The sequence below is a fragment of the Streptomyces sp. NPDC046881 genome (assembly GCF_040645015.1).
Lineage (GTDB): Bacteria > Actinomycetota > Actinomycetes > Streptomycetales > Streptomycetaceae > Streptomyces.
This window is the reverse complement of record NZ_JBEYXJ010000058.1, coordinates 1-51,396: the sequence shown is the minus strand read 5'-3', so window position 1 is coordinate 51,396 and position 51,396 is coordinate 1. Positions and strand designations below refer to the sequence as shown.

51 protein-coding genes, 1 tRNA gene and 4 pseudogenes are annotated in these 51,396 nt (G+C 72.4%); 22 read left to right on the top strand and 34 right to left on the bottom strand.

Annotated elements, in window-relative coordinates; translation table 11 throughout:
- Positions 1-104: 104 nt before the first annotated feature.
- The 4 genes from fusA to ABZ923_RS25275 all read right to left on the bottom strand — a co-directional run bounded on the left by fusA (position 105) and on the right by ABZ923_RS25275 (position 4,742).
- Positions 105-2,162 carry an elongation factor G gene (gene fusA, locus ABZ923_RS25290; RefSeq protein WP_361475699.1) on the bottom strand — a complete coding sequence of 686 codons (2,058 nt, stop codon included), beginning with the start codon at positions 2,160-2,162 and terminating at the stop codon, positions 105-107.
- Between the two features lie 415 nt (positions 2,163-2,577).
- Positions 2,578-2,662, bottom strand: a tRNA-Leu gene (locus tag ABZ923_RS25285).
- Positions 2,663-2,997: 335 nt separating this feature from the next.
- On the bottom strand, positions 2,998-3,675 hold the full coding sequence (locus ABZ923_RS25280; RefSeq protein ID WP_361475697.1) for a GntR family transcriptional regulator: 678 nt from the start codon (positions 3,673-3,675) through the stop codon (positions 2,998-3,000).
- 119 nt (positions 3,676-3,794) lie between these two features.
- Positions 3,795-4,742, bottom strand: coding sequence for a beta-ketoacyl-ACP synthase III (locus tag ABZ923_RS25275; RefSeq protein ID WP_361475695.1), 948 nt, complete (start codon positions 4,740-4,742; stop codon positions 3,795-3,797).
- Positions 4,743-4,944: 202 nt separating this feature from the next.
- Between ABZ923_RS25275 and ABZ923_RS25270 the strand changes: the two are divergent.
- Together ABZ923_RS25270 and fdhD are read left to right on the top strand one after the other, a co-directional pair.
- Positions 4,945-5,059, top strand: a pseudogene (locus tag ABZ923_RS25270) (Fe-S-binding domain-containing protein); the annotation flags it as partial.
- A 7-nt stretch (positions 5,060-5,066) separates the two neighbouring features.
- A complete protein-coding gene (gene fdhD / locus ABZ923_RS25265; RefSeq protein WP_361475693.1) occupies positions 5,067-5,915 on the top strand; it encodes a formate dehydrogenase accessory sulfurtransferase FdhD in 849 nt (282 codons plus the stop codon).
- Between the two features lie 50 nt (positions 5,916-5,965).
- Here fdhD and ABZ923_RS25260 read toward each other — a convergent pair whose 3' ends face one another.
- Positions 5,966-6,403 (bottom strand): MarR family transcriptional regulator, encoded by a 438-nt coding sequence (locus ABZ923_RS25260; protein ID WP_361475691.1) that lies wholly within the window; start codon positions 6,401-6,403, stop codon positions 5,966-5,968.
- Positions 6,404-6,529: 126 nt separating this feature from the next.
- Here ABZ923_RS25260 and ABZ923_RS25255 point away from each other — a divergent pair, with 126 nt between their 5' ends.
- Complete coding sequence (locus ABZ923_RS25255) at positions 6,530-7,447, top strand: zinc-binding dehydrogenase (protein ID WP_361475689.1); 918 nt, start codon at positions 6,530-6,532, stop codon at positions 7,445-7,447.
- Positions 7,448-7,562: 115 nt separating this feature from the next.
- Positions 7,563-9,443: a sialidase family protein gene (locus ABZ923_RS25250; RefSeq protein WP_361475687.1), complete on the top strand. Its 1,881-nt coding sequence runs from the start codon at positions 7,563-7,565 to the stop codon at positions 9,441-9,443.
- Here ABZ923_RS25250 and ABZ923_RS25245 read toward each other — a convergent pair.
- Entirely contained in the window at positions 9,393-10,436 is a 1,044-nt protein-coding gene (locus ABZ923_RS25245) for a bile acid:sodium symporter family protein (protein ID WP_361475685.1), read from the bottom strand. The genes ABZ923_RS25250 and ABZ923_RS25245 overlap by 51 nt on opposite strands.
- A 144-nt stretch (positions 10,437-10,580) precedes the next feature.
- Between ABZ923_RS25245 and ABZ923_RS25240 the strand changes: the two genes are divergently transcribed.
- From ABZ923_RS25240 to ABZ923_RS25230, 3 genes are all read left to right on the top strand, one after another.
- The gene (locus ABZ923_RS25240) at positions 10,581-11,450 is read left to right on the top strand and encodes a LysR substrate-binding domain-containing protein (RefSeq protein WP_361475683.1); all 870 of its coding nucleotides are present in this window, start codon (positions 10,581-10,583) and stop codon (positions 11,448-11,450) included.
- 402 nt (positions 11,451-11,852) lie between these two features.
- Complete coding sequence (locus ABZ923_RS25235) at positions 11,853-13,679, top strand: AMP-dependent synthetase/ligase (protein ID WP_361475681.1); 1,827 nt, start codon at positions 11,853-11,855, stop codon at positions 13,677-13,679.
- A 287-nt stretch (positions 13,680-13,966) separates the two neighbouring features.
- Positions 13,967-14,803: an aldo/keto reductase gene (locus ABZ923_RS25230; RefSeq protein WP_361475679.1), complete on the top strand. Its 837-nt coding sequence runs from the start codon at positions 13,967-13,969 to the stop codon at positions 14,801-14,803.
- 115 nt (positions 14,804-14,918) lie between these two features.
- Here ABZ923_RS25230 and ABZ923_RS25225 read toward each other — a convergent pair whose 3' ends face one another.
- Positions 14,919-15,530 carry a hypothetical protein gene (locus ABZ923_RS25225; RefSeq protein WP_361475677.1) on the bottom strand — a complete coding sequence of 204 codons (612 nt, stop codon included), beginning with the start codon at positions 15,528-15,530 and terminating at the stop codon, positions 14,919-14,921.
- Positions 15,531-15,736: 206 nt separating this feature from the next.
- Here ABZ923_RS25225 and ABZ923_RS25220 point away from each other — a divergent pair, with 206 nt between their 5' ends.
- A complete protein-coding gene (locus tag ABZ923_RS25220) occupies positions 15,737-16,429 on the top strand; it encodes a glycoside hydrolase family 75 protein (RefSeq protein ID WP_361475675.1) in 693 nt (230 codons plus the stop codon).
- A 13-nt stretch (positions 16,430-16,442) separates the two neighbouring features.
- Here ABZ923_RS25220 and ABZ923_RS25215 read toward each other — a convergent pair whose 3' ends face one another.
- The 3 genes and pseudogenes from ABZ923_RS25215 to ABZ923_RS25205 form a co-directional block, all read right to left on the bottom strand.
- Positions 16,443-17,150, bottom strand: coding sequence for an SDR family NAD(P)-dependent oxidoreductase (locus ABZ923_RS25215; protein WP_361475673.1), 708 nt, complete (start codon positions 17,148-17,150; stop codon positions 16,443-16,445).
- A 74-nt stretch (positions 17,151-17,224) separates the two neighbouring features.
- Positions 17,225-18,118: a class I SAM-dependent methyltransferase gene (locus ABZ923_RS25210; RefSeq protein WP_361475671.1), complete on the bottom strand. Its 894-nt coding sequence runs from the start codon at positions 18,116-18,118 to the stop codon at positions 17,225-17,227.
- A gap of 349 nt (positions 18,119-18,467) precedes the next feature.
- Positions 18,468-19,205 (bottom strand): annotated as a pseudogene (locus ABZ923_RS25205) (cellulase family glycosylhydrolase); the annotation flags it as partial.
- Between ABZ923_RS25205 and ABZ923_RS25200 the strand changes: the two are divergent.
- From ABZ923_RS25200 to ABZ923_RS25190, 3 genes and pseudogenes are all read left to right on the top strand, one after another.
- Positions 19,206-19,748: pseudogene (locus tag ABZ923_RS25200) on the top strand (cellulose-binding domain-containing protein); the annotation flags it as partial. It abuts the pseudogene before it with no gap.
- A 363-nt stretch (positions 19,749-20,111) separates the two neighbouring features.
- The gene (locus ABZ923_RS25195; protein WP_361475669.1) at positions 20,112-20,570 is read left to right on the top strand and encodes a cyclic nucleotide-binding domain-containing protein; all 459 of its coding nucleotides are present in this window, start codon (positions 20,112-20,114) and stop codon (positions 20,568-20,570) included.
- Between the two features lie 5 nt (positions 20,571-20,575).
- The gene (locus ABZ923_RS25190) at positions 20,576-20,935 is read left to right on the top strand and encodes an STAS domain-containing protein (RefSeq protein ID WP_361475667.1); all 360 of its coding nucleotides are present in this window, start codon (positions 20,576-20,578) and stop codon (positions 20,933-20,935) included.
- Here the strand turns inward: ABZ923_RS25190 and ABZ923_RS25185 are convergent.
- Both ABZ923_RS25185 and ABZ923_RS25180 read right to left on the bottom strand, forming a co-directional pair.
- The gene (locus ABZ923_RS25185) at positions 20,932-21,708 is read right to left on the bottom strand and encodes a class I SAM-dependent methyltransferase (RefSeq protein WP_361475665.1); all 777 of its coding nucleotides are present in this window, start codon (positions 21,706-21,708) and stop codon (positions 20,932-20,934) included. The two genes, ABZ923_RS25190 and ABZ923_RS25185, sit on opposite strands and share 4 nt — an antisense overlap.
- 5 nt (positions 21,709-21,713) lie before the next feature.
- On the bottom strand, positions 21,714-22,019 hold the full coding sequence (locus ABZ923_RS25180; RefSeq protein WP_361475663.1) for a 4a-hydroxytetrahydrobiopterin dehydratase: 306 nt from the start codon (positions 22,017-22,019) through the stop codon (positions 21,714-21,716).
- 157 nt (positions 22,020-22,176) lie between these two features.
- Between ABZ923_RS25180 and ABZ923_RS25175 the strand changes: the two genes are divergently transcribed.
- From ABZ923_RS25175 to narJ, 3 genes are all read left to right on the top strand, one after another.
- Positions 22,177-23,001 (top strand): helix-turn-helix transcriptional regulator, encoded by an 825-nt coding sequence (locus tag ABZ923_RS25175; protein WP_361475661.1) that lies wholly within the window; start codon positions 22,177-22,179, stop codon positions 22,999-23,001.
- 99 nt (positions 23,002-23,100) lie between these two features.
- A complete protein-coding gene (locus ABZ923_RS25170; protein WP_361475659.1) occupies positions 23,101-23,964 on the top strand; it encodes a helix-turn-helix transcriptional regulator in 864 nt (287 codons plus the stop codon).
- Between the two features lie 156 nt (positions 23,965-24,120).
- Complete coding sequence (gene narJ, locus ABZ923_RS25165) at positions 24,121-24,615, top strand: nitrate reductase molybdenum cofactor assembly chaperone (protein ID WP_361475657.1); 495 nt, start codon at positions 24,121-24,123, stop codon at positions 24,613-24,615.
- 103 nt (positions 24,616-24,718) lie between these two features.
- Here narJ and ABZ923_RS25160 read toward each other — a convergent pair whose 3' ends face one another.
- The 5 genes from ABZ923_RS25160 to ABZ923_RS25140 form a co-directional block, all read right to left on the bottom strand.
- On the bottom strand, positions 24,719-25,144 hold the full coding sequence (locus ABZ923_RS25160; RefSeq protein ID WP_189305691.1) for an OsmC family protein: 426 nt from the start codon (positions 25,142-25,144) through the stop codon (positions 24,719-24,721).
- Between the two features lie 67 nt (positions 25,145-25,211).
- On the bottom strand, positions 25,212-27,005 hold the full coding sequence (locus ABZ923_RS25155) for a hypothetical protein (RefSeq protein WP_361475656.1): 1,794 nt from the start codon (positions 27,003-27,005) through the stop codon (positions 25,212-25,214).
- Positions 27,002-28,063, bottom strand: a complete 1,062-nt coding sequence (locus ABZ923_RS25150; protein WP_361475655.1) for a MoxR family ATPase — start codon at positions 28,061-28,063, stop codon at positions 27,002-27,004. Before ABZ923_RS25150 ends, ABZ923_RS25155 begins: the two co-directional genes overlap by 4 nt.
- 81 nt (positions 28,064-28,144) lie before the next feature.
- Entirely contained in the window at positions 28,145-30,478 is a 2,334-nt protein-coding gene (locus tag ABZ923_RS25145) for a phage holin family protein (RefSeq protein WP_361475653.1), read from the bottom strand.
- Between the two features lie 113 nt (positions 30,479-30,591).
- Entirely contained in the window at positions 30,592-31,023 is a 432-nt protein-coding gene (locus ABZ923_RS25140) for a hypothetical protein (RefSeq protein WP_361475651.1), read from the bottom strand.
- 84 nt (positions 31,024-31,107) lie between these two features.
- On the opposite strand from ABZ923_RS25140, the gene ABZ923_RS25135 reads away from it, so the two are divergent.
- Positions 31,108-31,881, top strand: a complete 774-nt coding sequence (locus ABZ923_RS25135) for an MBL fold metallo-hydrolase (RefSeq protein ID WP_361475649.1) — start codon at positions 31,108-31,110, stop codon at positions 31,879-31,881.
- Positions 31,878-32,498 (top strand): VTT domain-containing protein, encoded by a 621-nt coding sequence (locus ABZ923_RS25130; protein WP_361475647.1) that lies wholly within the window; start codon positions 31,878-31,880, stop codon positions 32,496-32,498. Before ABZ923_RS25135 ends, ABZ923_RS25130 begins: the two co-directional genes overlap by 4 nt.
- A gap of 41 nt (positions 32,499-32,539) precedes the next feature.
- On the opposite strand, the gene ABZ923_RS25125 is transcribed toward ABZ923_RS25130, so the two are convergent.
- The 3 genes from ABZ923_RS25125 to ABZ923_RS25115 all read right to left on the bottom strand — a co-directional run bounded on the left by ABZ923_RS25125 (position 32,540) and on the right by ABZ923_RS25115 (position 36,069).
- Entirely contained in the window at positions 32,540-33,649 is a 1,110-nt protein-coding gene (locus tag ABZ923_RS25125; RefSeq protein WP_361475645.1) for an MBL fold metallo-hydrolase, read from the bottom strand.
- An 11-nt stretch (positions 33,650-33,660) separates the two neighbouring features.
- Complete coding sequence (locus ABZ923_RS25120; protein ID WP_361475643.1) at positions 33,661-34,905, bottom strand: aminotransferase class I/II-fold pyridoxal phosphate-dependent enzyme; 1,245 nt, start codon at positions 34,903-34,905, stop codon at positions 33,661-33,663.
- Positions 34,906-35,172: 267 nt separating this feature from the next.
- The gene (locus ABZ923_RS25115) at positions 35,173-36,069 is read right to left on the bottom strand and encodes a hypothetical protein (RefSeq protein ID WP_361475641.1); all 897 of its coding nucleotides are present in this window, start codon (positions 36,067-36,069) and stop codon (positions 35,173-35,175) included.
- A 312-nt stretch (positions 36,070-36,381) separates the two neighbouring features.
- On the opposite strand from ABZ923_RS25115, the gene ABZ923_RS25110 reads away from it, so the two are divergent.
- The 4 genes from ABZ923_RS25110 to ABZ923_RS25095 all read left to right on the top strand — a co-directional run bounded on the left by ABZ923_RS25110 (position 36,382) and on the right by ABZ923_RS25095 (position 39,830).
- On the top strand, positions 36,382-38,178 hold the full coding sequence (locus ABZ923_RS25110) for a thiamine pyrophosphate-requiring protein (protein ID WP_361475639.1): 1,797 nt from the start codon (positions 36,382-36,384) through the stop codon (positions 38,176-38,178).
- 76 nt (positions 38,179-38,254) lie between these two features.
- Positions 38,255-38,632, top strand: a complete 378-nt coding sequence (locus ABZ923_RS25105; RefSeq protein WP_361475637.1) for a DUF2795 domain-containing protein — start codon at positions 38,255-38,257, stop codon at positions 38,630-38,632.
- On the top strand, positions 38,629-39,282 hold the full coding sequence (locus tag ABZ923_RS25100; protein WP_361475635.1) for a diguanylate cyclase: 654 nt from the start codon (positions 38,629-38,631) through the stop codon (positions 39,280-39,282). The genes ABZ923_RS25105 and ABZ923_RS25100 overlap by 4 nt, the downstream gene beginning before the upstream one ends.
- Before the next feature lie 5 nt (positions 39,283-39,287).
- On the top strand, positions 39,288-39,830 hold the full coding sequence (locus ABZ923_RS25095) for a type 1 glutamine amidotransferase domain-containing protein (protein WP_361475633.1): 543 nt from the start codon (positions 39,288-39,290) through the stop codon (positions 39,828-39,830).
- A gap of 133 nt (positions 39,831-39,963) precedes the next feature.
- Here ABZ923_RS25095 and ABZ923_RS25090 read toward each other — a convergent pair whose 3' ends face one another.
- From ABZ923_RS25090 to ABZ923_RS25080, 3 genes are all read right to left on the bottom strand, one after another.
- A complete protein-coding gene (locus tag ABZ923_RS25090; RefSeq protein ID WP_361475631.1) occupies positions 39,964-40,251 on the bottom strand; it encodes a DUF6158 family protein in 288 nt (95 codons plus the stop codon).
- Positions 40,252-40,432: 181 nt separating this feature from the next.
- Entirely contained in the window at positions 40,433-42,052 is a 1,620-nt protein-coding gene (locus ABZ923_RS25085; RefSeq protein WP_361475629.1) for an ATP-binding cassette domain-containing protein, read from the bottom strand.
- Between the two features lie 115 nt (positions 42,053-42,167).
- Positions 42,168-42,824: a histidine phosphatase family protein gene (locus tag ABZ923_RS25080; protein WP_361475627.1), complete on the bottom strand. Its 657-nt coding sequence runs from the start codon at positions 42,822-42,824 to the stop codon at positions 42,168-42,170.
- A 75-nt stretch (positions 42,825-42,899) separates the two neighbouring features.
- Between ABZ923_RS25080 and ABZ923_RS25075 the strand changes: the two genes are divergently transcribed.
- Both ABZ923_RS25075 and ABZ923_RS25070 read left to right on the top strand, forming a co-directional pair.
- Positions 42,900-44,396: a phosphatase PAP2 family protein gene (locus tag ABZ923_RS25075; RefSeq protein ID WP_361475625.1), complete on the top strand. Its 1,497-nt coding sequence runs from the start codon at positions 42,900-42,902 to the stop codon at positions 44,394-44,396.
- Positions 44,397-44,769: 373 nt separating this feature from the next.
- Positions 44,770-45,591 carry a methyltransferase domain-containing protein gene (locus ABZ923_RS25070; protein WP_361475623.1) on the top strand — a complete coding sequence of 274 codons (822 nt, stop codon included), beginning with the start codon at positions 44,770-44,772 and terminating at the stop codon, positions 45,589-45,591.
- A gap of 52 nt (positions 45,592-45,643) precedes the next feature.
- On the opposite strand, the gene ABZ923_RS25065 is transcribed toward ABZ923_RS25070, so the two are convergent.
- The 11 genes and pseudogenes from ABZ923_RS25065 to ABZ923_RS25015 form a co-directional block, all read right to left on the bottom strand.
- Positions 45,644-45,934, bottom strand: a complete 291-nt coding sequence (locus ABZ923_RS25065; protein WP_361475622.1) for a gas vesicle protein K — start codon at positions 45,932-45,934, stop codon at positions 45,644-45,646.
- Positions 45,931-46,119, bottom strand: coding sequence for a gas vesicle protein (locus tag ABZ923_RS25060; protein ID WP_358636859.1), 189 nt, complete (start codon positions 46,117-46,119; stop codon positions 45,931-45,933). The genes ABZ923_RS25065 and ABZ923_RS25060 overlap by 4 nt, the downstream gene beginning before the upstream one ends.
- Positions 46,116-46,958, bottom strand: coding sequence for a GvpL/GvpF family gas vesicle protein (locus ABZ923_RS25055; RefSeq protein ID WP_361475621.1), 843 nt, complete (start codon positions 46,956-46,958; stop codon positions 46,116-46,118). Before ABZ923_RS25055 ends, ABZ923_RS25060 begins: the two co-directional genes overlap by 4 nt.
- The gene (locus tag ABZ923_RS25050; protein WP_361475620.1) at positions 46,955-47,302 is read right to left on the bottom strand and encodes a gas vesicle protein; all 348 of its coding nucleotides are present in this window, start codon (positions 47,300-47,302) and stop codon (positions 46,955-46,957) included. Before ABZ923_RS25050 ends, ABZ923_RS25055 begins: the two co-directional genes overlap by 4 nt.
- Positions 47,299-48,495, bottom strand: coding sequence for an SRPBCC family protein (locus ABZ923_RS25045; protein ID WP_361475618.1), 1,197 nt, complete (start codon positions 48,493-48,495; stop codon positions 47,299-47,301). Before ABZ923_RS25045 ends, ABZ923_RS25050 begins: the two co-directional genes overlap by 4 nt.
- Positions 48,492-49,133 carry a DNA primase gene (locus tag ABZ923_RS25040; protein ID WP_361475616.1) on the bottom strand — a complete coding sequence of 214 codons (642 nt, stop codon included), beginning with the start codon at positions 49,131-49,133 and terminating at the stop codon, positions 48,492-48,494. The genes ABZ923_RS25045 and ABZ923_RS25040 overlap by 4 nt, the downstream gene beginning before the upstream one ends.
- Before the next feature lies 1 nt (position 49,134).
- Complete coding sequence (locus ABZ923_RS25035; protein ID WP_358636849.1) at positions 49,135-49,392, bottom strand: gas vesicle protein GvpG; 258 nt, start codon at positions 49,390-49,392, stop codon at positions 49,135-49,137.
- 31 nt (positions 49,393-49,423) lie between these two features.
- On the bottom strand, positions 49,424-50,194 hold the full coding sequence (locus ABZ923_RS25030) for a GvpL/GvpF family gas vesicle protein (protein ID WP_361475614.1): 771 nt from the start codon (positions 50,192-50,194) through the stop codon (positions 49,424-49,426).
- Entirely contained in the window at positions 50,191-50,613 is a 423-nt protein-coding gene (locus ABZ923_RS25025; RefSeq protein WP_361475612.1) for a gas vesicle structural protein GvpA, read from the bottom strand. Before ABZ923_RS25025 ends, ABZ923_RS25030 begins: the two co-directional genes overlap by 4 nt.
- Positions 50,614-50,679: 66 nt before the next feature.
- Entirely contained in the window at positions 50,680-51,072 is a 393-nt protein-coding gene (locus ABZ923_RS25020) for a gas vesicle protein (RefSeq protein ID WP_361475610.1), read from the bottom strand.
- Positions 51,073-51,117: 45 nt separating this feature from the next.
- A pseudogene (locus tag ABZ923_RS25015) lies at positions 51,118-51,396 on the bottom strand (ATP-dependent DNA ligase); the annotation flags it as partial.

The window sequence follows — 51,396 nt, the reverse complement described above, 5'->3', positions numbered from 1 at the left end:
CAGGTCGTCGTTCATCACCCTCATTGTCCCGGTGGTCACACTGCGAACACAACCGCCACGGGTCGACGACTCGTGGTGCGGGCCGGCACCGGGGACCGTACCCCTTACCGGACGTGGGTCCGTACCGGTGCCGGCGCGTAGCCGGCGGGCCGGGTGGTGAAGGTGCCCCGGCCCTGGGTGCGGCTGCGCAACCGGGTGGCGTAGCCGAACAGTTCGGCCAGCGGCACGGTCGCGGTCAGTACGGCGGCGCCGCCACGGGTGTGCGAGCCGCCGACCCGGCCGCGGCGGGCGGCCAGGTCCCCGAGCACCCCGCCGACCGCGTCCTCCGGCACGGTCACCGTCACCTCCGCGACCGGTTCGAGCAGCGCGGTCGCGCACGCCCGCAGGGCCTCGCGCAAACCCAGCCGGCCGGCGGTACGGAAGGCCGTGTCGGAGGAGTCCCTGACATGGGTGGAGCCGTCGGTCAGCGTGACGCGCAGCCCAGTCACCGGGTGCCCGCCGAGCGGTCCCTCGGCGAGCGCGTCCCGGCAGCCGGCCTCCACCGCGCGCACGTACTCCTGCGGCACCCGCCCGCCGACCACGGCGGACCGGAACTCGAAGCCGGTGACGCCCGCTTCGGGGCCCAGCGGCTCCACGTCCAGGACGATGTGCGCGAACTGCCCCGCGCCGCCGTCCTGTTTGACGTGCCGGAACACGAAACCGCTGACACCGCCGACCACGGTCTCCCGGTACGCCACCCCGGGGCGGCCCACCGTGACCTCCGGCCCGCCGTCGCGGCGGATCTTCTCCACCGCGACCTCCAGATGGAGTTCGCCCATCCCGGACAGGACGGTCTGCCCGGTCTCGTCGTCGGTGCGCACCACCAGCGAGGGGTCCTCCTCGACGAGCCGGGCGAGCGCCGCCGCGAGCCGCCCGGTGTCCGTGCCGCGCCGCGCCTCGACCGCCACGGACACCACGGGCTCGGCGGCCACCGGCGGTTCCAGCAGCACCGGGGCCCCGGGGTCGCACAGCGTGGCACCGACCCGGGCCGACTTCACGCCCGCCAGCGCGACGATGTCACCGGCGACCGCCCGGTCCAACTGGACGTGCCGGTCCGCCATGACCCGCAGGATCCGCGCCACCCGCTCGGTGCGCCCGCTTCCCGGGTCCCGCACGGTGTCCCCCTTCTCGACGGTGCCGGAGTAGACCCGCACGTAGGCCAGCCGGCCGGTGGCGCTCGCGTTCACCTTGAACACCAGCCCCGCGAAAGGCGCTTCGGGGTCGGCGGCACGCAGCTGCCCGGCGTCCTCACCGACACCGCGTACGGCGGGCACGTCCAGCGGTGACGGCAGGTAGGCCACCACAGCGTCCAGCAGCGGTTCGATCCCGCGGTTGCGGTAGGCGGAGCCGCACAGCACGACCACGCCGTCACCGGTGCGGGTGAGGTCGCGAAGGGCAGCGGTGAGCGTCGCGGCGGAGAGCGTCTCACGGTCGCAGAACTCCTCCAGCGCGGCCGGATGCCGTTCGGCGACCGCTTCCTCCAGCGCGCGCCGCCGCCGTACCGCCTCCTCCCGCAGCCCCTCGGGCACCGCCCCTTCCCTGGCCGTACCCTCGCCGTCGCCCCACACCAGGGACCGCATCCGCACCAGGTCCACGACACCGGTGAAACCGTCCTCGGCGCCGATCGGCAGCTGGACGACCAGCGGCGCGGGGTGCAGCCGGTCCCGGATGGAGCCGACGGCCCGGTCGAGGTCGGCGCCCGCACGGTCCAGCTTGTTGACGAACGCGATCCTCGGGACGCCGTGCCGGTCGGCCTGCCGCCACACCGACTCGCTCTGCGGTTCGACGCCGGCGACGGCGTCGAACACGGCGACCGCCCCGTCGAGGATCCGCAGCGACCGCTCGACCTCGTCAGCGAAGTCGACGTGGCCGGGGGTGTCGATGAGGTTGATGCGGTGGCCGTCCCAGGCGCAGCTGACGGCAGCGGCGAAGATGGTGATGCCACGGTCGCGTTCCTGCTGGTCGAAGTCGGTGACGGTGGTGCCGTCGTGCACCTCGCCCCGCTTGTGGGTGGTGCCCGTCGCATACAGGATCCGCTCGGTGACGGTGGTCTTGCCGGCGTCGACGTGGGCGAGGATGCCGAGGTTGCGGACGGCGGTGATGGTGTCGATGTGGGTGCGCACGGCCCGGTGCCTTTCGGGAGAGTTCCTGGAGAAGGGCGGCGCGATTCCCCGTGTGCCGGAGGGAGCGGACGGTACGGCGGCGGCCGGACGGGTGCCGGGCGGGCGGCCGGGGTGTCAGCGGGGCGTCACGGGCATCCGGTGCCGGCCGCGCAGCGGGCACCGGACGGACGAGGACACCAGGATCACCTCGGTCCGCGCAGGGGGAACGACGGCGGCGGTACGGTCACGCACGGCCCGGCTCCCCTCGATCGTCACGGCTCACGAAGCGCGCCACCCTGGTACGGGTGCGGCGCGCGGTGCGGTGGCGAGTCTAGGAAAACGATCAGCCGGTGGGGTACCGATTTTCCGCCGGGAGCCCTGTTTCGCGGCGGCAACGAAGAAACCCCATGGCCGCAGCCATGGGGTTTCCTGTCGGTGTCCGAGGGGGGACTTGAACCCCCACGCCCGATAAAGGGCACTAGCACCTCAAGCTAGCGCGTCTGCCATTCCGCCACCCGGACTAGGTGTCTGCCGCCTTGCGGGGTGTGTTCCCTGCGGCGACATGGACAACAATACCAAGGTTTCGGAGTGCGTTTCACCTGCGTATCCGTCTGCGCGGCGGGTGGGGAGCGGCCGATTGTCGACGTATACAGTCTGCAAGAGACTGCGTACGGTGGGTGAAAGACCGGCTACGGGCGCACGGGCGACCTGCAGTCGACCGCCAGCGCGTAGGTGCGGGCAAGCAGGTCGCCGCCGGACGGGAGTAGGCGGCAGACCGACTCGGTGACTGAAATGCCGTCGCCGCTCGTTGGCCGGAAAGCGCCCGGGAGACAGTCCTCGGCCGGACCGCCGTCGGTCAGGACGCCTTGCGGTGCTGGTACGAGTGGCGAGTGTGCTCGGTGTGTTCCCGCATGAGCCGGGTGGCCAGGTCCGCGTCGTGAGCGCGAATGGCCAGCATCAGATCGGAGTGCTCCGACCAGGAGGTGCCACCGCGCAGGCGGGCCACCGGCGTGTAGTACCAACGCACCCTGCGGTCGACCTGGGCGGCGAGTTCGGACAGGACGGTGTTCCCGGCCAACTCCATGATCTTGGCATGGAAGGCGGCGTTCAGCGCCACGGCCCGGTTCACGTCGTCGGCGGCGACGGCCAGCCGGCCCTGCTCCACGATCAGACGGAGCGCGTCGACACCCGCCTCGTCGGCGTTCAGGGCAGCCAGCCGGGCCGCCTCCGCCTCCAGCAGGGTGCGGACCGTGAGCAGTTGGTCGGCCTCGTCCTCGGTCGGCTCGTGCACGAAGGCTCCCTGCGCGGGCCGCAGATCGACCCAGCCCTCGGTGTTGAGCCGCTGCAGCGCCTCGCGCACGGGCTGACGGGAGACGCCGAGGTGTCCGGCGAGTTCACTCTCCACCAGGTGCTGACCGGGCTGCAGCGCGCGGGTGGTGATGAGTTCCAGCAGCGCCTCGTACACGCGTTCACGCAGCGGGCCTGGGCGTTCCAGCTTGGGCACCGCCCCCTGCGGCAGTCCGGTCGACAACATCGCGGTCCCCCTCCTGGGCAGGTCCGGGCGCACGGGGCGCTGGACGCTCAGCATCAATCGTCTTTTGTCTACAGTCTTCGGTGCACCGTATTCAGAAGACAGCGCACAGAATCCTGGACTCAGGGGCAGCGTACGACCTGCCCGGCGTACGACAGATTGCCGCCGAAACCGAACAGCAGCACCGGATCGCCGGTGCTGAGCGCTCCTCGCTCGACCAACTTGGAGAAGGCGAGCGGAATACTGGCGGCGGAGGTGTTGCCGGATTCGGTGACATCGCGGGCGATCACCGCGTTGACGGCGCCGAGTTTCTCGGCCAGCGGCTCGATGATCCGCAGGTTGGCCTGGTGCAGGACGACCCCGGCGAGATCCTCGGGCGCCACACCCGCCTTCTCACAGGCCTTGCGGGCGATGGCCGGCAGCTGGGTGGTGGCCCAGCGGTAGACGCTCTGCCCCTCCTGTGCGAACCGCGGTGGCGTCCCCTCGATCCGCACGGCGTGTCCCATCTCCGGCACCGATCCCCACAGCACCGGCCCGACCCCGGGCTCCTCTCCCGGCGCGCATGCCGTCAGGACGGCGGCCCCGGCGCCGTCGCCGACGAGGACGCAGGTGGAGCGGTCGGTCCAGTCGGTGACATCGGACATCTTGTCGGCGCCGACGACCAGGGCGCGGGTGGCCGCGCCGGCCCGGAGCGTGTGGTCGGCGGTGGCCAGCGCGTGGGTGAAGCCGGCGCACACCACGTTGACGTCCATGGCGGCGGGCTGCGGGATACCGAGCCGGGCCGCGACCCGGGCGGCGGTGTTCGGGGAACGGTCGATCGCGGTGGAGGTGGCAACGAGGACCAGGTCGATGTCGCCCGGGGCGAGGCCGGCCGCGGCGAGTGCCTTGGCGGCGGCGTGCGCGGCCAGCTCGTCGACCGGCTCGTCGGGACCGGCGATGTGCCGGGTCCGGATGCCCACCCGGGTGCGGATCCACTCGTCACTGGTGTCGACCATGCCTGCCAGCTCGTCGTTGGTGAGCACCTTGGCGGGCTGGTAGTGACCGATGGCGGCGATGCGTGAGCCGTTCATGCCGGGGGATCCCCTCGTGCCGTGGGTAGCGGGATCCACCAGTCTGATCAGTGACTCACGGGTACGAGGGCAGGTGAACCCACAGGAAACGGGCGCCGGGATTGTCGGCTCTCCTCAGACTGTCGGACGTGCACGCATCCGCCGCGTCACCATCCGGGCTTCTCCGCGGTTCGCGCAGACCGGCCTGCGCCTGATTTCCCGTGTGCAGGACAATGTGATCGTGGAGGTCACCTCGGCCACACGACGGTCCGGTGATCCGCGGCAACCTCTGCATCAAGGGCCCTTTCCGCTACCAGTACATACAGAACCGGGGCTGATCAGGACATGGGACGAGTCACGGAACGACGCAAGGTCCTCCGCATCCGGGACGGCGTGGTCTCCACCCGGCCGGACACGCTCGTCGCCGAGGAACCCCTGGAGATCCGGCTGAACGGCAAGCCGCTCGCGATCACCATGCGCACCCCCGGCGACGACTTCGCGCTGGCGGCGGGTTTCCTGGTGAGCGAAGGTGTCCTGGCTACGGCATCCGATCTGCAGAATATTGTCTACTGTGCAGGGGCGACCGTAGACGGTTCGAACACCTACAACGTCGTCGACGTGAAGACCGCGCCCGGTGTCACGCTCCCGGACTTCAGTCTGGAGCGGAACGTCTACACCTCCTCCTCGTGCGGGCTGTGCGGCAAGGCGAGCCTGGACGCTGTCCGCACGACCGCGCGCTGGCCGATCGCCGACACTCCCCCGCTCCGGGTCACCCCCGAGTTGCTGGCAAGCCTCCCCGACCGGCTGCGATCGGCACAGCGGGTGTTCGACCGGACCGGGGGCCTGCACGCGGCGGCCCTGTTCAGCGAGGACGGAGAGCTGCTGGACACCCGTGAGGACGTGGGCCGGCACAACGCGGTCGACAAGCTGGTCGGACGCGCGCTGCAGAACGACGGGCTGCCGCTGTCCCGGACGATCCTCATGGTCTCCGGCCGGGCCTCCTTCGAGCTGGCCCAGAAGGCGGTCATGGCGGGCATCCCCCTGCTGGCGGCCGTTTCGGCACCCTCGTCGCTCGCGGTGGACCTGGCCGCGGAGACCGGTCTGACCCTGGTGGGCTTCCTGCGGGGCAGCTCCATGAACGTGTACGCGGGCGAGGAGCGGATCGTCCTGCGGGAGTCGGCCACCCACGGCTGACCGGTGTACTTCTCGACTGCGCTCGGCCGGCCGGGCGACACGAGGCTCGGTCAGCCCTCCGCGCCGGAGATCCGCAGCAGCAGGCCCATGAACTGGTCCCGTTCGGCGGCCGACAGGGGGGCGAGCAGTTCGTCGTTGGCCTGACGGGCGGTCTTTTCGCAGCGTACGAGAAGACGGGCGCCGTCGTCGGTGAGGGAGACGGCGTTCTTGCGCCGGTCGCGGGGATCGGGGGCGCGGTCGACCAGGCCGGCGGACTGCAGGTCGTTGAGGATGCCGACGACGTCCTTGGGGTCGAGGCTGACGCTGCGTCCGAGGTCGGCCTGGGCCACCGGGGCGAGGTCCCGGACGGCGGAGAGGACGACGTGGTGCCACATCTTCAGCCCTTCGGCCGCGAGGGCGTCGGCGACCAGGGCGCGGCCCCGCGCGGCGGCTCGCCCGAGGAGCCAGCTGGGCAGGGAGCGGATCGCGGGCAGGGGTGCTTCGGCCATGACGGCAGCCTATCCGAAGACTCATTGGACTTCCCAACGAATCCCCTCTACCGTTGGGACCCCCAACGATTTCATGGGTGTTCCCAATGATTACCGCGCCGGCTCGCCCGGCCTCTGGAGGTTGCCATGCGTCGCGTCCGATACGAGTCCACCGGCGGACCCCTGTTCGTCGAGGAGGCTCCCATTCCCGAACCGGGCCCCGGCGAGCTGCTGGTGCGCTGCGCGGCCGTCGGCATCACCCTGCCGATGGTCCGCAAGGTGACCGAGGCCGCGGAGCCGGTGCAACTGGGAGGTGAGGTCGCGGGCGAGGTGGTCGCGACGGGCGAGGGCGTCACCCGCTTCCGCGTCGGCGACCGGGTGACCGGGCTGTGCTTCGGATACGGGTACGCCGAGTTCGCCGTGCTGCACGAGGCCATGACCTCGCCGATCCCGGACGACGCCGACGCCGTGACCGCGGTCGCGCTGGTACGCAGTGGCCTGGTGGCGCTGGGCGCGCTGGAGGCGGCACGGCTCGCACCGGGAGAGTCGGTCCTTGTCACGGCGGCGGCGAGCGGCGTCGGGCATCTCGCCGTGCAGTTGGCCCGGGCGCGGGGCGCGGGACGGGTGCTGGGGGCCGTATCCGGTCGAGCGAAGGCGGATTTCGTCCGCTCGCTCGGCGCGGACGACTGTATGCAGTATGAGGACGACAGCTGGGGTGATCCGGTCGACTGTGTACTGGATGCGGTCGGCGGCGACCTGCTCACCCCCGCCCTCGCCGCGCTCGCCCCGTACGGCCGCCTGGTCGCGTATAGCTCCGGCGGCGGCACGGTCCAGGCCTACGACCTGCTGGTGGGGGCCAAATCCGTGATCGGCTTCCAGATGGCACTGATCGCCCGCGGCCGGCCGGACGTGTACGAGCAGTGGCGGCAGGACCTGTGGCGCCTGTTCGCCGAGGGTGCCGTAAAGCCTGCTGTGCACGGGGAGTTCGCCCTGGAGGACGCGGCGGCTGCTCGCCAGGTGATCATGTCCAGGGCCAACCTCGGCAAGGTCGTCCTGCGCCCATAACCGTCTGCACGCTTCTTGTGACGTGCGCCACCCCCAACTACCGTCGATGGAACGCACGTTGGACGTGGGATGTCGGGATGTCCAGATGTCCGGCCGACGAAGGGCAGGTCGCACCGTGCCGTCATGTCTTCGCGCCCGTCTCAGATCCGTACTCGCCATCGCCGCCGTCACCGCGGCCGGCCTGCTCGCCCCGCTCGTCCCCGCCCATCCGGCCCAGGCCCGGCCGGCGGGCGGCACAGCACCGCGGTTCGAACAGCAGGTGCTGTTCAAGGCTGCCCAGGACCCCGGTTACGCGTGCTTCCGCATCCCGGCGGTCGTCAGAACGGTCGACGACGCGCTGCTGGCGTTCGCCGAGGGCCGGGTCCTCAACTGCGGGGACGCGGCCGACATCGACATCGTGCTCAAACGCTCCACCGACGGCGGCCGCACCTGGGGGCCGTTACAGGTGGTCAACGAGGGCGCCGGCGACACGCACGGCAACCCGGCACCGGTCGTGGACCGTGCCACCGGCCGGATCTGGCTCGCCGAGACCTACAACACGGGCCGCACGGACAGCGCCGGCTGTTCGGTGCCCTGCGACCGCACCCCGCATCTGCAGTACAGCGACGACGACGGCCGGACCTGGTCGGAGCCACGCGATCTCAGCCCCGAGATCCTGCCCGCCGACTGGAACTCCTGGTACGCCACCGGGCCTGTCCACGGGATCCAGCTCACCCGCGGCCGGTACGCGGGGCGCCTGGTCTTCGGGGTCAACGCCGAGACGTGGAACGGCAGCAGGGTCACCGCCAACCACGCGGCACTGATCGTCAGCGACGACCACGGCGGCCACTGGCGGACCGGCGCCACCGACACCTGGCCCATCGCCGCCGACGGCACCTTCCGGCAGAAGCCCTCCGAACTGACCCTCGCCGAGCGCGGTGACGGCTCGGTCCTGGTCAGCGGCCGGGAGCAGGACGGTACCGACCTCGGTCACCGCACCCAGGCCGTCAGCCGCGACGGCGGCACCAGCTTCACCGCCCCGTTCCGCGGCCTGCCCGGCCTCTACACCCCTCAGGTGCAGGGCTCACTGCTGCGCCTGGGCGGCCGTCTCCTGCTCGCCTGCCCCGGCGACCCCGACCGGCGACGCACCATGATGATCCGCTCCTCCTACGACGGCGGCCGGACCTGGGACAGCGTCGACCGCGGCACGGTCGTCACCCCGGACTGGTCCGGCTACTCCGACCTGGTGCGCGTCGACTCCGGCACGGTCGGCCTGATGTACGAGGGCGGCGCGGTGGACGCCCGCGACGAGATCCGCTTCGCCCGCTTCAGCGAGGACTGGCTCGCCCCGCGCCGCGGCCCCGACCCGGTCACCGCCGACCTCGCGCCGCACGCCCGGCCGGCGGTGGTGATCGGCGACCCGGAGGAGACGGAGGGGGTGTCCGGGAAGGCGCTGGAGTTCGACGGCACGGACGACGCCGTACGCCTGCCGTACCGCGCCGGCCTCCCCTTGGACACGAAGGACTTCACGGCGTCGCTCTGGTTCCGGTACACGGCGACGGCCGGGGAGCAGCCGCTGCTGTGGATGGGCGGTATCGGCACCAGCCAGCCGCAGGTGTGGCTGCGCGGGGAGCCGGCGAACCACCGTATACAGGCGTTGATCACCGTGCGTCATGCCGCCAGTCCACCGCAGACTGCATACGTTCGCACGGATATTGCATACAACGATGGTCTCTGGCATCACGCCGTACTCCGCCGCGGCGACGGCCGGCTGTCGTTGTCCGTCGACGGTATGCAGTCTGCCGTCGCCGATGTACCGGGTTCCGTCAGCCGTAACTCCCCCTTCGGCGTCCACCTCGGTCAGCGCATGGACAGCCGCGCCTTCTTCACCGGCGCGCTGGACGAGGTGCGTGTTTGGGACCGGGTGCGCACCGACGAGGAGCTGGCCGACCCGGACGTCCTGCGGTCACCGCAGGACACGGTCCTCTGGCTGCCCCTCGACCGGGTGCGCGGCTGACCCTTCGGGCGCGTCCGCGTTCGCCTCGGGATCGCGGGCGCGCCGCTTGGCGATGACCGCGCACACCATCAGCTGCATCTGGTGGAAGAGCATCAGCGGCAGGACGGCCAGGGAGGCGTGGCTGCCGAAGAGGACGCTCGCCATGGGCAGCCCGGAGGCGAGGGATTTCTTCGACCCGGCGAACTGGATGGCGATCCGGTCCTCCCGGCGGAAGCCGAGGGCCCGGGCGCCGTACCAGGTCAGGAGCAGCATCACGGCCAGCAGGACGGCCTCGACACCGAGCAGGCCGGCCAGTCGGACGGGGCTGACCTGGTGCCAGATGCCCTGGTTCATGCCCTCGCTGAACGCGTTGTAGACGACCAGGAGGATGGAGCCGCGGTCGACGAGCCCCAGGACCTTCTTGTGGCGGGTGACGAAGCCGCCGATCCACCGCCGCAGCAGTTGCCCGGCGAGGAACGGCACCAGCAGCTGGAGCACGATCTTCAGCAGTGAGTCGGTGGAGAACCCGACCCCGTCGCCCCCGAGCAGTCCCGCGGCGAGCAGCGGGGTCAGGACGATGCCGGCGAGGGAGGAGAAGGACCCGGCGCAGATCGCGGCGGGCACGTTGCCGCGGGCGATCGAGGTGAAGGCGATGGACGACTGGATCGTGGAGGGCACCAGCGTCAGGAAGAGCAGGCCCTGGTAGAGGGGCTGGGTGAGCAGGACCGGGACCAGTCCGCGCGCGGCGAGCCCGAACACCGGGAAGACGACGAAGGTGCAGATCAGCACGGTGAGGTGGAGCCGCCAGTGCCTGAGTCCGTCGAGTGCCTCGCGGGTGGACAGCCGGGCGCCGTAGAGGAAGAAGAGGAAGGCGATCGCGGCCGTGGAGGCGCCGGAGGTGACGTCGGCGGCGGTGCCGCGGGCGGGGAGGAGCGCGGCGAGTCCGACCGTCCCGAGCAGCAGCACGATGTACGGGTCGATCGGCATCCGACTCGGCCGGCGCAGGCGTTTCACAGTGCTCCGATTGCGGTGGGTGACGGGCGTTCCCGGGGCCGTAGGGCCCCTCTCCATGGTCCTCCTCCGGCGGCCGATCGGGAATCCCGCACACCGCTCTCACTGTCATCATGGACAGCGATGGCCGCGCTAGGCTCGGGTGGCGTGTACGACCCGACGCAGTTGCGCACCTTTCTGGCGGTCGCCCAGACGCTGAACTTCACGCAGGCGGCCCGGCGGCTGGGGCTGCGCCAGTCCACGGTCAGCCAGCATGTGCGCCGGCTGGAGGAAGCGGCCGGCCGGCAGCTGTTCGCCCGGGACACCCATTCGGTGGAGCTGACCGAGGACGGCGAGGTGATGCTGGGGTTCGCCCGCCGGATCCTGGAGGTGCACGAGCAGGCCACCGCGTTCTTCACCGGCACGCGCGTGCGTGGCCGGCTGCGTTTCGGCGCCTCGGAGGACTTCGTGCTGACCCGGCTGCCGGAGATCCTGGAGGGCTTCCGCTACGACCATCCGGAGGTCGACCTGGAGCTGACGGTGGAGCTGTCGGGGACCCTGCACGAGCAGCTGGCCGCCGGGAAGCTCGACCTGGTGCTGGCCAAGCGGCGTCCGGAGGATCCGCGCGGTGAGCTGGTCTGGCGCGACGACCTGGTGTGGATCGGTGCTGAGCGGCTGCGGCTGGAACCCGACCGGCCGGTTCCGCTGATCGTGTATCCGCCGCCGGGCATCACCCGGGCCCGGGCGCTGGAGGTGCTGGAGCGGCAGGGCCGTCCGTGGCGGATCGTGTGTACGAGCGGCAGTCTCAACGGGCTGGTCGCGGCGGCCCGTGCCGGGCTCGGGGTGATGGCCCACTCCCGGCGGCTGATCCCGCCGGGCCTGTTCCGGCTGCCCGACCGTGCGGGTCTGCCGGATCTGGGCAAGGTCGACTTCGTTCTCGTCCACGGCCGCCGCCGGGGTCCGGCCGAGGGCGCCGCGAACGCGCTGGCGGCGGCGGTCCTGGCGGGCGGCGAGCGGTTGCGGCGCAGCAGCGGCTGACCGCGGCCCGCCCCGTGCCTGCCGGCGCGCGGGGCGACGGTACGTCCGCTGCCTCAGCCGGCGCAGGAAGGCGTCGTAGGCGGCCACGGCCCTGCCGCCGGGGAGTCCAGTGCACCCGGGCGGCTTCGCAGCGAGGCTTCCGGGGCGCTCCCCGCGCGCGTGGGGCACCGTAATCGGCGCGTACAGATTCGGTGGAGATTACGGGACCGAAACTTACTGACCCGTCAGTATCGTGTCCGGCCCTTCCCCATGTGCGGGCATTTCACGACCGTCGTCCAGGTGGAACGTGAGGTTTGCTCGGTTTCCGTACCCCTCCCGGATACCGACCGGGTGGGGTAGCTTTCACCGCGCTGTGCGGTGCGTGGACCAACGTCACTGAGGCGCGAGACACCGGGAGCGAGGTTGCGCGAGTTCACCAACCCTCCGCTGGCGTCGGCGCCGCCGGCGGGCGGTCTGGCAGACGTCGTCTTCGACCATGCCCTGACCGACCCGCTCCACATCGCCCTCGGCCGCAAGGACACCGACGGACAGTGGCGGGACGTGACCTCCGCCGAGTTCCGCGACGAGGTCACGGCCCTCGCCAAGGGCCTGCTCGCCCGCGGCGTCCGGTTCGGCGACCGGGTCGCGATCATGTCCCGCACCCGCTACGAGTGGACCCTCTTCGACTTCGCCCTGTGGACCATCGGCGCCCAGGTGGTGCCCGTCTACCCCACCTCCTCGGCCGAGCAGTGCTTCTGGATGCTCTACGACGCCGAGGTGTCCGCGGCGATCGTGGAGCACGAGGACCACGCGATGACCATCGCCACCGTCATCGACCGGCTGCCTCAGCTGCGCCAGCTGTGGCAGCTGGACGCCGGCTGCGTGCAGGAGCTGTACGACGCCGGGGCGCACCTGGACGACGAGGTGGTGCACCGGCACCGGCAGGCGGTCACCCCGGACTCGGTCGCCACCGTCATCTACACCTCCGGCACCACCGGCCGCCCCAAGGGCTGTGTGCTCTCCCACGGCAACTTCATGTTCGAGGCGGACACCGTGATCCAGCGGTGGGAGCCGGTGTTCCACTCCAAGAAGGGCGACGAGGCGTCCACGCTGCTGTTCCTGCCGCTGGCGCACGTCTTCGGGCGGATGGTGGAGGTCGCCGCGATCCGCGGCCGGGTCCGCTTCGGGCACCAGCCGCAGCTGCATGCCGCCGCCCTGCTGCCGGACCTGGCCGCGTTCCGGCCGACGTTCATCCTCGCGGTGCCGTACATCTTCGAGAAGGTGTTCAACGCCGCCCGCCGCAAGGCCGAGAAGGAGGGCAAGGCCGGGCCGTTCGAGAAGGCCGTCGACATCGCCGTGAAGTACGCGGAGGCGGTGGAGGCGAAGGCCTGGGGCATCGGGCCGGGCCCGTCGGCGGGGCTGCGGATGCAGCACCAGCTGTTCGACAAGCTCGTGTATGCAAAAGTCCGCGCGGCCATGGGCGGTCGTATACGGAATGCAATGTCCGGTGGATCGGGTATGGACCGCCGGCTGGGGCTGTTCTTCGCGGGCGCCGGTGTGCAGATCTACGAGGGCTACGGCCTGACCGAGTCGACGGCCGCGGCGACCGCGAACCCGCCCGAGCGCACCCGCTACGGCACCGTGGGCCAGGCCATCCCGGGCGTGACCGTGCACATCGCCGACGACGGGGAGATCTGGCTGCACGGCGGCAACGTCTTCCAGGGCTACCTCAACAACCCCAAGGCCACCGACCAGACCCTGCACGACGGCTGGCTCGCCACCGGCGACCTCGGCTCCCTCGACGAGGACGGCTATCTGACCATCACCGGCCGCAAGAAGGAGATCCTGGTGACCTCCGGCGGCAAGAGCGTCTCCCCCGGCGTGCTGGAGGAGCGGGTCCGCGAGCATCCGCTGGTCAACCAGTGCATCGTGGTCGGCAACGACCGCCCCTACATCGCCGCCCTGGTCACCCTGGACCAGGAGGCGGTCGAACACTGGCTGCAGATGCGCGGCAAACCCAGACTGGCCCCGGCCGAGCTGGTGCGCGACCCGGACCTGGAGACGGAGGTACGGCGGGCGGTGGTCGCCGCCAACACCCTCGTCTCCCAGGCCGAGTCGATCCGCACCTTCCGCATCCTGGCGCAGCCGTTCACCGAGGAACACGGGCTGCTGACGCCGTCGCTGAAGCTGAAGCGGAAGGCGATCGAGAAGGCGTACGCGAACGAGGTCGACGCCCTCTACCAGACCTGACGCCTCGTCGGCACTCACCGGCCCGAGGACACGGGCGGGCACTTCCAGTGGGGCCTTCCGCAGGGCCGCCACGCGGTGACAAGCAGGGCTTCACCAGACTTTTGCATCCGGTGACCCCGGGCGCGTCCGGCCTCCGCAGAGGGGCAGCTGCCCTGGTCGGAGCCGGTCCGCGGGCCGTACCAGGTCCATGGGGCCGCAAGCGGATCGCGCGGTCAGGAATGCACGGCGGCCCGTGATCGTTGACGATAGCAGTACCACCTGTCGACAACCGAAGGATCAAGAGGCTCGTGAGCAGCAAGGTCCCCCCGATCATCCTCAACAACGGCGTCGAGATGCCCCAGCTGGGCTTCGGCGTCTGGCAGGTGCCGGACGACGAGGCCGAGCGGGCCGTCGCCACGGCGCTGGAGGCCGGGTACCGCAGCATCGACACCGCTGCGATCTACGGCAACGAAGAGGGCACCGGCAAGGCCATCGCCGCCTCCGGCCTGCCCCGCGAGGACGTCTTCGTCACCACCAAGCTCTGGAACAGCGACCAGGGGTACGACTCCACGCTGCGCGCGTTCGACGCGTCGCTGGAGAAGCTGGGGCTCGACTACGTCGACCTGTACCTGATCCACTGGCCGCTGCCGTCCCGGGACAGGTACATCGACACCTACAAGGCGTTCGAGAAGCTGCACGCCGACGGCCGGGTCCGTGCCATCGGCGTCTCCAACTTCCTTCCCGAGCACCTGCGGCGGCTGATCTCGGAGACCTCGGTCGTCCCGGCGGTCAACCAGATCGAGCTGCACCCGCACCTGCAGCAGCGCGAGGCGCGCGAGCTGCACGCCGAGCAGGGCATCGCCACGGAGGCCTGGTCGCCGCTCGGCCAGGGCAAGGGCCTGCTGGAAGTGCCGGCGGTCGTCGCGATCGCGCAGAAGCACGACCGCACCCCGGCCCAGGTCGTACTGCGCTGGCACCTCCAGCTCGGCAACATCGTGATCCCGAAGTCCGTGACGCCGTCCCGGATCAAGGAGAACATCGAGGTGTTCGACTTCAGCCTGGACGACGAGGACCTCGCCGCGATCAGCGCCCTCAACGAGGACCGGCGCCTGGGTCCCGACCCCGCCACGTTCGACATGGCCTGACCGCCGGCGCGGGGGCGGCCCCGCCCTCCTCCGGTCCCGGTCGTGCGCCCTGCTGCCGCGCGGGGCGCACGACCGGGCGCGGTCGGGCGTGACGGACGTACCGGGCGGGCCCGGCTCACTCGAAGCGCACGTCCGCGTACACCACCTCGAGGTCCTCCAGGCCGACGACGTCCACGTGGGCCTTCGCCGACGCCTCGTGGCGCACGGCCGCCACGGCCGAGCGCGAGGCGGTCAGGGAGGCGCGGTCGACGAACAGGGTGCTGCCCAGAGCGCGCCCCCGTTCACGGTCGATCAGCAGGCAGACTTCGGCCAGGCCGGGCAGCGCCTCGGCCCGCGGTACGACCGTGGCCCGGAAGGTGTCGACGACGAGATCCGCGTCCCGCGGGTCGAACTCCATCCTCGCCACGCGCAGTCCGCCGCCCTGGCGTGGGTGCGTGATCTGGTGGAACACCGCCGCCTCGAAGTTGGCGACGGCCACGGTGCCCGCGAACGGTTCCAGCAGTGCCCCGCGCCGCTCGCGCATCACCTCGTCGCTGTTGTGCCGCGCCTCCTCGGTCTCCCACCAGCTGATCGTGAGGAGTTTGCCGATGTCCCGGTCCGCGAACACGCCCGCACCCCGGTATCCGGGGCGTTCCTCCAGCAGGTCCCGCCCCTGACTGTTCACTGACCGGACGGCCGTGTCGAGCAGCGCCGGATCTCCGGTCGCGTACACCGCGCGTACGAACATGAGCCCTCACCTCCGGGGCACGGGGACCACCGACAGAGCCGGACGAAGAGGGAAATATCCGGCCTGTCCAGTCTCTACGCCCCGGTAAGTCACCGCAATACGCACAGGTTTCGGCCGTTCGCAAGCCGAAGGTTGACGAGGGCATGCCCAAAGGGCCACGGTGTACGACACCCAGTAAGGAAACTTTCCTAACAGAAGGGGTTCCCGTGCGCTTTCGAACACTGACCCTCGCCGCGGCCTCCGGCACCGCCCTGCTCGCCGCCGGACTCCTCCCCGCGCACGCCTCCGCCGCCTCACCCAAGTCCGCACAGGAGGGCACGGTCAGCGCCGCCGACCTGCTCGCCAAGGTGACGTCCTGTTCGCAGATCTCCAACGGCAAGTACAAGACCGACGACGAGACCTCGGCCACGGTCCCCGTGTGCGGCAAGAACGGCGCGGTGTTCTGGAAAGCCGACATGGACATCGACTGCGACGGCCAGCGCACCACCAACTGCAACGAGGACCGCGACCCCTGGTACCAGGACGACACCGCCTTCCACCAGTCCGACGGCAAGCCACTGAAGGCGGAGACCCTGCCGTACGTCGTCGTGCCCAGCACCAGCAGCATCTGGAACTACTCCAGCGCCGGCATCAAGGGCGGCGGCGTGGTCGCCGTCATCTACAACAACAAGGTCGAGTACGCCGTCGTCGGTGACACCGGCCCCACGAAGATCATCGGCGAGGCGTCGTACGCCACCGCGAAGGCGCTCGGCATCGACCCCGACCCGGCCACCGGCGGCACCGACTCGGGCGTGACCTACATCCTGTTCAAGAACTCCCAGGCCTCCCCCATCGAGAGCCACAGCGCCGCCGTCACCCTCGGCGACAAGCTGGCCAAGCAGTTCCTCGCCAACAACTGAGGCTTTTCGTACGTCAGTTGGGCTGGCCCAGCGGACGGACAACGACCGTGTTGACGTCGACCCCGGCCGGCTGCCGGATCGCCCAGACGACCGAGTCGGCGATCTGGCCGGCGGTCAGGAGATGCCCCGGGGGCAGGCTGCCGTTGCCGTCCCAGAACGGGGTCTCCACCCGGCCGGGGGCCACCAGCGTGACACCGATCCCGAACTCCGTGACCTGCCGCCGGGTGTTCTCGGCGAGACCGGTGACCGCCCACTTGGTGGCACCGTAGAGATTGCCGGGCGTGTTCACGAACCCGGCGACACTGCCGATGAGCACGATCCGGCCGCGGGACTCCTTCAGCGCGTCGACAGAGGCGCGGATGAGGAGTGCGGGACCGAGGACGTTGGTGAGGACCATCTCGGGCCAGCCGGACGGGTCGCCGTCCGCCACGGTGTCGTGGGTGGCGAAGCCGGCGTTGGCGACGACGGTATCCAATCGACCGTATGCCTTCAGCGTGCGGTCGACCGCATTCTGTATATCGTCGAACGCCGACGCGTTGCCGACGACTGTCTGCAATCCGTCGGGATTCCCCATACTGTCGGCGAAATCACGTAGCCGCTGTTCCCCGCGCCCGGTGACCGTCACCCGGTGCCCCGCGTCCAGCAACTGCCGCGCCACGGCGGCACCGATTCCGGTGCCGCCACCGGTGATGAGCGCGACCGGAGAATCGTTCGTGGTCATGTCTGGTCCCCCTGTACGTCGGTGATGGCCAGGAAGTCCACCACTTGGAGCGCGCTCCAAGTCAACTGTCCGGGCTACCCCGGGCGGACCGCCGTGTGCACGGTGTACGCCCCCAGCACGAAGACGTCCGGCCGTACGTGCACGCTCGCCGGGTCGGACGGGTCGAGGAGCCGGTCGAGGGTGGCGCGGTCCTCGGAGTCCAGGGCGTCTCCGAAGCCGTCGCGCAGCCGGGTCAGGTGTGCGGCGACGTAGGAGCGGGCCCGGTCGGGGGTGGGGGCGGGCAGGTCGAGCAGGAAGGTCCGGGTGCGATTGTGTTTGAGGCCGGCGGCCGTCAGCAGGGCGGGCCAGTCCTCGGTCTCGGCGACCGAGCCCGGCAGGTCGGCGCGCATGCGGGCGAACCAGTCCTCCTCCAGCGCGTCCAGCCGCGCCTGCAGTCCGGGGCGGCCGATGCCGATGTCGCGGGGCAGGAAGCGGGAGGGCAGGCCGCCCTCGAGGAGGGCGAGGGTGCCGCCGGGGGCGAGCCGTTCGGCGAACGCGGCGAGCGCGGCCCGCTGGTCGCCGAGGTGGTGCAGGCTGCGGCTGGCCCACAGCAGGTCCGCCGGATAGTCCAACTCGTCCAACACGTCGGGCAGTTCACCGGCGATGGTGTCGAAGCGGTCGGCGACGCCCTGGCGGGCGGCCCGGGCGCGGGCGCGTTCCAGCAGCGGCGCGGCGGAGTCGACGGCCACGACCCGGGCCCCGGGGAACGCCTCGGCGAACAGGCAGGAGACCACACCCGGACCGCTGCCCGCGTCCACGATCAGCCCCGGCTCGGTCACCTCCCGGCCGAGCCACGCCATCACCCGCTCGTAGACGGGGGTGAACAGCTCCGCCTGTGACTCCAGCAGGGGACCCTGCTCGTTCCAGTCGATCTCCGTACCGTGCTGGTGCCCGTGCCGGGGCTCGGGCTCGTGGTGGTCGTGCGCCATGGTGGTCAGCCTCTCTTCCGGATGCGGTCAGGGTGCGACGGCATGACGGACGGAGGCCAGCGGTGTTGCCGATGCGGCAAAAACAGGACGCGCCACGGCAAGGTCCGGTGGGGCACGGGATCCGCCGGGCCCGACCGGTGCGGTCCGGCCCCGGCGGGGGTTCACCGGGCTACGGCAGCGGCGGGTAGGCGTTCTGCGTCAGCTGCCGGAACGGACGGCGGCGGCCGCGGCGGATGCGGGCTGTGTGGTGAGCGCCGCCCCGGAGGCACCGGCGACCAGCGCCAGGGCGGCGAGCAGTGACGTCCTGGTACGACTCATGAGCGCGGGTGCCTTCGGTGGTCCGTGGGATCTACGGGCTGAGGGCGCGCAGGTGGTCGCGCAGGCCGGTGCCGTACGCGGTGGGTGTGCCGTCGTAGGCGGAGATGAGGGAGGGGCCGGAGGAGCAGTCCCAGGTGTTCCAGGTCCAGCCGAGGTAGGACAGGTTGTGGTCGTCGAACCACTTCATGACCTGGTCGACGAACCCGTGCGAGCAGGTGTTCTCGCCGATCTCGCCGGCGATCAGGGGAGCCTGGGCGGCGACCGGGGCGAGGATGGAGTTCCAGCAGGTCTCGCTGGAGCAGGTGTTGAAGTTGTAGACGTGGTAGGCGGCGGCGAGATTGCCGGCCGGGTCGGTGGGCTTGTATGCAGTCCACTGGCTGAGGTCGTTTGCATACGCCAGCCCGCCGGCCAGGATGACGTTCTCGGCGCCGGTAGCCCGGATACTGTCGACGAGATCCTGGATACCGGCGACCTCGTACGAGATCCCGGGACAGGTGCCCCCGTCCCGCCAGCACTTCCAGGCATCCGTGACGCTCGAGGTCGCCCGGTCCGGGTACGGCTCGTTGAACAGGTCGAACACGGCCGCCTGGTCGCCCTTGAAGGTGCTGGCCACCGACGACCAGAACGACGGGCTGTACTGCATGTCGGGCATCGGCTTCTGACAGGTGGCGTGCACGTCCGAGCAGCCGGCCGAGTTCCCGGTGTACTGGCCGTAGGACCAGTGCAGTTCGAGAATCGGGGTCATGCCGTGGGCCTCGACGCGGGACACGGCGGGGTGCGCGGCATCTTCCGTTCCACGGACAAGGGCGCGACCTGGACCCGGATCAACGACGACACCCACCAGTGGGGCTGGACGGGCGCGGCGATCACGGGCGACCCCCGGGTGTACGGCCGCGTGTACGTGTCGACCAACGGCCGGGGCGTGGTCTACGGCGACACCTCCGACCCGGGCGGCGGAGGAGGGGACGGTGGTACGACGCCGGCCCCCACCGGCGCCTGCACCGTGACCTACAAGATCACCAACCAGTGGTCGGACGGTTTCCAGGCGGACGTCCGCCTGACCAACACCGGCTCGGCGGCTTGGAGCGGCTGGTTCCTCGGCTGGACCTTTCCGAACGGCCAGAAGATCACGCAACTGTGGAACGCCGGCTACACGCAGTCGGGGCCGGCGGTGACGGCGAAGAACGTGACCTGGAACGGCACCGTGGCGGCGGGCTCGTCGGTGGCCTTCGGGTTCACGGGGAGCTGGTCGGGCACGAACGCGAGACCGGCGTCGTTCAGGCTGGGCGACCGGACCTGTACGACCGGCTGACCCCGGCGGGGGCGCGCGCCGGCCGGGTGCGCGCCCCCGCCTCGGCGTCCACCGGGACGGGACGTGCGGCTCCGCTCTGGTGCGGCGGCGGTTCCCGTGGTGTGCTGGTAGCAGCGGGAAGGACGCGTCGACCACGCGGAGAAGCGGCCGACTGCCGCGCACCGCGCAATCCGGATCCGCGAGAAGCGGGTGGCGCCCTTCCCGTCCCCTCCCTCCCGCCCTGCCGTGGCGACGCTCCCCTCGCCCGCGAGCGGACGCCGTGCCCGGGCCGAAGGTCCCCGGCCGGGGCCGTGCGGCCCATGGTGCCCGGCACCGGCCCCGGGCCAGGCTGGACGCAGGAGCCAGAGGAAGGGAGCCGGTGCGATGACCACCGCCACCACCATGACCACAGCTCTGCCGGCGGAGCAGCGGGCACTGCTGATGCGCCTCGGCCGGGAGGTCTCGTTCGAGGCCGGTACCCGCCTGTTCGAGGAGGGCCGGCGTGCCGACCGCTTCTGGATCGTGCGCACCGGCACCGTCGCCCTCGACCTGCGGGTGCGCGGGCGCCGGCCCGCCGTCATCGAGACTCTCGGGCACGGTGAACTCATCGGCTGGTCCTGGCACTTCCCGCCGTACCTGTGGCAGCTGGGCGGCGAGGCGATGAGCCCGGTACGGGCCTACGCGTTCGACGCCGGTCCCGTGCGCGACCTGTGCGCCCAGGACCCGGAATTCGGCCGGGCGATCGCGGTCTGGGTCGGCCGCGTGGTCGCCCAGCGGCTGCACGCCTCCCGGGTCCGGCTGCTCGATCTCTACGCCCCGTACGGCAGCGGTGATCTGGTCTGACAGCCGTGTCCACGCCTTCCCCGTGCCCGGCCGGTCCGCCGGTCACGTGCCCCGGTCCCGTGGTGCTGCCGCTGCACGGCGAGATCGATCTGCTGACCGCGCCCGCCCTCTCGGCGCGGCTCGACACGCTCACCGCGCATCCCTGCCCCGATCTGGTGCTGGACCTGCGGCCGACCGAGTTCATCGACTGCACCGGCCTGGGTGTGCTGTGCCGGGCCCGCAACCGCGTGCTGGCCCGGCGGGGCCGGCTGCGGCTGGTCACGGACAGCGCCCGTTTCCTGCGGATGCTGCGCGCGACCGGCCTGTGGGGCGTCTTCGAGGTGCAGCCGCGGCTGCCCTCCCCGGCGGCGCAGGGCTCCTGCTAGCCGGTGCGCACGGTGTCGAAGGCGTCGTCCGCCGGCGGTCTGCGGAATGCGCGGACGCCGAACCGGGGGTCGGGGCGCCGGCGGTCCTGGTCCGGGAGTGCGGCCAGGCGTGCGGCGAACTCCTCGGTGCGCGGCTCGCCCGGCGGCAGCATGGTGAACCAGCCGCGGCGCAGGTCGGCGATGGTGGTGCGGGGGCTGCGGCCCTGTCCGGTGCCGCGGAAGGCGGCGTGGCCGGCGGGCCGGAGTCCGTAGCGGACGGCGTGCGCGGTGACGGTGCCGGGGGCGTCGGCGGCCGGGCGGCGCGGACGGGCCGCGAGGACGGCGTCGATGTCGCTGCCGACGTCGTGGGCGGCGGCCTTGTCGACGGTGGTGACGTAGGTGCCGCCGGGCCGCAGCACCCGGGCGCACTCGGCGACGACGGCGCGGACGTCCTCGGGGTCCGCGAGCAGGTGCAGCAGCCAGATGCTGGTGACCGCGTCGAAGGTCCCGGAGGGGAAGGGCAGCCGGCGGCTGTCGGCCCGTACGATCGCGCCGGGCAGCCGGGCCGAGGCCGTGCGGACCATGGCCGGGGTGAGGTCGGCGCCGGTCACCCGCAGCCCGGGGCGCGCGGCGGCGAGCCGCCGGGTGACGATCCCCGTGCCGCAGGCGACGTCGAGGAGGCGGCCCGTCCTTTCGGGGATCAGGCCGAGGACGGCCTGTGCGGCCTCGTGGGCGCGGGCCTCGCCGCCGCGCAGGGCGTCGTAGTCGCCGGCTTCCTTCTCGTAGTCGAGCACGCCGCTCAGTGTGCTCCGTGGCCTGGGGCGATGTCCTCCACCCTGCGGGCGAGAGCGAAGTCCTTGGCGGTGACGGCGCCGCCCGCGCTGTGGGTGTGGACGCTCAGGGAGACGGTGTTGTAGCCGAGGGTGAGGTCGGAGTGGTGGTCCAGCTCGTCCTGGATGCCGGCGATGTGCACGACCAGCGCGGCCGCCGCGAAGTGCGAGCCGAGCCGGTAGGCGCGGGTGAGGCGGTCGCCGTCGACCGACCAGCCGGGCAGTTCGGCCAGCCGGTCCTCGATCTCCTTCTGCGACAGCGGTTCGACGGCCATGGCCGGGGCTCCCTTCGATGCGTGTCCCCGTGCGGGGAGAGGCGGGTACGGTTCAGCCTGCCACGCCGGCGGCGCGGGCGAGGCAGCGACGCGTACCGGCCGTGGTGCGGGACGCCGGGCTCGTGGCGGTGTGCCGGCCTCGACTAGGGTCGCTGGTATGCCTCTTGCCGCGTCCGTTCCCACCGTCTCCGCCGTTACCGGTCAGGGTGTCGGTCCGCTGCTGCGCGCCTGGCGGGAGCGGCACCGGATCTCCCAGCTGGAACTGGCGCTGCGCGCCGACTCCTCGGCGCGGCACATCAGTTTCGTGGAGACCGGCCGGTCCCGGCCGAGCGAGGAGATGGTGCTGCGGCTCGCCGAGCAGCTCCAGGTTCCGGTACGGGAGCGCAACGCCCTGCTGCTGGCGGCCGGTTACGCCCCGCGCTATCCGGAGACGCCGCTGGACGATCCGGCGCTGGACGGGCTGCGCGACGGCATCGAGCGGCTCATCCGGGGCTACGAGCCCTATCCCGCGCTGGTGGTCGACGCCGGGTACACGGTCGTCGCCGCGAACCGGGGCATCGCCATGCTGCTGGAGGGCGTCCCCGAGGAGCTGACGGCCCCGGCGCCGAACGCGATGCGGCTGACCCTGCACCCGGAGGGGCTGGCACCGCGCATCCGCAACCTGCGGGAGTGGCGCGGGCATCTGCTGGCCCAGATGGAACGGGAGATCGCCCTGTACCGCTCGGACCGGCTCCGCGCCCTGTACGAGGAGGTCGCGGCCTACCCGGTGCCCGAGGAGCCACCGGGCACCGAACCGGCCGAGCCCGCAGCGTACTTCGCGCTGCCGCTGCGCATCGAGCACGCCGGCCGGACCCTGTCGTTCGTGTCCTCGATCTCCACGTTCAACACGCCGATGGACGTCACGGTCGCCGAGCTCGCCATCGAGACGTTCCTGCCGGCGGATCCGGCGACCGCCAAGTACCTGCACACACTGGCCGGTTGACCACCCCGGAACCGATTCGTTGCCTCGGGCACGTGTGCGAGGCGGCGACACGTGACAGACTGCTGCCCGCTGCGGTCGGCGCACAGGGGAGGGCGTGGCGTGAGTGAGCGGCGGGCTGCGCCCACCGTGGGCCAGGTGGTGCTGGGCAAGCGGTTGCAGGAGCTGCGGGAGGCGGCGGGGCTCAGCCGGGAGGAGGCCGCACGGGTCCTCAGGGTGGCGTCGGCGACCGTACGGCGGATGGAGATGGCCGAGGTCGCGCTGAAGATCCCCTACGTGCAGGTGCTGCTGTCCACCTACGGGGTGGCCGAGGAGGAGGCCGGCGCGTTCGTCCGGCTGGCCGAGGAGGCGAACCAGCCGGGCTGGTGGCAGCGGTTCCACGACGTGCTGCCGGACTGGTTCAGCCTGTACGTCAGCCTGGAGGGCGCCGCCCGGATCATCCGCTCCTACGAGCCGCACTTCGTACCCGGCCTGCTGCAGACCGAGGACTACGCGCGGGCGGTGCTGGAGGCCGGGACGATAGGGCAGAGCTCGCCGGAGACGGTCGAGCGGCACGTGTCGCTGCGCATGGAACGGCAGCGGCTGCTGGAGCGCGAGGACCCGCCCCACCTGTGGGTGATCATGGACGAGACGGTGCTCAGGCGCCCGGTGAGCATGCGGCCCGAGGTGCTGCGGGACCAGCTGGACCGGCTGCTGGAGTACGCCGAGCGGGACCGGGTCACCCTGCAGATCGCCGAGTTCGCGGCGGGCCCGCACCCGGGGACGTACGCGCCGTTCACGCTGTTCCGGTTCGCCGAGCCGGAACTGCCGGACATGGTGTTCACCGAGTACCTGACCGGCGCCCTGTACCTGGACTCCCGCCGGGAGGTGTCCGCGCACCTGGAGGTGCTGGACCACATGACGGCCCGGGCCGCGTCCGCGCAGCGCACCCGGAAGCTGCTCCGGGAGCACCGCGAGGGACTCTGAGCGCGCCCGCGCCGCGGCCCGCGTCCGGCCGGGATGACCCGTACGGGTCTGCGGACAGGTGCGTTACCGGGCCCGCCCCTAGCTTCTGAGTACGGGGTGTACCGAGGGAGCGTCCGTGACCGGCACGCACCCACCGCCCGACGCGAAGGAGGCCTGATGCCCTCGGACGCGGTGCTGTACCAGGCGGCGGCCCTCTGCCTGACCTACCCGGACGAGGACCTCATCGCCCGGCTGCCGCTGCTGCGGCAGGCCGCCCCGCAGCTGCGCGGGTTCACCGACCACGCGGCCCTCACCCCGCCGCAGGAGCTGGCCGCGCACTACGTGCGGGTCTTCGGCCGCGGGGACCGGCACAGCCTGTACCTGAGCCGGTGGTACGACGGCGGCATCCGGCGGCGCGGGATGTCGGTGGCCCGGTTCGGGGACGTCTACCGCCGGCACGGGCTGGAGTGCAGCCGCGGGGAGATGCCGGACTTCCTGCCGGCGGTGCTGGAGTTCACGGCGCGGACCGGCGACAGCGTTCTGCTGACCGAATACCGCGACGGCCTGGAGCGGCTGCGTATGCGATTGACCGGCTACGGCACACCGTATGCCGGTGTGCTGGATGCCGTATGCGCCACATTGCCGACTGTATACACCAGCCGGCCCCCATGACCCCGGCCCGCTCCCACCGCTCCCCCACCCGCCACTTCCCCACCCGCACACGAAGCGGTGCCGCGCCCCCGAGAGGGGCACGGCACCGGGGGACGTACGAGCGTCAGGCCAGCTCGGCCGTCAGGGTGATCGTCGTACCGGTCAGGGCCTGGCTGACCGGGCAGTTCTTCTTGGCGTCCTCGGCGGCCGAACGGAAGCCGTCCTCGTCCAGGCCCGGCACCTCGCCGCGCACGGTGAGGTGGATGCCGGTGATGCCCTCGCCCGGCTGGAAGGTGACGTCGGCCTTGGTCTCCAGCCGGGTGGGCGGGGTGCCGGCGCCGGCCAGGCCGTGCGAGAGGGCCATGGAGAAGCAGCTGGAGTGGGCGGCGGCGATCAGCTCCTCGGGGCTGGTCTTGCCGTTCGCCTGCTCGGCGCGCGAGGGCCACGACACCGGCTGCTGGCCGATGCCGGAGGAGTCGAAGGTGACGACTCCGTTGCCTTCGAGCAGGTTGCCTTCCCAGACGGTGTGCGCGGTGCGCGTGGTTGCCACGATGCTTCCTTTCGCGAGTGTCGCGGTTCCGGGGTTCCCGGGTGTTCCTATCCGATCACATTCGGGCTCATCGCACTCTGAAGACCGGCCCTCGCGGCGTGAACGGCAGCTGACTTCCCTGCGGGATCAGATAGGCGTGTTCCCTGCGTACCCGCAGTGCGTCGCACCATCCGTCGGTGATGACCAGCACCGGTGCGGTGGGCGGGAAGTCCTCCGCCCGGTGCAGCAGGTCGATGCCGGGCTGCAGGACCGTACCGCCGCGCCCGTGCACCCGTACCCGGCCGGCGATCTCGGTGACCGGCAGATAGCCGGCGTCGTGCGGGGCGGCGTCGCAGAACACCACGCGGGCGGCCGGTACGTCGCGGGCCTCGGCGTAGGAGGCGATCGCGCCGAGCGCCTTGCCGAGCAGCGTGGCGCCCATCGAGCCGGAGGTGTCGAGGACCACGCCGAAGGTACAGCGGGCGATCTCCTCCGGCGGGAAGGAGCGGCCCGCGCGCGGGATGTCGGGGGTGGAGGCCTGGCGGCGGGCGGGGCGGGCGTAGGACCGTACGGGCTCCGGGCGTGGCACGAACTCGTCGAACCAGCGGGCCAGCCGGGCGTCCCAGGGCAGCGGTGGGTGGCTGAGGGCGCGGATCTCCGCGACCAGGCCGCCGGGCAGGAAACCGCGTTCCTGCGCCTGGTGCAGGTCGAGGCCGCGGGTGAGGCCGCGGCGGTAGAACTCGTCGAGGTCGACGTAGTCGCCAGCCGGGCGGAGGGGGCCGCCGAGGACGTCGCCGACGCCCTTGCCGCGCAGGGTGGCCAGGCGGCGCATCCGGCGCAGGTCGCCGGCGAGGCGGTCGTAGACCTCCTCGGCGGACAGGCCGGCCAGCCCCGGGTCGTGCAGCAGGCCCTCGGGCATGGTGCCGACCTGCATCTCGACGAGCCAGCCGTTGATGACGTAGTCGCAGGCGATGTTGAACAGGTAGGGGTCGCGGGTGCCGCAGCGGTCGCCGTGGCGCAGGGCGGCGTGCAGCATCTCGTGGGCGAGGATGAACCGCCACTCCTCGTCCTCGAAGGTGCGCAGCGGGTTGACGTAGATCTCGCCGGCTCCGGGGTCGACGGCGGCGATCCGGATGTCGTGGGCGCGGGCGAGTTCGGCGTCGGCGACCAGGGTGATGCCGGCCGCGATGCCGCCGAGCAGCGGGTAGGAGGAGACGAACCAGCTCAGGGCCTGCTCCCAGGGGCGCCGCGGGAGGAGCTCGCCGTCGAGGCTGTCCCGGCGTCCGCCGGCCATGTCCATCGCGGCGGACACGGTGCGGGTCAGGGCGGTGGCGAACGCCAGGTGGCGGTCGGGGGCGGCCCCGCGCCAGGGGAGCCATTCGGTGAGTACCTGGTCGGGTGCGGGGCCCGCGGTGCCGCAGCGTTCGTACGCGGGCGGCAGGCCGTGCGCGCGCCAGCGGGCGGCGAGCCGTTCCTCGTCGCCGTCGGGGTAGCTCACGGGGTGTTCCTCGGGGGCGGTGCCGACGGGGAAGCCGAGCAGGAAGCGGTTGACGACGACGCAGCGGGCGGCGAGGTCGTACCGGTCGGGCTGCCGGCGCGTGCCCGGGGCGGCGGGGAGGTGCCCGAAGCCCAGGTGGAGGGCGGCGTGGGCGAGCGCCCACGCCCAGGCGGCGGGTTCGGCGAGCCGGTGGGGGTGGGCGTGCACGGTGCCGTCGGAGTCGGTGACGAGGAGGCCCTCGCGCGGGGCGAGGACGCAGTTCTCGGTGCGGCAGACGTCGAATTCGACGGCGGCGAGGGCCGGGTTGGCGCGCAGCAGCCGCACTCCCTCGGCGAACGCCTCGCCGGCCGGGTCCCGTTTCTTCTTCGGCTGGGTGCGGCTCACCGCCGCGCCTCCACCAGGCGGGGCATGTCGCGGGCGGCCTCGACCAGGAACCACGACGGCAGGAGCGGGTTGCCGTCGGCGTCGGAGGCGATGACGGTCTGGGCGACCTCGACGGAGATCTCGGCGAGCTGCACCAGCAGCGACTTGGCGCGGTAGGCGGTCTGCCGGCCGTTCTCGGACATGTGTTCCTTGCTGACGGGCAGTTCCTTCACGAGGCGGCCGCGGAAGGACTCGGCGAGGTAGTAGAGCAGGTCGCGGTCCTGGAGGCGGTGCGGCCAGCGGGCGTCGCCCTTGAGGATCGCCTCGATGCCGTACCGGCTGCGGACGACCTTGACGTAGCCGCAGAAGGCGGTGGCGTGCGCGGGGGTGAGGGTGCCGTGTGCGAGGACGGTGAGGGTCGGCTCGTCCAGGCCGGCGCCGAAGGAGTGCAGGGCGTCGGAGAGCATGTGCCAGGAGCGGGGCGTGGAGAACGGCTCCTCGGTCTTGGGCGGCTTGGACCACAGGTGGTCGGGCCGGTCGGTGAGGTGGTCCACGATCCACGGGTGGATGCCGTTGTCCGCGGCCCAGGCCAGCCAGTCCGTGGCGGAGACCTCCAGGTGGACGTGGGCGAGCCGGTTGACCAGGGCGGAGGCGAGCGGGCGGGCCAGGGCGTTGTCGGTGGCGCGGTTCCCGGCGCCGATGACGATGGAGCCTTCCGGCAGCTCGTAGTTGCCGATACGGCGGTCCAGGATGAGGGAGTAGAACGCCTTCTGCACATCCGGGGTGGCGGCGTTCAGCTCGTCCAGGAACAGGCAGTACGGCTCGTCGCGCGCGATCGCCTCCGGCGGGCAGAACACCGAGCGTCCGTCGCGGATCTGCGGTACGCCGATCAGGTCCTCGGGGGCGAGCTGGGTGCCGAGCAGGCTCACGCACTCCAGGCCGAGCGAGGCGGCGAACTCCCGCACCAGGGAGGACTTCCCGATGCCCGGGGCGCCCCAGAGGAAGACGGGGCGGACGGTGGCGAGACCGAGGAGGAGTTCGGGGACGCGGGCGGGGGTGACGGTGACGGCGGCCTGCAACGCGGGGATCCCTTGCGGTTGTCCGAGAGGTGTACGACTCGGACAGTGTGCGGGGCGGGGCGGTGCGGGTGCAGCCGAATTTCAGGCGGCCTGCTCCTCCTCCGCGTCCGTGGTGAGCGGCACCTGGGGGCCGTTCAGTTCGCGCAGCCAGCGGCGCAGCACGCGGTGGACGTGCTCGGCGCCGGTCAGCTCGGTGCCGTCCGCGACCGGTGCGGACAGTTCCCGCGGGGAGAGCAGGAAGGGGCGGGACTGGGCGCCGCCGAGCCCGCCGTGGGAGCCGATCTGTTCCTCGAAGGCGAGGACTTCGCCGTCGGCGGGGTCGTAGGCGGAGTTCACCATGATGTCGGCGGTGTGCGGGAAGGAGTGGGTGCGGCGGACGGCGTCGGCGGCGCCGGGGCCGAAGCGGGCCAGCGGGCCGGGCTCGTCGTCGAGCGCGGCGAGCGGGATCTCGGCGCCGTGGGCACCGAGGACCACGCCGTCGTGTTCCTCGCTGCGCACCAGCAGGAAGCCGATGCCGGGGTGGTTGGCGAGGGTGGTGAGCAGGGCGGGGTGGCGGGCGTCGATCTCCTCCTTGGTCATGCGGTGCGGGACGTCCGGGAAGGAGAGCAGGCCGAGGTTGCCGGAGGCCAGCACGACCGGCTCGGAGCGCGGGGCGGTGAGATGGCATTCGTCCCGGTCCTCCACCGGCCGGCGCAGGGCGGCGCGGACGGCGGCGCGGGCCTCGGCGCCGCTGCGGGTGCGTTCCGCGCGGCGCGGGACGGGCAGTCCGCAGCCGGCCCGGACCAGGTCGCCGAGGGTGAGTCCATAGCGGGAGCGAAAGGTTTCGCCGGGGCTCTGGCCATGGTCGGAGAGGACGACGATGCGGTAGGGGCGCGGGGCGTGTTCGGCGACGCGTTCGAGAAGGGCGAGGGACCGGTCGAGGCGCTGCAGGACCTTCTCGGCGTCGCGGCTGTGCGGGCCGGAGTGGTGGGCGACCTCGTCGTAGGCGACGAGGTCGGCGTAGACGGAGGTGCGGCCGGCGAGCATGTCGCCCATGACCGCGGCGACGACGACGTCCCGTTCGACGACGGTGGCGAAGGCCCGCACGAGCGGGTAGAGGCCGCCCCGGCCGACGCGCGGGCGCTGCTTGCGCAGGCGGGCGCGGGTGGACTGGCCGATCTCGCGGCCCACCTCGGCGGTGAAGGACAGGGCGGTGCGTACGGCGTTGGCGGGGTCGGAGAAGTAGGCGAAGTAGCCGGCGCGGGAACGGTTCGCCCGGCCGCGGCGGCGGGTGGCGATGGACAGGACGAGGGCCTGTTCGCCGGCGCCGCCGCTGAAGAGGTTGCCGCGGCTGGCGCCGTCGGCGGTGAGCAGTCCGCTGTCGCCGGTATGCAGTATGGCGCGGTGTTGCAGTTCGGCGGCGCTCGTCGGCCGGTTGCAGACCATCACCTCGCCGCGGTCCTTCTCGTACCAGCGGAAGGCCGGGACGTCGAAGGAGGTGCCGTGCAGGATGCCGAGCTGGCTGGCGCCGGTCTGGCTGGACCAGTCCGTGCGCCAGGGGGTGAGGCGGTGGGTGGGGTGGATGCGGTGGAGTGGCGGAGGCGTGGTGCCGTCCGTCGGCTGTATGCAGTCGTTCGCCGGCAGCGGTCCGCCGTCCGTCGACGGCATGCCGTCCTGTGCCGACCGTATGGTGCTGCCCGTCGACTGCATACCGTCGCCCGTCGACCGCACGCAGCCGTCCGTCGACCGCACGCCACCGCCTGTCGACCGCATACCTTCGCCCGTGGACCGCATACCGTCGTCCATCGGCCGCCCGCCACCGCCGGCCGTCGGCTGTATACCGTCGCCGGTGGACATCCAACGGCTCACCGTAGGCATCAACCCCTTCCGAACCGCCTCCACGAGCACATCGTGACCGACCCCGTCGAGCTGGACGCAGACCAGCCCGGGCGCGCCGGGGCACGGCGGATGGGCCCGGCGGCTGCGGGTGGCGAGGCGGTGCAGCCGGCGCCGGTAGGCCTCGTCGTCGCGTACGGCGAGGGCCGCGCCGGTGGCGGAGGCGACGGCGGACATCACGGCGGCCACGATGACGGCGGTCTCGGGGGCGGCTTCGGGGCGGCCGGAGGGGTTGATGTGCAGGGCGAGCAGCAGCAGGGAGCCGTTGAGGAAGAAGACGAGCAGGCCGAGGACGAGTGCGGGGACGAGCAGGAGCAGGCGGACCAGGAGGGGCCAGACGACGGCGGAGAGGATGCCGAAGGCGCCGGCGCCGCAGGCGGCGGTGACGGCGATGCGGGTGGTGCTGTCGCCGTCGGGGGACTGGAGCTGGAAGTCGGGCAGGAGGGCGGCGAGGGCCAGCATGGTGGCCGTGGAGACCGCCCAGACGCTGATGCTCCGTCCGATCTGACTGGCGATCCGTCGCCACCGTACGCCGCGCACGCCTCGTACACCTCTTGTCCCGGCCCTCCCCCGTCCCGGGCGGGCAGGTGGGCCCCTTCTCGCTTCGCGGGCCGTGGTCGGGCCCTGCTCCACCTTGTCACACGGGGCCGGGGTCACCGTCCGTCGTAGCCGGCCGTCGGCATGGACAGCCGTCGGTGCACGCGTGCCTTCATCTGTGCGTCGTACGCCGGTTCGGCCCGCCCCACGGTTTCCACGCGTACGCCTCGGCGGGCGCATTCGGCGGTGAACTCCTCGACCGACGACAGGGCCCGGCGCAGTACCCGGAGGCTGGGGGCGACGAACAGGTCGACGCCGGGGCGGACGCCGTCCCAGAGGGCGCAGTGGTCGAAGCGCAGGCCGCCGACGAGGAGTTCGCGGGCGATGACGTAGCCGCGTTCGGCGGCCCAGCGGGCGCACATGGCGTGCTGGCTGCGCGAGTCCACCAGGAAGGGGTCGGCCTCGAGTTCCTCCAGGGGTGTGAGGCTCGCGATGGCGGTGACCCGCACGGTCGTGAACGCGCTGAAGGCACCCCGCAGCTGTCCCATGGCGTCCCCCTCACCTCCGGGTTTCGCCGCCGACCCTACTCCTGCCCGTAGGCTTCGGGGAGTCGCGTGAAGGAGGCGAAGAAGGTGCCGGTGGAGATCACCTGGTGGGGTCACGCCACCTGCGCGGTGGAGGATGCGAACGTCCGGGTGCTCACCGATCCTCTGTTCGCCGGCCGGCTGGCGCATCTGCGGCGGCGCCGGGGTGTGCTGCCGCCCGCCGGGGCCCGGCGGGCGGACGTGGTGCTGGTGTCCCACCTGCATGCCGACCATCTGCATGTGCCGTCGCTGGCCTGTTTCGGCCCGGGTACGCGCCTGCTCGTGCCCCGGGGCGCACCACGGGCGGTGCCGGGTCTGCGCCGGCTGGGGCATCTGCGGGTCACCGAGGTGGTGCCGGGGGACGAGGTGCGGATCGGGGAGGTGCTGGTCCGGGTGGTGCCGGCGCTGCACGACGGGCGGCGGCTGCCGGTGGGTCCGCGGCGTTCTCCGGCGCTGGGTTTTGTCGTCGAGGGTGAGGCGCGGACGTATTTCGCCGGGGACACGGGGCTGTTCGACGCGATGGCCGAGCGGGTGGGTCCGGTGGACGTGGCGTTGTTGCCGGTGGGGGGCTGGGGGCCGTATCTCGGGGAGGGGCATCTGGACGCGGGGCGGGCGGCGCGGGCGCTGGCCCGGCTGGCGCCGCGGGTGGCGGTGCCGGTGCATTACGGGACGTACTGGCCGATCGGTATGGATGCGGTGCGGCCGCACGAGTTCCATGCGCCGGGGGACGAGTTCGTGCGGCTGGCGGCGGTGGCGGCGCCGCAGGTGGCGGTGCACAAGCTGGGGCACGGGGAGAGTGTGCGGCTGGAGGTCGCGCGGTGACGTGGCTCGCCGATGCGTCGCGCACCGTGACGTCCGGGTCCGCGCAGCAGGCGGTGGGTTATCCGTCGTTGTTCCTGCTGGTGTTGATCGGGGCGTTGGTGCCGGTCGTGCCGACGGGGGCGCTGGTGAGTTCGGCGGCGGTGGTGGCGTTCCACCGGACGGCGCCGTTGTCGCTGGCGCTGGTGTTCGTGACGGCGTCGCTGGCCGCGTTCCTGGGGGATGCGGCGTTGTACTGGCTGGGGCGGCGCGGGTTGCGGTCGAGGAACGGGTCGCGGTGGCTGGAGGCGATCCGGGACCGGGCGCCGGAGGAGCGGCTCGCGCAGGCGCGGGGGAAGCTGGCGGAGCACGGGATCGCCGTGCTGGTGCTGTCGCGGCTCGTCCCTGCGGGGCGGATACCGGTGATGCTGGCGTGTCTGCTGGCGGAGTGGCCGCTGCGGCGGTTCGCGCGGGGGAATCTGCTGGCGTGTCTGGCGTGGGCGGCCACGTATCAGGTGATCGGGGTTCTGGGGGGTTCGTTGTTCGAGGAGCCGTGGGAGGGCGTGGTGGTGGCGGTGGTGCTGACGATCCTGGTCGGTGCGGTGCCCGGGATGTGGCGGCGGGTGCGGGCCGCCGGGTGAGGTGGGGCCGCCGGCTCCGCGCGGTGTCCCGGAGGGGTGTGTCAGTCGAGGATCCTTGATGCGCCGATCGGCAGGTCCCACAGGTCGTCGCGTTCCAGTCCCGCCTTCTCCCAGGCCGCCCGTACGCGGGTGAGGGGTTCCAGGACCGGTTCGGCCGAGAGGACGAAGGTGCCCCAGTGCATGGGGGCCATGCGGCGGGCGCCGAGGTCGAGGGTGGCCTGGACGGCTTCCTCGGGGTCGCAGTGGACGTCGCTCAGCCACCAGCGGGGGTCGTAGGCGCCGATGGGCATGAGGGCGAGGTCGATGCCGGGGTAGCGGCGGCCGATGCGGGAGAACCAGTGGCCGTAGCCGGTGTCGCCGGCGAAGTAGAGGCGCTGTCCGTCGGGTGCGGTGAGGATCCAGCCGCCCCACAGGCTGTGGCAGGTGTCGGTGAGGGTGCGCTTGGACCAGTGGTGTGCGGGGACGAAGTCGAAGCGGACGCCGGAGAGTTCGGCGCCCTCCCACCAGTCCAGTTCGGTGACGACGGTGAACCGGCGGCGGCGGAACCAGCCGCCGAGGCCGGCGGGCACGAACACCGGGGTGTCGCGCGGGAGTCGGCGCAGGGTGGGGGCGTCCAGGTGGTCGTAGTGGTTGTGGCTGATGACGACGGCGTCGACGCGGGGCAGGCTGTCCCAGGGCACGCCCACGGGGGTGATGCGGGCCGGGGTGCCGAGGATGCGGCGGGACCAGACGGGGTCGGTGAGGACGGTGAGCCCGCCGACGCGGACGATCCAGCTGGCGTGGCCGGCCCAGGTGACGGCGAGGGTGCGGGTGTCGACGCGGGGCAGCGGGGCCGGTTCGCAGGGCAGGCGGGGGATGTCGGCGAGGCCTTCGGGGCCGGGGCGTACGGCGCCTTCGCGGGCGAAGCGGGCGAGGGCCTTGAGGCCGGGCAGCGGCGCGGTGAGCCGGTCGTGGAAGGTGCGGGGCCACACGCGGTGTTCGCCGAGGGGGCGGGGTTCGGCCAGCGGCGGGAACGGGGGCGCGAGCGGGGCGGGGACGTCTCTCTCGCCGGCCGCCGTGACCTCCGTAGTTGCCGAAGCTGCCGTAACTGCCGTACCCGTCGTGGTCGTCGTGGTGGTGGCCGGTCCGGGCTCGTGCGTCTGCTGCGTCATCGAGGAGGCTCCTATCGCTGAGCGTCGTCGCGGAGATCGTCGAAGGCCGACCGCAGGGAGATCAGTGCGCGTTGTACGTGTGGCAGTTCCAACGGCGCGGGTGAGGTGAGGCATTCCGTGCGTTCCTCGTCCGTGCCGCCCAGCAGGGGTCCGGTGGCGAGTCGTACGCGCAGCGCGCCGAGGTCGTCGCCGAAGCGGTGGCCGCCGGGTGCGGGCATGCCGAGCCGGGCGGTGAGCAGGTCCTCCAGGTCCTGGGCGTCGCCCACGCCTTGGGCGGTGAGGGGTTCGCGCAGCGGGCTCAGGTCGGCGTACAGGTGGCGGCCGGCCTGCGGGGGCCGGGCGAGCGCGCCGGCGGCGACGACCGCGGCGTGCGCGGCGGCGGCCACGCGCGCGTGCAGCCGTACGGTGGCCTCGCGGCGTTCGGTGAGGGGCGGGGGTTCGTCGAGGGCGTAGCCGGCGGCCGCGGCGACCGGTGCGGCGATGCGTGCGCCGAGGGCGGTGAGGATGTCGAGCACGCGCGCGTGGAGGTGCCGTCCGCCGGTGGTGGCCGGGAAGCGGGCGACGGCGGCGGGCCAGCCGGGGGGCAGCAGGGCGCCGGCCAGGTCGGTGACGACGGTGACCTGGTCGGGCCACATCTCGGCGGGGCTGAGCAGGACGGTCTCGCGCGGGGCGTGCAGGGTGTCGCGCCAGGTCTCGTCGCTGACCAGGTGGAGTCCTTCGGCGGTGGCTGCCTCGACGGCCTCGTGGAGCAGTTCGGGCGGGGCGACTGTGGCGGTGGGGTCGTCGGCGACGGACAGCACCAGCAGCCGGGGGTCGCCGCCTTCGGCGCGGACCCGGCGGACGGTCTCCAGCAGGGCGTAGGGGTCGGGGACGCCGCCGCTCTCGGCGGGGGTCGGCACGTGGTAGGCGGGCCGGCCGAGGAGCCGGGCGTACGGCGCCCACCATGCGGCGCAGGGCCGGGGTACGAGGATGTCGGCGCCGTTGCCGGCGAGTGCGGCGGTCAGGGCGAGCAGCAGGGCGGGGGCGCCGGGTCCGGCGGCGACCTGGTCGGGGACGGTGGGCAGTCCGCGGCGGGTCCAGTAGCCGCAGGCGGCTTCCAGGAGGGCGGGGGCGCCGCCGACGGGCTGGGCGTCGGCGCGGGCCGCGGCGGTGGCGAGTACGGCGGAGAGTTCGGGGAGGACGGGGAGGCCGTCGGCGGGGAGGGGCGGGCCGTAGCGGACGGGGCCGTGGTCCTCGCCGGGGTCCGTCCGCCGCATGTCCGCCTCCGCGCAGTCCGTGATGCCGTGGCGCCCTGTCCGGGCCGTGCCGTCCGCTGTCGTCGTGGGGTGTCGTCCTGTCCTCGTGGACCGCGGGACGCCGGGTCCGTGGGGCGTGCGGGCCGTGCCGTGGTCGGTGATCTCCTGCTGCGGACTCTTCCCGTGTTCCGTCGCCTTGAACGCGTGCCGTGACCGGTTCGCGCCGCCCTCGGGAGGCTGTGTACCCGCCGGACGGCCCTCCATGGGCGGTATACCGAGTCGCCCGGGTCACATCCCGGTGGGCCGGCGGCCCGGGGAGCGCCGAAGGCCGTGCAGCCGGTAGCCGGCGCCCGCGCAGGCGGCGGCGATGCAGGCCGCGCCGGCGGCGAGGGCCGGGACCGAGTCGTCGAAGGTGCCGCCCTGTCCGGCGTCGACGCCGTGCTGGACGGCGGAGGGGGTGCAGCCGGTGTCGTGGGAGTCGCGGCAGGAGTGGCCGTCGCCGTCCGGGCAGCGTGCCTCGCGGGACTCCTCGCACGCGTGGTCGTCGTGGCCGCAGTCACCCGCCCCGGCCTGCGTGCACTCCCGCCCGGTTCCGTCCTGCCGCCCGCCGTCCCGCCCGGAACCGTCCTGCGCGGTCCCGTCCCATCCGGCGCTGTCCCGGCCGCCCCCGTCCTGTCCGTTACCGACCTGCCCGCTGCCGTCCCGCCCGTTACCGGCCGGCCCGGCGCTCTCCCGCCCGGCGCCCACCTCCCCGGCACCGGTCTTCCCGGCTCCGCCGCCCCCGGGGTCCTCGCGTGCGACTCCCGCCGGCCCGCCCCCGTCGGCCTCGGGCCCCACCTGCCCGCCCCCGTCACGCACCGCCCCGTCCGGCCCGCAGGACGTGCCCTCGGGGCCGGCCGGTGCGCCGGCGTCGGGTGGCACGAGCACCGGTCCGAGGACGGGATCGCAGACCAGGGAGCCGCTGCCGCTCCCGGGGCTCGCCTCGGCAACGGGCTCGGCGAGGACGGCGAAACCGGCAGAGGCAGCAGGGCCGGCAGCCACGGCGGGACCGACAAAGGCAGCCGGACCGGCAGACACGGCGGAACCGGCAGAGGCAGCCGGACCGGCAAGGGCGGTGGGGCCCGTGAGGGCGAGCACGGCACCGGTGGCGAAGGCGGCGGACAGGGCGCGGGCGGTGCGGCGCATGGGAGGGGCTCCTCGGCGGACGGCGACGGTCGTACCGGTACGCCGGCGCACCGGTACGACGGCGACGCCGTGCGGCGTCCGGGTACGGGGGCACGGGGCGTGCCCTCGCTGCCATGACAGCCCGCGGGGGGCCGTACCGCGCGCGGCCGGAGCCCATTCGCGGGACGGGCGGGGCCGACCGGGTGACGGCGCGCGCGTGGTGCCGCCGCAGGGGTCGGCGGTGCGGGTACCGGAGGTTTTCCGTCCCTGTCGCAGGTGACTCGGTACGCGCTGACCGGATCGTCTGCTTCGTACTCCACCGGAGGTCTCTCCATGGGCACCAAGGTCTCGGACCACATCCTCGAGCGGTTGCGCGCGTGGGGCGTGGAACAGGTTTTCGGCTATCCGGGCGACGGCATCAACGGGCTGCTCGCCGCCTGGGGCCGCGCCGAGGACCAGCCGCGGTTCATCCAGTCCCGGCACGAGGAGATGTCCGCGTTCGAGGCGGTCGGGTACGCGAAGTTCAGCGGCCGTATCGGTGTGTGCGCGGCGACCTCGGGACCGGGTGCCATCCATCTGCTGAACGGTCTGTACGACGCGAAGCTGGACCATGTGCCGGTGCTGGCGATCGTCGGCCAGACGAACCGGACCGCGATGGGCGGCTCGTACCAGCAGGAGGTCGACCTGCACACGCTGTACAAGGACGTCGCCTCGGAGTTCGTGGAGACGGTGACGGTGCCCGAGCAGCTGCCGAACGTGCTGGACCGGGCGATCCGTACGGCGTACGCCCGGCGCTGCCCGACGGCGCTGATCATCCCGGGTGATGTGCAGGAGCTGGACTACTCGCCGCCGACGCACGATTTCAAGATGGTGCCGTCGAGTCTGGGGATGAGCGACTTCACGGCGACCCCGACGGACGAGGCGCTGCGCCGGGCGGCGGACGTGCTGAACGCGGGCGACAAGGTGGCCGTCCTGATCGGGCAGGGTGCCGCGGGTGCGGTCGCGGAGGTGCGGGAGGTCGCGGAGCTGCTCGGTGCGGGGGTGGCGAAGGCGCTGCTCGGCAAGGACGTGCTGAGTGACGAACTGCCGTATGTGACGGGGCCGATCGGGCTGCTGGGGAGCCGGCCGTCGTACGAGCTGATGCGGGATTGCGACACGCTGCTGACGATCGGTTCGTCGTTCCCGTACACGCAGTTCATGCCGGACTTCGGCAAGGCGCGCGGGGTGCAGATCGACATCGATGCGCACATGATCGGTATGCGGTATCCGTACGAGGTGAACCTGGTCGGTGACGCCCGCGCGACGTTGCAGCGGCTGATTCCGCTGCTGAAGGCGGAGGGGCGTGGCCGTGAGTGGTACGACACGGTGTGCGCGAACGTGCGGCGCTGGCACGAGACGATGGAGCGGCGGGCCGGGCTGGCGGCGGATCCGATCAACCCGGAGTACGTGGCGCGGGCGCTGGATCCGCTGCTGCCGGACAACGCGATCCTGACGTCGGACTCCGGTTCGGTGGCGAACTGGTACGCGCGGCACATCACGATGCGGCCGGGTATGCGGGGTTCGCTGTCCGGGACGCTGGCGACGATGGGCCCGGGGGTGCCGTACGCGATCGGGGCGAAGTTCGCGCATCCGGACCGGCCGGTGGTCGCGCTGGTCGGGGACGGCGCGATGCAGATGAACGGCCTGGCGGAGATGATCACGGCGGCGAAGTACCGGGACCGCTGGTCGGATCCGCGGCTGGTGGTGGCCGTGTGGAACAACCAGGACCTGAACCAGGTGACGTGGGAGATGCGGGCGATGGAGGGCGCTCCGTCGTTCCTGCCGTCGCAGTCGATCCCGGATGTGCAGTACGCGGCGTTCGCCCGGTCGCTCGGGCTGACCGGGATCCGGGTGGAGAAGCCGGAGGACGTGGAGTCGGGCTGGCGGGCCGCGCTGGACGCGGACGGGCCGGCGGTGATCGAGTTCCTGACCGATCCGGCGGTGCCGCCGATCCCGCCGCACGCCACCTGGGAGCAGATGGAGGCGACGGCCGCGTCGATCCTGAAGGGGGACGCCGACCGGGGTTCGATGATCAAGCGGGGGCTGAAGGCGAAGGTGCAGGAGTTCCTGCCGGGCCGGGACAAGCAGTGACCGAGCGGCACGTACGCGGTGTCGGACACGCGGCACCGGGTACGCGGAGCGGACCTTCGACCCTCTGGAGGGAGACATGCAGCGAGGCAGCGACCGGCTGAGCGTCCACCGGGACGACGAGATGAAACACGAACTGCAGGGTCTGCTGCGGTCCGGCCATCCCACGCGCGTGGAGGAGTGGCACGACCCGGAGCCGGCCGCGGACGACGACCCGGAGGTCTGGAGCGGCCCGGTGGGCGGCCTGGGTTCTCCGGCGTCGCTGGAGCGGACCCGGCTGGAGCTGGCCCGGCATCTGAACCGGCACGCCTTCCCCGCGAAGCCGGGCGAGCTGGCCCGGGCGCTGCGCCGCGGCAACGCGCCGGGCGGGCTGGTCGACGCGGTGGCCGGGCTACGGCACGGGGAACGGTACGACAACGTGCAGCAGCTGGCCGAGGCGCTGGTGGGCGGCGCGTGAGCGGCGGCCAGGCGGCGGAGATCGCGCGGGGCACCACGGTCGACGTGGGGGATGCCACCACGCGGTTTCTGCTGTACGGGTTGCTGCCCGGGTGGTTCGTGCCGGGGCTCGCCGACTGGGCGATGCACCGGCGCACCCGGATCGAGGACACGGCGGGGACGAGGGAGTCCCTGATCCACGCGCTGATGATGGCCGAGGTGGGCGCGCCCATCGCGCTCACCCTGCGGTACGAGGTCAATCCGCTGCTGCTGTCGGTGCAGCTGGGCGCGGCGGCGGTGCACGAGGCGACGGCGTTGTGGGACGTGCGGACGGCCGTGCGCAGTGACCGGGAGGTCAAGCCGATCGAGCAGCACATCCACAGTTTTCTGGAGTCGCTGCCGTTCGGCGGGCTGGCGTCGTTGATGTGCCTGCACGCCGATCAGGTGCGCTCGCTGCTGCGGGGCGGACGCGGGGATCCGGACGCGTGGCGTCTGGTGCCGCGCCGGCGCCCGCTGTCGCCGGGCTACCTGGCGGGCATCGGGGTCGCGATCGGCGTGTGTGTGCTGCTGCCGTACGGCGAGGAACTGGTGCGGTGCCGGCGGGCGGCGCGGGCGCGGAAGCGGCGCGCCCGCGCCCACCGGGCGGTGCTGCGGAAAGTGAAAGGAAGCTGAGGATCATGCGTATCGCGTTTCTGGTGGCACCCGAGGGCGTCGAGCAGGTCGAGCTGACCGAGCCGTGGAAGGCGGCTTCGGACGCCGGGCACGAGCCGGTGCTGGTGTCGACCGAGTCCGGGAAGATCCAGGCGTTCAACCATCTCGACAAGGCGGACACGTTCCCGGTGGACGAGGTGGTGGGTGAGACGTCGGCCGGGTCGTTCGGTGGCCTGGTGCTGCCGGGCGGGGTCGCGAACCCGGACTTCCTGCGGATGGACGAGAAGGCCGTCGCCTTCGTGCGGGACTTCTTCGAGCAGGGCCGTCCGGTGGCCGCGATCTGCCACGCCCCGTGGACGCTGGTGGAGGCGGACGTCGTACGCGGCCGGGTGCTGACGTCGTGGCCGAGTCTGCGGACGGACATCCGCAATGCCGGCGGTACCTGGGTGGACGAGCAGGTGAAGATCTGCGACCACGGCTCCAACCAGTTGGTGACCAGCCGCAAGCCGGACGATCTGAAGGCGTTCTGCGACGCGTTCGTGCACGTGTTCGCCGGCGAGGCCGGCTGACGCCCGCCGGGGTGTCGTAGCGCCGCCGGGGGCCGGCCCGTCGAGGGCCGGCCCTTTCGCGTGCCGCGTCCCTCGCGCGCCGTGGGTGCCGCCGCGTGCCGTGGGGTGCCGTGCGCGTGCGGTGGGGTTCCGGTCAGGTGCCGGGGGTGCCCGGGGTCGCCGTCTCGCCGGAGCCGCGTTCGCGGGCACCCTCGCGGGTACGGGCCGCGCTCACCAGGCGGCGGGGGTTGCGGCGCAGATACTCGCCCTCCAGCTGTGCCATGCGCTCGTTGTGGGCCCGCAGCGCGTCGTTGGAGGCGTACAGGAGGGTGTCGTGGCGCGTGCGGTGGATCGTCTCCAGCTCCTTCATGAGCTGCTGGTCGTCCAGCCGGCTGGGGTCGACTCCGGTCATGGTGGTGCCCCGCTCGTCGTGTTCGTTCATGGGCTTCGAGTACCCGCCCGGCACGCACTGCCCCGAGTGATTTCCGGGAGGAGATCCCGTGGCGCCCGCGTCCCTGCATCCACTGTACGAACATCCGGGGTCCCGGGCCTGCGCGGGCGGCCGGGGAGCCGGGGAGCCGGCGGGCATCGGTGCCCGGCACGTGCGGGAGCGGGTCCTCGCGTCACCGGGCCCGTTCCACGCGCCGTTCGTCCCAGACCGGCTCCGGGGTCTCGCGGACCCGGCCGTCGGAGCCGAAGACCAGGAAGCGGTCGAAGGAGCGGGCGAACCAGCGGTCGTGGGTGACGGCGAGGACCGTGCCGTCGAAGGCCTCCAGGCCTTCCTGGAGGGCCTCGGCGGACTCCAGGTCGAGGTTGTCGGTGGGCTCGTCCAGCAGCAGCGCGGTGGCACCGGCCAGTTCCAGCAGCAGGATCTGGAAGCGGGCCTGCTGGCCGCCGGAGAGCCGGTCGAAGGCCTGCTCGGCCTGCTGGGTCAGCTCGTAGCGGCGCAGCCGGGACATGGCCGCGCCCCGGTCCTGGGCGTGTTCCTTCCACAGGATGTCGAGGAGGGTACGGCCCTGGAGCTCGGGGTGGGCGTGGGTCTGCGCGAAGTGTCCGGGCAGCACGCGGGCGCCCAGCTTCCACTCCCCCGTGTGCGCGACGTCCTCGCCGGCGAGCAGGCGCAGGAAGTGGGACTTGCCGGAGCCGTTGGAGCCGAGCACGGCGACCCGTTCGCCGTAGAAGACCTCCAGGTCGAAGGGCTGCATCAGGCCGGTCAGTTCGAGGCCCTTGCAGGTGACGGCCCGCACGCCGGTACGGCCGCCCTTCAGGCGCATGGTGATGTCCTGTTCGCGAGGCGGCTCCGGCGGCGGTCCGGCCTCCTCGAACTTGCGCAGGCGGGTCTGCGCGGCCTGGTAGCGGGAGGCCATCTCGTGGCTGACGGCCGCGGCCTGACGGAGGTTCAGGACGAGCTTCTTCAGCTGGGCGTGCTTCTCGTCCCAGCGGCGGCGCAGCTCCTCGAAGCGGGCGAAGCGTTCCCGGCGGGCCTCGTGGTAGGTGGCGAAGCCGCCGCCGTGCACCCAGGCGTCGGCGCCGGCCGGGCCCGGTTCGACGGAGACGATCTTCTCGGCGGCGCGGGCGAGGAGTTCACGGTCGTGGGAGACGAACAGGACGGTCTTGCGGGTCTCCCTGAGCTGCTCCTCCAGCCATCGCTTGCCGGGCACGTCGAGGTAGTTGTCGGGCTCGTCCAGCAGCAGGACCTCGTCGGTGCCGCGCAGCAGCGCCTCCAGCACGAGCCGTTTCTGCTCGCCGCCGGAGAGGGTGCGCACCTGCCGCCACTGGGCGCGTTCGTAGGGGACGCCGAGCGCGGCCATGGTGCACATGTCCCACAGCGTCTCGGCCTCGTAGCCGCGGACCTCCGCCCAGTCCGCGAGGGCCTGCGCGTACGCGAGCTGGGCGGCCTCGTCGTCGACGGTCATGATGGCGTGCTCGGCCCGGTCGACGGCCTGCGCGGCCTGGCGGATGCGGGGCGGGGCGACGGACACGAGCAGGTCCCGTACGGTCGTCTCGTCCCGTACGGAGCCGACGAACTGGCGCATCACGCCGAGGCCGCCGCTGACGGTGACGCTGCCGCCGTGCGGCTTCAGCTCGCCGGAGATCAGCCGCAGCAGGGTGGTCTTGCCGGCGCCGTTCGGCCCGACCAGGGCGACGGCGGCGCCTTCGCCGACCCGGAAGGACACGTCGCCGAGGAGCGTCCTCCCGTCGGGGAGGTGGTACTCCAGGTGCGCGGCTTCCAGATGTCCCATGGGGAGGCATTGTGCGAGGTGGCAGGGGCCGGGAGCAAACGCTTATCCGGTGGGGCGAGCGGCGCGGGGGCGGCGCCGACGGCGACGGTGTCCGGCGTCGGCGCGGGCCGGGGCGTCATCCGGCCGTGTCCAGCGCCTCCCCCGCCGGGCCGCCCTCGCCGGCCGGTGCCACGGTGGCGCCCTCCCAGGACAGCGCCTTCCAGCCGTCGGACGGGGAGCCCTCCAGGACGACCACGCCGGTGTTCTCCAGTGGGCGGGCCGCGGCGAACCCGACGTCGACGTTGTCGGCGCGGGCGGCGGTCCACACGCGGATCGCGGCGCCGTGGCTGACCATGGCGACGGCCCCGGCACCGCTCGCGGCGGCCTCGGCGACCACGGCGTCGTACCGGGCGAGCGCCTCGGCGCCGCTCTCCCCGCCGGGCATGCGCAGCGCGGTGTCGCCGGCCGCCCACGCGAACACCGTGCGCAGGTACAGCTCGCCCTCCGGGCTGTGCCCGGGCAGCATCTCCAGGTCGCCGGCGGACAGCTCGCGGATGCCGTCGCGGACGATCACGTCCAGGCCGCGGACGGCGGCCAGCGGGGCGGCCGTCAGCCGGGTACGCAGCAGCGTGGAGGCGTAGAGGGCCTCGATGTCCTCGCCGGCGAGCGCCGCGGGCAGTGCGGCGGCCTGCGCCTCGCCGAGCGGGGTCAGCCCCGGGCCGGGCACGGCGGTGTCCAGCAGGTGGTCCACGTTGGAGGGGGTCTGGCCGTGGCGGACCAGAAGCAGACGCATCCGGGGTCTCCTCCCGTGCCTGCGGCCGGCGCCGCGGGGGCACAAGAAACGGGTACTTCAGGGTAACCGCACCCCATGAGCCCAGACCTGGACCTGACCGTGCCCGCGACCGCCGCCCGGACCCCGTGGCGCAAGCTGCTCGAAGCCGACGGCCGGCTGTTCGAGGCCGCCGCCGCCTGGAACTGGCCCGGCGCCGAGCGCGTCCTGCCCCGGCTGAGCCGCAGCGCCAACCACGGGGTGCTGTGGTTCGCGACAGCCGCCGCGATGGCCGCCAGCCGCACCCCCCGGGCCCGCCGGGCGGCAGCCCGGGGCCTGGCCTCGCTCGGCCTGGCCTCGCTGACCATCAACACGCTCGGCAAGCGCTCGGTACGCCGGGCCCGGCCGGTACTGGACCCGGTGCCGCTGGTGCGGCAGCTGAAGCGGCAGCCGATCACCACGTCGTTCCCGTCCGGGCACGCGGCGTCCGCGGCGGCCTTCGCGACCGGGGTGGCGCTGGAGTCGCCGGCGTGGGGTGCGGCGGTGGCGCCGGTCGCGTTCTCGGTGGCGGCGTCCCGGGTGTACACCGGTGTGCACTTCCCGAGCGACGTGCTGGCCGGGGCGGCGCTCGGCGCGGGCGCCGCGTTCCTGGTACGGCGCCTGGTGCCGACCCGCGCCCAGCTGCGCAGGGCCGCCCGGCCGCGGACCGAGGCCCCGGCGCTGCCCGAGGGCGACGGTCTGGTGATGGTCGCCAACCGGGCGTCGGGGACCGCGGAGCGGGTGCGGGCACTGCAGGACGCGCTGCCGAAGGCGGAGATCGTGGAATGCGCACCGGAGGAGGTCGGCGACGAGCTGGCGAAGGCGGCGGCCCGGGCCCGGGTGCTCGGGGTGTGCGGCGGCGACGGCACGGTGAACGCGGCCGCGCTGGTCGCGCTGCGGCACGGCCTGCCGCTCGCGGTGCTGCCGGGCGGCACCCTCAACCACTTCGCCTACGACCTCGGCGTGGAGGACGAACGCCAGCTGGCCCGGGCGGTCCGGCACGGCGAGGCGGTCCGCGTGGACGCGGGCCGGTTCGCCACCCGGGACACCGAGGGCCTGTTCCTCAACACGCTCAGCCTGGGCGTCTACCCGGAGCTGGTCCGCGCGCGGGACCGCTGGTCGCACCGGATCGGCGGCTGGCCGGCCGGGGTGCTCGGCGCGCTGCGCGTGCTGCGCGCCGACCGGCATCCGCTGGAGGTGGAGGTGGGCGGGGAGCGGCGGCCGCTGTGGCTGCTGTTCGTCGGCAACGGCATCTACCACCGCATGGGGCTCACGCCGGGCCGCCGCACCGATCTGGCGGACGGCCTGCTGGACGTGCGGGTGGTGCACGGCAGCCGCAGGCCCGCGCTGCGGCTGCTCGCGGCGGCCGCGGCGGGCCCGCTGACCCGGTCGCCCGCGCACGCGGCGGTGCAGGTGAACCGGCTGCGGCTGACCGGCCTCGCCCCGGACACGCCGCTGGCGTACGACGGCGAGGTCACGGCGGTGTCGGGCGAGGTGACGCTGGAGAAGCTGCCGGAGGCGTTGACGGTCTACCGTCCGCTGCATACGGGATTCTGACGACGGGTGGGCTGGATCCTGGAGACGGGGCGGCCGTCGGCTGGATTCTGGATACGGGTGACCGCCGGCTGGATCCCGCAGACACGCGGTCGGTCGGCCGGATCCTGTAGACGCGCGACCGTCGGCTGGATTTCGAAGACGCGCGGCCAGTCGGCTGGATCCTGTAGACACACGACCGGTCGACTGGATTCGGCAGACATGTCACCGGTCGACCGGATCCCGCACACACCCACCAGTCGACCGGATCCCGAAGAACCTGTGTCCATATGGCGAAACGCGGGTCTCAACATGCGGCATACGCGCGTACGGTGAAGGCGTGCCGGCGGACGGACGGTCCGGCCGGTCCGCCTGACCAGGGTGAAGGGGTACAGCCATGCCGAAAGCGCAGGAGACCGCCGTCTACACGCACGGGCACCACGAGTCCGTGCTGCGTTCGCACACCTGGCGGACCGCCGCCAACTCCGCGGCCTACCTGCTCGGCGCGCTCAAGCCCCACATGCGGATCCTGGACATCGGCTGCGGGCCCGGCACCATCACCGCCGACCTGGCGGAACTGGTCCCCGACGGCCGGGTCACCGGCGTCGACCGGGCGTCCGGCGTCCTGGAGCAGGCCCGGGCCACCGCTGCCGCCCGCGGTCTGACGAACGTGGACTTCGCGGTGGCCGACGTGCACGCCCTGGACTTCCCGGACGACACCTTCTGCGTGGTCCACGCCCATCAGGTGCTCCAGCACGTGGGCGACCCCGTGCGGGCGCTGCGCGAGATGCGCCGGGTGACGAAGCCGGGCGGGTTCATCGCCGTACGGGACGCGGACTATGCGGCGATGACCTGGTATCCGGCGGTGTCCGGGCTGGAGGACTGGCTGGAGCTGTACGAGCGGGTGGCCCGTGCCAACGGCGGCGAGCCCGACGCCGGGCGCCGGCTGACGGCGTGGGCGCGGGCGGCCGGCCTCGGGGACGTCACGGCCACGTCCAGCACCTGGACGTTCGCCACGCCCGAGGAGCGGGCCTGGTGGAGCGGCCTGTGGGCGGACCGTACGGTCGCCTCCGACTACGCCGGGCGGGCCGTCCAGGGCGGCCACGCCACGGCGGAGGACCTGGCGGCGGTGGCGGAGGCCTGGCGGGAGTGGGGGCGGCGGGAGGACGGCTGGTTCGCGGTTCTGCACGGGGAGATCCTGTGCAGGAAGGAAGACTGATCGGCGGGTCCCGGGACATCCGGGCCACCTGATGACGCTGTCCCGAGGGGGCTCACTCGCGGGGCAGCAGCGGTCCCAGTGGCCCGAGGTCCAGGTTGAGGTCCTCGGGTCGCAGGCCGTAGCGCTCCCGCAGCTCGGCCATCCGGTCCTCCAGCAGCATCAGGGTGAGCCCGATGCGCTCCTCCTGCTCCTCGGTCAGCTCGCCGGTGTCGAAGCGCCGCACGGCCTGCCGTTCCATCAGCTGGCGCAGCAGCTCCACCACGGTGAGCACGAGCTTCACCAGGTCGCGTTCGACGGTGTCGGGTTCCAGGTCGAGCCGGTTGCGCCGGGTCCGGGCGGTCATGCGAGCTCCTCGAAGGGCGATGGTACCTGCGCGTTCACGGAGCTGATCAGGGCGTTGAGGTCGATCCGGACGAGGTCGACGTCCGCGATGCGCAGCGTGATGTCGCCGGTGAGGACGACGCCGCCGGCCAGCAGCCGGTCCAGCAGGTCCACCAAGGCGATCTCACGGCGTTCGACGACGGTCACCGGCGCTCCCCCGCTTCCGTTCCGGACTCGGTTCCGGATTCCGTTCCGGATGCTGTTCCGGTTTCTGTGCCGGCCGGTGTTCCCGTCTCCTCGCCGGAGAACGAGTACGCCGCCCAGGGCCCGGTGAGTTCCACCCGCATTCCGGGGGCCTCGTCCTTCGTGCGGTCCACGAGTTCCACGAATTCCTCGGAGTGCGCCCGGGGCACCAGGTAGGCCGCGTTGAGCACGTTCTGGCCCGGTGTTCCGGAGAGCGCGGAATTCTGCGGGCGGTGCATGCGGAACTCCTCGGCGCGTTCGGCGAGGCGTTCGTGCAGGGAGTGGGCGAACCGCTCGGCGCGCTGCCACCTCTCCTCCTGCTCGTGGCTGTGGCGGCGTCGGCTGCGCAGGTAGTCCCGCCCGCTGGCGGGTCGTGCCGCCGCGGCCGGCTCGGGCTCGGCGGGCTCGGGCTCCAGGTACACCTTCACGCCCCACTCCACGCGGCCGTGCAGCCGGTCGAGGAGGCGCCGGAAGTCGTCCTCGCGGGCCTCGATCATCATGCGTACGGCGCTGTCGTCGCGGAAGACGGTGGCGAGGCGCAGCGGCAGCGGGGTGGTGACCGTGGTGAGCGCGTCGACGACCCCCTGGTGGGCGCGGGCGGTCGCGGCCAGCCAGTCGAGGTCCTCCAGGTGGGCCTTCAGGGCGTCCTCGCAGAAGTCCGCCTCCGGGACCGTGCTGACGACGGCGACCAGCCCGTGGTGGTGCAGGAGTGCCGGCGGAGCGCCCATGACGCCGGTCAGTTCGGCCTGCAGGGGTGTCCCGAAGGGGCGGCAGACGGCGTACACGTACCGCAGTCGGGTCATGGTGCCTCCCTCGGGGCGTGGCCGGACTCGAGTTCCTCCAGTCGGGCGAGCCGTTCGCGTAGTTCGGCGTTCTCCCGGGTCAGCTCGTCCCGGCGGGCCCGGGAGGAGAGCGCCGGATCGGTCTCCCACCAGTCGATCCCCATCTCCTTGGCCTTGTCGACCGAGGCGACGATGAGCCGCAGTTTGATGGTGAGCAGTTCGATGTCGAGCAGGTTGATCCTGATGTCACCCGCGATGACGACACCCTTGTCGAGCACGCGCTCCAGGATGTCGGCGAGGTTCGCCCCCGAGCCCTGGCCGTAGGGCTCGGGGAACCGGCCGCCTTCGGGGAAGCGGCTCGTCATCGACGACCCCCGCGCTCCGCGTACTCGGGTTCCTCTTCCTCTTCTTCCTCGGGTTCCTCTTCCTCGGGTTCCTCTTCCTCGTCCTCGTACTCGCCCTCGTACTCCTCTTCCTCGCCCTCGGCCTGGCCTTCCTCTCCGGGCTCCTCCTCGCCTTCCTCCTCGCCCTCCTCCTCGGCCTCGGCCTCGTAGGGCTCCTCTTCCTGCTCTTCCTCCTCGTCGTACTCGCCCTCGTAGGGCTGCTCCTCGCCCTCTTCTTCCTCTTCTTCTTCGGTGCCCTCTTCTTCCTCGGGCTGCTCTTCCTCCGACTCCTCCTCCGCGAGGGCGTCCTCGTGGCTCTTGACCAGCTCGCCGTCGCGGATCTCGCCGCGCCAGCCGTCCTCCGCCTCTCCCTTGAGGGTGATGAAACGGGCGAAGTTCTTCAGGTCCAGCCGGGCCCGGCGGCCCTGGGCGCGCCAGATGTTGCCGGTCTTCTCGAAGAGGCCGGTCGGGTAGTACTCCATGACCAGCAGGACCCGGGTGAGGTTCTCCTCCAGCCGGTGGAAGGAGACGACGCCCTTGGTGGTGCCCTTGGCGCCCTCCGAGGTCCACTGGATGCGGTAGTCGGGTATCTGCTCGGTCGTCTTCGCCTTCCAGCTGCGGCTGGACCAGAAGATCTTGGCCTGCCAGTCGGAGTGGGTGTCGTCGTCGCGGCTCGCGCTCTTGACGCCCTTGGCGAAGGTGGAGAAGGACTGGTACTGGGTCCACTGGTCGTAGGCGGTGCGCAGCGGTACGCCGACGTCGACGGACTCCATGATGACGGTGGGTTTCTTGCCCGCGCCGCCCTTCTTGCCCTTGCCGCCCCCGAGGCTCTTGAGCGCGCCCAGGACGTTGTCCTTGGCGCGGGAGGCGCCCAGTTCGACGGCGGAGCGCACCGGGCCCTTGCCTTCGGCGAGCTTGCGCCCGCCCTCGAGGGCGAGTTTGGCGAAGCCCGGGCTGTTGCCCTCGGCGATGTCGTTGAGCTTGACGGTGGTCTCGCCGAGCTTGCGGCCGAGACCTGTCAGCATGCGTTGGGCCTGCGCGGACAGGTATTCCTGTACTTCCTCTTTGAGCCGGTCGGCTGCCTCGCTGTGGGCGAGGTTGCCGAGTGCGCCGCCTGTGGCGCTCCCCGTGGCCTTGCCGGCCGCCGAGGTGGCGGATCCGAGGGTGTCGGTCATCGGTCATCGCCGCCTTTCGACTGCCGGGAGGCGGCGCCGGAGGCCGCGTCCCCAGCCGAGGCCGTCTTCTTCGCGACCGTCTTGCGGGCCGCGCTCGTCTTCTTGGCCGCCGTCTTCTTCGCGGGGGCCGTCTTCTTGGCCGCGGCCTTCTTGGCCGCCGTCTTCTTGGCCGGAGCCTTGCGGGCCGGCTCGCCGTCACGCGACTCCTCGTCACGCGACCGCTTCCCGCGCCGGTCGTCGTCGCGGTCGCCGGCGGGCTCCTTGCTGCTTTCCTCCTCGCCGTCCTCCTCGTCCGGCTCCTCGTCGGACCCGGACGACACGAGGCCGGACAGCTGGTCGCGCACCTGTGAGGTACGGCCGTGCAGCCGGTCGGCGAGCGCGTTCAGCTGCCGTTCGGCGACCGCGCCGGAAGCGGCCTTGCCGACGCCTCGCAGGTCCTGGCGGAGCTGGTCGCCGATCTCCTTGAACTGCGGGTTGTTCTTCAGCTGCTGGTTCACCAGGTCCGCGACCATCCGCGGGCTGAGGTTCAGCTTCTTCCCCGCCACCAGGGAGCCGACCGCGAGGGCCATTTTGAGCTTCTTGGTACGTCCGAGGAAGTATCCGGCCCCTACGGCGAGGCCCAGTGCGGTTCGGTTCATGTCACGTCCCGTTGCCTGTGGTGTCGCCGGAGCGCATAGCGGTCTCCAGCCGGTCGAGAAGTTCGTCCTCGCGTTGGTCGAACTCCTCCGCGGTGATCTCGCCCGCCTCCAACTGCTCTTCGAGGCGGGCGAGTTCGGCCCGTACGGTGGCGGGGTCGTAGTAGATCCGCTCCGCCTCGCGGAGCACGTGCCTGATGGCCCACGCGCTGCCGCGCACGGGTGCGAACGGCAGCATCAGCACTTCGCCGATCAGTCCCACGGTGTTCTCCTTTCCGCCCGGGCCGGGAGCGCTACTGCGCGCCGGCGTCCGCGCCGGCCGTGCTGCCGGCGGGCTGCGCCGGGCCGGGCTCGACGAAGCTGTACGGCGGCAGCGGCCCGTTGACCCTCAGGTCCAGGTGGGCGTGGCTCTTGCGGATCTGCTCGGCGGTGGCGAGGAATTCCTCGGCCGTGCTCCGTGGCACCAGGAACGACACGTTCAGCAGCCAGCCGGTGGACTCGGGGCCCACGCTGACGGCGGAGGCGGCCGGTGCGAGGAGTCCCTGTACTTCCTGGGCGTCCTCGGCCTCCTTGGCCTTCACGGCGGCGGCGACCATCTCGCCGAGGCGGATCTTCTCGTCGTAGCTGCCACCGCCGGCCTTGCGGTTGGCCTCGGCGAGGGCGCGGACGTCGGCGTTCTCGGCCATCACGCGGTGCAGGACGGCCTCCTCGACGTGGGTGGCCTTGACGTTGTACTCGACCTTGCCGTCCAGCTCGCGCAGCCGCTCCAGGTAGTGCTCGGCCCGTTCGGTGAGGACCTGGGTGACGGCGTCGTCGTTGTCGGCGACGCTGCCGAAGCGCATCGGCAGCACACAGCCGCCCGCGCCCGCCTCGGCGAGCACGTTCTGGTGCGCGAGCAGGTCCCGGCGCTTGGGGCGCAGGTCCTCGGGCGCGTCACTGACGACGGCGGCCAGGTCACCCGCGGTGAGCACGCGGACGGCGCGCGGTGGCTCGCCCACTCCGGTCATGCCCTCGGGCAGCGCCGGGTGGGAGCTGGCGGTGATCCCGTAGACGTAGGTGCTCACTCCTGCTCCTCCTTACGGCGCGCCGGAGCCTTCCGGGTGCGCGCCCTGGGCTCGGTCTCCCCTTCCTGGCGTGCCTGGTTGAAGGCGTCGGATATGGTCTGCGCGGCGCCGGACAGCGCGCCCTTGGACTTGCCTCGGGCGCCGGACTCGGTGATCTCGCCCACGAGGTCGGGCAGGCCCGGGCTCTTGTGCGGGCCCGATTCCAGGTCCAGGCGGTTGCACGCCTCGGCGAAGCGCAGGTAGGTGTCGACGCTGGCGACGACGACCCGGACGTCGATCTTCAGGATCTCGATGCCGACCAGGGAGACGCGGACGAACGCGTCGATCACGAGTCCTCGGTCCAGGACGAGCTCGAGTACGTCGTAGAGGCCGCTGCTGCCGCCTCCGCCTCCGGTCTGCTGTGCCGGAACAACAGTCATGCCGGCGATTCCTCCTCCTGCGTAGTGGGTGCACGGTCTGCGCGGGCGGGGAGCACGCGCCGTGGCTCAGCGGCCACCGCGCGCGTCGGCCCGGCCGCGTTCGTAGCGGCGGACACGTCGGTACCCGGTCAGCTGGCCGTCGGGGTCCAGCTCGACCTGGTAGCTCGCCATCAGGCTCATCGTGTCCGGGACGCGGGCGAGTTCCAGGACCTCGACTTCCAGGGACCAGCCGTCCTCGGTCTCCTCGAAGGAGGACACGGACTCGGGGGCGAGTCCGGTGAGCTCGGCGAGCTGGCTGCGCGCCTGGCGCAGCACCTCCATGGGGGTCGGTCGCCGGGTGTTCGCCTCGTGGCTGGTGCCGCCCTGCGTGTCGTGCGTGTTGTCGGAGTGCTGGGAGTGCTGAGAGTCCTGTGCTTCCTGTGAACTCTGTGAATCCGAAGTGTTCTTTGTGTTCGACATGGCCACCTCTCCCCTGCGTGTGGCCGTTCCTCCCTTGGCCAAACCTCAGGAGCGCATGTCATCGAGACGGCGTCGGGCCGGGGCCAGGGAGCGGCCACGGTGGGGCAGGTCGCCCCACGGCTCCGTCCGGGCCTGGTCGACGGCGTCGGTGATGTTCCACCGGCGGGCGTCCAGCGCCGGATCGTCCACCTGCTTCCAGGCTAGGGGCACGGCGACCGGGGCGCCCGGGCGGGCGCGGACGGTGTAGGGGGCGACGGCGGTCTGGGCGTAGCCGTTGCGCTGCACATCCAGGTAGAGGCGGTCCGCGCGGTCCTGTTTGCGGGC

What these genes read in the sequence shown, in the direction of transcription:
- ABZ923_RS25280 (WP_361475697.1), bottom strand. Translation starts at nt 3,675, where the DNA reads ATGTTGTCGACCGGACTGCCGCAGGGGGCGGTGCCCAAGCTGGAACGC.
- ABZ923_RS25275 (WP_361475695.1), bottom strand. Translation starts at nt 4,742, where the DNA reads ATGAACGGCTCACGCATCGCCGCCATCGGTCACTACCAGCCCGCCAAG.
- fdhD (WP_361475693.1), top strand. Translation starts at nt 5,067, where the DNA reads ATGGGACGAGTCACGGAACGACGCAAGGTCCTCCGCATCCGGGACGGC.
- ABZ923_RS25260 (WP_361475691.1), bottom strand. Translation starts at nt 6,403, where the DNA reads ATGGCCGAAGCACCCCTGCCCGCGATCCGCTCCCTGCCCAGCTGGCTC.
- ABZ923_RS25255 (WP_361475689.1), top strand. Translation starts at nt 6,530, where the DNA reads ATGCGTCGCGTCCGATACGAGTCCACCGGCGGACCCCTGTTCGTCGAG.
- ABZ923_RS25225 (WP_361475677.1), bottom strand. Translation starts at nt 15,530, where the DNA reads ATGTTCGTACGCGCGGTGTACGCGACCGGAGATCCGGCGCTGCTCGAC.
- ABZ923_RS25215 (WP_361475673.1), bottom strand. Translation starts at nt 17,150, where the DNA reads ATGACCACGAACGATTCTCCGGTCGCGCTCATCACCGGTGGCGGCACC.
- ABZ923_RS25210 (WP_361475671.1), bottom strand. Translation starts at nt 18,118, where the DNA reads ATGGCGCACGACCACCACGAGCCCGAGCCCCGGCACGGGCACCAGCAC.
- ABZ923_RS25195 (WP_361475669.1), top strand. Translation starts at nt 20,112, where the DNA reads ATGACCACCGCCACCACCATGACCACAGCTCTGCCGGCGGAGCAGCGG.
- ABZ923_RS25180 (WP_361475663.1), bottom strand. Translation starts at nt 22,019, where the DNA reads ATGGCCGTCGAACCGCTGTCGCAGAAGGAGATCGAGGACCGGCTGGCC.
- ABZ923_RS25175 (WP_361475661.1), top strand. Translation starts at nt 22,177, where the DNA reads ATGCCTCTTGCCGCGTCCGTTCCCACCGTCTCCGCCGTTACCGGTCAG.
- narJ (WP_361475657.1), top strand. Translation starts at nt 24,121, where the DNA reads ATGCCCTCGGACGCGGTGCTGTACCAGGCGGCGGCCCTCTGCCTGACC.
- ABZ923_RS25140 (WP_361475651.1), bottom strand. Translation starts at nt 31,023, where the DNA reads ATGGGACAGCTGCGGGGTGCCTTCAGCGCGTTCACGACCGTGCGGGTC.
- ABZ923_RS25125 (WP_361475645.1), bottom strand. Translation starts at nt 33,649, where the DNA reads ATGACGCAGCAGACGCACGAGCCCGGACCGGCCACCACCACGACGACC.
- ABZ923_RS25120 (WP_361475643.1), bottom strand. Translation starts at nt 34,905, where the DNA reads ATGCGGCGGACGGACCCCGGCGAGGACCACGGCCCCGTCCGCTACGGC.
- ABZ923_RS25115 (WP_361475641.1), bottom strand. Translation starts at nt 36,069, where the DNA reads ATGCGCCGCACCGCCCGCGCCCTGTCCGCCGCCTTCGCCACCGGTGCC.
- ABZ923_RS25110 (WP_361475639.1), top strand. Translation starts at nt 36,382, where the DNA reads ATGGGCACCAAGGTCTCGGACCACATCCTCGAGCGGTTGCGCGCGTGG.
- ABZ923_RS25105 (WP_361475637.1), top strand. Translation starts at nt 38,255, where the DNA reads ATGCAGCGAGGCAGCGACCGGCTGAGCGTCCACCGGGACGACGAGATG.
- ABZ923_RS25095 (WP_361475633.1), top strand. Translation starts at nt 39,288, where the DNA reads ATGCGTATCGCGTTTCTGGTGGCACCCGAGGGCGTCGAGCAGGTCGAG.
- ABZ923_RS25090 (WP_361475631.1), bottom strand. Translation starts at nt 40,251, where the DNA reads ATGAACGAACACGACGAGCGGGGCACCACCATGACCGGAGTCGACCCC.
- ABZ923_RS25085 (WP_361475629.1), bottom strand. Translation starts at nt 42,052, where the DNA reads ATGGGACATCTGGAAGCCGCGCACCTGGAGTACCACCTCCCCGACGGG.
- ABZ923_RS25080 (WP_361475627.1), bottom strand. Translation starts at nt 42,824, where the DNA reads ATGCGTCTGCTTCTGGTCCGCCACGGCCAGACCCCCTCCAACGTGGAC.
- ABZ923_RS25075 (WP_361475625.1), top strand. Translation starts at nt 42,900, where the DNA reads ATGAGCCCAGACCTGGACCTGACCGTGCCCGCGACCGCCGCCCGGACC.
- ABZ923_RS25070 (WP_361475623.1), top strand. Translation starts at nt 44,770, where the DNA reads ATGCCGAAAGCGCAGGAGACCGCCGTCTACACGCACGGGCACCACGAG.
- ABZ923_RS25065 (WP_361475622.1), bottom strand. Translation starts at nt 45,934, where the DNA reads ATGACCGCCCGGACCCGGCGCAACCGGCTCGACCTGGAACCCGACACC.
- ABZ923_RS25055 (WP_361475621.1), bottom strand. Translation starts at nt 46,958, where the DNA reads ATGACCCGACTGCGGTACGTGTACGCCGTCTGCCGCCCCTTCGGGACA.
- ABZ923_RS25050 (WP_361475620.1), bottom strand. Translation starts at nt 47,302, where the DNA reads ATGACGAGCCGCTTCCCCGAAGGCGGCCGGTTCCCCGAGCCCTACGGC.
- ABZ923_RS25045 (WP_361475618.1), bottom strand. Translation starts at nt 48,495, where the DNA reads ATGACCGACACCCTCGGATCCGCCACCTCGGCGGCCGGCAAGGCCACG.
- ABZ923_RS25040 (WP_361475616.1), bottom strand. Translation starts at nt 49,133, where the DNA reads ATGAACCGAACCGCACTGGGCCTCGCCGTAGGGGCCGGATACTTCCTC.
- ABZ923_RS25025 (WP_361475612.1), bottom strand. Translation starts at nt 50,613, where the DNA reads ATGACTGTTGTTCCGGCACAGCAGACCGGAGGCGGAGGCGGCAGCAGC.
- ABZ923_RS25020 (WP_361475610.1), bottom strand. Translation starts at nt 51,072, where the DNA reads ATGTCGAACACAAAGAACACTTCGGATTCACAGAGTTCACAGGAAGCA.